The 57,671-nt window shown below is 68.4% G+C and carries 47 protein-coding genes (2 of these 47 cut by a window edge); 20 read left to right on the top strand and 27 right to left on the bottom strand.

Features of this window, described 5'->3' with window-relative positions; genetic code table 11:
• The 3 genes from BCR55_RS28710 to BCR55_RS28700 form a co-directional block, all read left to right on the top strand.
• Window positions 1–691, top strand: partial view of a fumarylacetoacetate hydrolase family protein gene (locus BCR55_RS28710; RefSeq protein WP_006405356.1) — the 3' portion only. 266 nt of this gene lie to the left of the window's left edge; the window shows 691 of its 957 coding nt (coding positions 267–957); the start codon falls outside the window, past its left edge; it ends in the stop codon at window positions 689–691.
• On the top strand, window positions 688–2,697 hold the full coding sequence (locus tag BCR55_RS28705; protein WP_065497118.1) for an acyl-CoA synthetase: 2,010 nt from the start codon (window positions 688–690) through the stop codon (window positions 2,695–2,697). The genes BCR55_RS28710 and BCR55_RS28705 overlap by 4 nt, the downstream gene beginning before the upstream one ends.
• A 275-nt stretch (window positions 2,698–2,972) precedes the next feature.
• Window positions 2,973–3,710 (top strand): OmpW family protein, encoded by a 738-nt coding sequence (locus BCR55_RS28700; RefSeq protein ID WP_053299073.1) that lies wholly within the window; start codon window positions 2,973–2,975, stop codon window positions 3,708–3,710.
• 125 nt (window positions 3,711–3,835) lie between these two features.
• Here BCR55_RS28700 and BCR55_RS28695 read toward each other — a convergent pair whose 3' ends face one another.
• Window positions 3,836–4,930, bottom strand: coding sequence for an AraC family transcriptional regulator (locus BCR55_RS28695; RefSeq protein WP_065497116.1), 1,095 nt, complete (start codon window positions 4,928–4,930; stop codon window positions 3,836–3,838).
• Window positions 4,931–5,183: 253 nt separating this feature from the next.
• On the opposite strand from BCR55_RS28695, the gene BCR55_RS28690 reads away from it, so the two are divergent.
• The 5 genes from BCR55_RS28690 (at window position 5,184) to BCR55_RS28670 (ending at window position 12,460) form a co-directional block, all read left to right on the top strand.
• A complete protein-coding gene (locus BCR55_RS28690) occupies window positions 5,184–6,575 on the top strand; it encodes an APC family permease (protein ID WP_065497114.1) in 1,392 nt (463 codons plus the stop codon).
• 43 nt (window positions 6,576–6,618) lie between these two features.
• Entirely contained in the window at window positions 6,619–8,007 is a 1,389-nt protein-coding gene (locus tag BCR55_RS28685; RefSeq protein WP_065497110.1) for an aspartate aminotransferase family protein, read from the top strand.
• 39 nt (window positions 8,008–8,046) lie between these two features.
• Complete coding sequence (locus BCR55_RS28680; RefSeq protein ID WP_053299070.1) at window positions 8,047–9,471, top strand: aldehyde dehydrogenase family protein; 1,425 nt, start codon at window positions 8,047–8,049, stop codon at window positions 9,469–9,471.
• 178 nt (window positions 9,472–9,649) lie between these two features.
• Window positions 9,650–11,140, top strand: coding sequence for a M81 family metallopeptidase (locus BCR55_RS28675; protein ID WP_065497222.1), 1,491 nt, complete (start codon window positions 9,650–9,652; stop codon window positions 11,138–11,140).
• 132 nt (window positions 11,141–11,272) lie between these two features.
• Entirely contained in the window at window positions 11,273–12,460 is a 1,188-nt protein-coding gene (locus tag BCR55_RS28670) for a beta-propeller fold lactonase family protein (protein WP_065497217.1), read from the top strand.
• A gap of 69 nt (window positions 12,461–12,529) precedes the next feature.
• Here the strand turns inward: BCR55_RS28670 and BCR55_RS33835 are convergent, their stop codons facing one another.
• The gene (locus BCR55_RS33835; RefSeq protein WP_006405345.1) at window positions 12,530–12,664 is read right to left on the bottom strand and encodes a hypothetical protein; all 135 of its coding nucleotides are present in this window, start codon (window positions 12,662–12,664) and stop codon (window positions 12,530–12,532) included.
• Between the two features lie 355 nt (window positions 12,665–13,019).
• On the opposite strand from BCR55_RS33835, the gene BCR55_RS28665 reads away from it, so the two are divergent.
• Together BCR55_RS28665 and ampC are read left to right on the top strand one after the other, a co-directional pair.
• Window positions 13,020–13,463 (top strand): hypothetical protein, encoded by a 444-nt coding sequence (locus tag BCR55_RS28665; RefSeq protein ID WP_053299068.1) that lies wholly within the window; start codon window positions 13,020–13,022, stop codon window positions 13,461–13,463.
• Between the two features lie 247 nt (window positions 13,464–13,710).
• Window positions 13,711–14,880 carry a class C beta-lactamase gene (gene ampC / locus BCR55_RS28660; protein ID WP_006405341.1) on the top strand — a complete coding sequence of 390 codons (1,170 nt, stop codon included), beginning with the start codon at window positions 13,711–13,713 and terminating at the stop codon, window positions 14,878–14,880.
• 62 nt (window positions 14,881–14,942) lie between these two features.
• Here the strand turns inward: ampC and BCR55_RS28655 are convergent, their stop codons facing one another.
• From BCR55_RS28655 to BCR55_RS28615, 9 genes are read right to left on the bottom strand one after another with little or no spacing between them, the layout of a single operon-like run.
• Window positions 14,943–15,299: a RidA family protein gene (locus tag BCR55_RS28655; RefSeq protein ID WP_006405340.1), complete on the bottom strand. Its 357-nt coding sequence runs from the start codon at window positions 15,297–15,299 to the stop codon at window positions 14,943–14,945.
• Window positions 15,300–15,340: 41 nt separating this feature from the next.
• Entirely contained in the window at window positions 15,341–16,501 is a 1,161-nt protein-coding gene (locus BCR55_RS28650) for an FAD-binding oxidoreductase (RefSeq protein ID WP_065497109.1), read from the bottom strand.
• Between the two features lies 1 nt (window position 16,502).
• Window positions 16,503–17,909, bottom strand: a complete 1,407-nt coding sequence (locus BCR55_RS28645; RefSeq protein ID WP_065497106.1) for an NAD(P)/FAD-dependent oxidoreductase — start codon at window positions 17,907–17,909, stop codon at window positions 16,503–16,505.
• Entirely contained in the window at window positions 17,899–18,261 is a 363-nt protein-coding gene (locus BCR55_RS28640) for a (2Fe-2S)-binding protein (protein ID WP_006410575.1), read from the bottom strand. The genes BCR55_RS28645 and BCR55_RS28640 overlap by 11 nt, the downstream gene beginning before the upstream one ends.
• A 16-nt stretch (window positions 18,262–18,277) precedes the next feature.
• Complete coding sequence (locus tag BCR55_RS28635; RefSeq protein WP_065497105.1) at window positions 18,278–19,435, bottom strand: FAD-binding oxidoreductase; 1,158 nt, start codon at window positions 19,433–19,435, stop codon at window positions 18,278–18,280.
• Window positions 19,432–20,229, bottom strand: coding sequence for an ABC transporter permease (locus BCR55_RS28630; protein WP_006405335.1), 798 nt, complete (start codon window positions 20,227–20,229; stop codon window positions 19,432–19,434). Before BCR55_RS28630 ends, BCR55_RS28635 begins: the two co-directional genes overlap by 4 nt.
• Window positions 20,230–20,241: 12 nt before the next feature.
• On the bottom strand, window positions 20,242–21,114 hold the full coding sequence (locus BCR55_RS28625) for an ABC transporter permease (protein WP_053299062.1): 873 nt from the start codon (window positions 21,112–21,114) through the stop codon (window positions 20,242–20,244).
• Complete coding sequence (locus tag BCR55_RS28620; RefSeq protein WP_065497104.1) at window positions 21,101–22,171, bottom strand: ABC transporter ATP-binding protein; 1,071 nt, start codon at window positions 22,169–22,171, stop codon at window positions 21,101–21,103. The genes BCR55_RS28625 and BCR55_RS28620 overlap by 14 nt, the downstream gene beginning before the upstream one ends.
• Window positions 22,172–22,207: 36 nt before the next feature.
• Window positions 22,208–23,296, bottom strand: a complete 1,089-nt coding sequence (locus BCR55_RS28615) for an ABC transporter substrate-binding protein (RefSeq protein WP_006408577.1) — start codon at window positions 23,294–23,296, stop codon at window positions 22,208–22,210.
• A 168-nt stretch (window positions 23,297–23,464) separates the two neighbouring features.
• Here BCR55_RS28615 and BCR55_RS28610 point away from each other — a divergent pair, with 168 nt between their 5' ends.
• Window positions 23,465–24,379 (top strand): LysR substrate-binding domain-containing protein, encoded by a 915-nt coding sequence (locus tag BCR55_RS28610; protein WP_006405331.1) that lies wholly within the window; start codon window positions 23,465–23,467, stop codon window positions 24,377–24,379.
• 172 nt (window positions 24,380–24,551) lie between these two features.
• Here BCR55_RS28610 and BCR55_RS28605 read toward each other — a convergent pair whose 3' ends face one another.
• The 4 genes from BCR55_RS28605 to BCR55_RS28590 are packed head-to-tail and all read right to left on the bottom strand — an operon-like array spanning window position 24,552 to window position 28,233.
• Entirely contained in the window at window positions 24,552–25,340 is a 789-nt protein-coding gene (locus tag BCR55_RS28605; RefSeq protein WP_035956693.1) for an ABC transporter substrate-binding protein, read from the bottom strand.
• Between the two features lie 43 nt (window positions 25,341–25,383).
• Window positions 25,384–26,820 (bottom strand): NAD(P)/FAD-dependent oxidoreductase, encoded by a 1,437-nt coding sequence (locus BCR55_RS28600; RefSeq protein WP_053299060.1) that lies wholly within the window; start codon window positions 26,818–26,820, stop codon window positions 25,384–25,386.
• Window positions 26,817–27,116, bottom strand: coding sequence for a (2Fe-2S)-binding protein (locus BCR55_RS28595; protein ID WP_053299059.1), 300 nt, complete (start codon window positions 27,114–27,116; stop codon window positions 26,817–26,819). The genes BCR55_RS28600 and BCR55_RS28595 overlap by 4 nt, the downstream gene beginning before the upstream one ends.
• Window positions 27,109–28,233, bottom strand: a complete 1,125-nt coding sequence (locus tag BCR55_RS28590; protein WP_065497102.1) for an FAD-binding oxidoreductase — start codon at window positions 28,231–28,233, stop codon at window positions 27,109–27,111. The genes BCR55_RS28595 and BCR55_RS28590 overlap by 8 nt, the downstream gene beginning before the upstream one ends.
• A gap of 149 nt (window positions 28,234–28,382) precedes the next feature.
• On the opposite strand from BCR55_RS28590, the gene BCR55_RS28585 reads away from it, so the two are divergent.
• A complete protein-coding gene (locus BCR55_RS28585; RefSeq protein WP_065497100.1) occupies window positions 28,383–29,297 on the top strand; it encodes a LysR substrate-binding domain-containing protein in 915 nt (304 codons plus the stop codon).
• A gap of 30 nt (window positions 29,298–29,327) precedes the next feature.
• Here BCR55_RS28585 and BCR55_RS28580 read toward each other — a convergent pair whose 3' ends face one another.
• Window positions 29,328–30,431 (bottom strand): helix-turn-helix transcriptional regulator, encoded by a 1,104-nt coding sequence (locus tag BCR55_RS28580; RefSeq protein WP_065497098.1) that lies wholly within the window; start codon window positions 30,429–30,431, stop codon window positions 29,328–29,330.
• Between the two features lie 396 nt (window positions 30,432–30,827).
• On the opposite strand from BCR55_RS28580, the gene BCR55_RS28575 reads away from it, so the two are divergent.
• Window positions 30,828–31,088 carry a hypothetical protein gene (locus BCR55_RS28575; protein WP_006409972.1) on the top strand — a complete coding sequence of 87 codons (261 nt, stop codon included), beginning with the start codon at window positions 30,828–30,830 and terminating at the stop codon, window positions 31,086–31,088.
• 132 nt (window positions 31,089–31,220) lie between these two features.
• On the opposite strand, the gene BCR55_RS28570 is transcribed toward BCR55_RS28575, so the two are convergent.
• Entirely contained in the window at window positions 31,221–32,162 is a 942-nt protein-coding gene (locus tag BCR55_RS28570; protein ID WP_006405320.1) for a dihydrodipicolinate synthase family protein, read from the bottom strand.
• Window positions 32,163–32,570: 408 nt separating this feature from the next.
• Between BCR55_RS28570 and abaF the strand changes: the two genes are divergently transcribed.
• Together abaF and BCR55_RS28560 are read left to right on the top strand one after the other, a co-directional pair.
• Window positions 32,571–33,947 carry a fosfomycin efflux MFS transporter AbaF gene (gene abaF / locus BCR55_RS28565; RefSeq protein WP_053299056.1) on the top strand — a complete coding sequence of 459 codons (1,377 nt, stop codon included), beginning with the start codon at window positions 32,571–32,573 and terminating at the stop codon, window positions 33,945–33,947.
• A gap of 196 nt (window positions 33,948–34,143) precedes the next feature.
• Window positions 34,144–34,824: a GntR family transcriptional regulator gene (locus tag BCR55_RS28560; protein WP_006399115.1), complete on the top strand. Its 681-nt coding sequence runs from the start codon at window positions 34,144–34,146 to the stop codon at window positions 34,822–34,824.
• A gap of 28 nt (window positions 34,825–34,852) precedes the next feature.
• Here the strand turns inward: BCR55_RS28560 and BCR55_RS28555 are convergent, their stop codons facing one another.
• Together BCR55_RS28555 and BCR55_RS28550 are read right to left on the bottom strand one after the other, a co-directional pair.
• Window positions 34,853–35,047 carry a hypothetical protein gene (locus BCR55_RS28555; protein ID WP_006399114.1) on the bottom strand — a complete coding sequence of 65 codons (195 nt, stop codon included), beginning with the start codon at window positions 35,045–35,047 and terminating at the stop codon, window positions 34,853–34,855.
• Between the two features lie 191 nt (window positions 35,048–35,238).
• A complete protein-coding gene (locus BCR55_RS28550; RefSeq protein WP_065497096.1) occupies window positions 35,239–37,389 on the bottom strand; it encodes a glycoside hydrolase family 28 protein in 2,151 nt (716 codons plus the stop codon).
• 527 nt (window positions 37,390–37,916) lie between these two features.
• Here BCR55_RS28550 and BCR55_RS28545 point away from each other — a divergent pair.
• The 3 genes from BCR55_RS28545 to BCR55_RS28535 are packed head-to-tail and all read left to right on the top strand — an operon-like array spanning window position 37,917 to window position 40,828.
• A complete protein-coding gene (locus tag BCR55_RS28545; protein ID WP_006399111.1) occupies window positions 37,917–38,903 on the top strand; it encodes a TRAP transporter substrate-binding protein in 987 nt (328 codons plus the stop codon).
• Complete coding sequence (locus BCR55_RS28540; protein ID WP_065497093.1) at window positions 38,900–39,469, top strand: TRAP transporter small permease; 570 nt, start codon at window positions 38,900–38,902, stop codon at window positions 39,467–39,469. The genes BCR55_RS28545 and BCR55_RS28540 overlap by 4 nt, the downstream gene beginning before the upstream one ends.
• Before the next feature lie 6 nt (window positions 39,470–39,475).
• A complete protein-coding gene (locus BCR55_RS28535; RefSeq protein WP_006399109.1) occupies window positions 39,476–40,828 on the top strand; it encodes a TRAP transporter large permease in 1,353 nt (450 codons plus the stop codon).
• Window positions 40,829–40,979: 151 nt separating this feature from the next.
• On the opposite strand, the gene proP is transcribed toward BCR55_RS28535, so the two are convergent.
• The 7 genes from proP to BCR55_RS28500 all read right to left on the bottom strand — a co-directional run bounded on the left by proP (window position 40,980) and on the right by BCR55_RS28500 (window position 51,650).
• The gene (gene proP / locus BCR55_RS28530; protein WP_065497088.1) at window positions 40,980–42,449 is read right to left on the bottom strand and encodes a glycine betaine/L-proline transporter ProP; all 1,470 of its coding nucleotides are present in this window, start codon (window positions 42,447–42,449) and stop codon (window positions 40,980–40,982) included.
• 361 nt (window positions 42,450–42,810) lie between these two features.
• Window positions 42,811–43,881 (bottom strand): porin, encoded by a 1,071-nt coding sequence (locus BCR55_RS28525; protein WP_065497084.1) that lies wholly within the window; start codon window positions 43,879–43,881, stop codon window positions 42,811–42,813.
• Window positions 43,882–44,129: 248 nt separating this feature from the next.
• Complete coding sequence (gene acs, locus BCR55_RS28520; protein ID WP_371493858.1) at window positions 44,130–46,172, bottom strand: acetate--CoA ligase; 2,043 nt, start codon at window positions 46,170–46,172, stop codon at window positions 44,130–44,132.
• A gap of 188 nt (window positions 46,173–46,360) precedes the next feature.
• Window positions 46,361–48,199, bottom strand: coding sequence for a sigma-70 family RNA polymerase sigma factor (locus BCR55_RS28515; RefSeq protein ID WP_065497214.1), 1,839 nt, complete (start codon window positions 48,197–48,199; stop codon window positions 46,361–46,363).
• Between the two features lie 22 nt (window positions 48,200–48,221).
• Window positions 48,222–48,539 carry a high-potential iron-sulfur protein gene (locus BCR55_RS28510; protein ID WP_065497080.1) on the bottom strand — a complete coding sequence of 106 codons (318 nt, stop codon included), beginning with the start codon at window positions 48,537–48,539 and terminating at the stop codon, window positions 48,222–48,224.
• Window positions 48,540–48,613: 74 nt separating this feature from the next.
• Window positions 48,614–49,852: a c-type cytochrome gene (locus BCR55_RS28505; RefSeq protein WP_065497078.1), complete on the bottom strand. Its 1,239-nt coding sequence runs from the start codon at window positions 49,850–49,852 to the stop codon at window positions 48,614–48,616.
• A gap of 70 nt (window positions 49,853–49,922) precedes the next feature.
• Window positions 49,923–51,650, bottom strand: coding sequence for a methanol/ethanol family PQQ-dependent dehydrogenase (locus tag BCR55_RS28500; RefSeq protein WP_006399100.1), 1,728 nt, complete (start codon window positions 51,648–51,650; stop codon window positions 49,923–49,925).
• Window positions 51,651–52,252: 602 nt separating this feature from the next.
• Here BCR55_RS28500 and BCR55_RS28495 point away from each other — a divergent pair.
• Complete coding sequence (locus tag BCR55_RS28495) at window positions 52,253–54,553, top strand: TonB-dependent receptor (protein ID WP_065497212.1); 2,301 nt, start codon at window positions 52,253–52,255, stop codon at window positions 54,551–54,553.
• A gap of 18 nt (window positions 54,554–54,571) precedes the next feature.
• Here BCR55_RS28495 and BCR55_RS28490 read toward each other — a convergent pair whose 3' ends face one another.
• On the bottom strand, window positions 54,572–55,522 hold the full coding sequence (locus tag BCR55_RS28490; protein WP_006399097.1) for an alpha/beta fold hydrolase: 951 nt from the start codon (window positions 55,520–55,522) through the stop codon (window positions 54,572–54,574).
• A 321-nt stretch (window positions 55,523–55,843) separates the two neighbouring features.
• Here BCR55_RS28490 and BCR55_RS28485 point away from each other — a divergent pair, with 321 nt between their 5' ends.
• Window positions 55,844–57,671, top strand: the 5' portion of a protein-coding gene (locus tag BCR55_RS28485) for a sigma-54-dependent Fis family transcriptional regulator (protein WP_006399094.1). Its footprint extends 173 nt past the window's final position; only the first 1,828 of its 2,001 coding nucleotides appear in the window; its start codon is at window positions 55,844–55,846; the stop codon falls past the right edge of the window.

Below are 57,671 nucleotides of genomic sequence, written 5' to 3'. Positions count from 1 at the left end.
GGACGCGAAGACCTTCAACATGATCTTCACGAAGGCGGCCAGTTGCGTCGTGGCCGCCGATTCGCACGTCGTGCGGCCACGGCATGTGCGATTTCTCGACTACGAGATCGAGCTCGGGCTGGTGATGAAGCGCGATATCTCCACTCGCCAGACGGTCACCGATGCAAATCTGCATGAATACATCGCCGGCATCGTCATCGTGAACGACTACTCGGCCCGCGACGTGCAGATCCCTCAGATGCAGTTCTACAAAGGCAAGAGCTACCGGACGTTTGGGCCGGTCGGCCCTTATCTGTGCATGCTGGAGGCGAGCGACATGGCGGCGCTGCGCGGACTCGACCTGACGCTTACGGTCAACGGACAGGTGCGGCAGAAGGATTCGACGGCCAATCTCGTCTACGGGCCGGCCGAGACGCTCGCCGAACTGTCGGCGGTGCACGACCTGCATGCGGGCGACCTGATTGCGACCGGTACGCCCTCCGGCTGCGCGCTGAGCGTTCCGTCGCCGGCGAAGCAGCGCATCGCGGCGTTGCTGCCCGAGGCCGCCAAATGGCGCATGTTCATGAAAATCCAGGCGGGAAGAAGCCAGTATCTGCGGCCCGGCGACATCGTCGAGGCACGCATCGCCAGCGCGGACGGGCGGATCGATCTCGGCGTGCAACGCAATCGCATCGTGGACGAACGCGCATGAACGGAATCTCCACTCAAGCGGACGTCGCTGCGATCGAAGCGAACGGCCCGTCGGCGGATTTGCCGGCAAGCACATACGAAATGATTTGCCGCGGCGCCGCGCTCGATCCGTCGGCGCCTGCACTGTCGTTCTTCCTGCATGTCGACGATCATCGGCACGCGGTGCGCTGGAGCTATCGCGAACTGGTCCGCGACATCACGCGTACCGCGAATTTCTTCACGCGCGTCGGCGTGCGTCGAGACACGGTGATCGCCTATATCCTGCCGAACCTGCCCGAAACGCATTTCGTGATCTGGGGCGGCGAGGCGGCAGGCATCGTCTGCGCGATCAATCCGCTGCTGGAATCGGCCGCCATTGCCGAATTGCTGAACGCGGCGAAGGTGGAAGTCCTGGTGACGCTCGCGCCGTTTCCCGGCACCGATCTGTGGCCGAAGGTGCAGTCGGTGCTCAACCGGGTCGGCACGCTGCGACATCTGGTGCTGGTGAATCCTGCCGATCGCGTGCGCATGCCGAAGCGATTCGTCGCACGGCTGTTGCAGTGGCGGGAATGCGTCAGGTTGCACGGCCGGGGCGGGGTGCGAAGTGCGGTGCCCGCGCGCATCGGACTTCACGATTTCGGCCGCGCGATCGCGCGTGAGTCGGGGGCGGCGCTCGACAGCGACCGCCGCTTCGATCCCGACGATCTTTCGTCGTTCTTCTGTACAGGCGGCACGACCGGCCTGCCGAAGATCGCTATGCGCCGCCACGGCAACGAAGTGGCCAACGCGTGGAGCGTCGGACAGTTTTTCGGCGCGGGCATCGGCCCCGGCAAGACGATCTTCTGCGGCCTGCCGCTATTCCACGTCAATGCGGTCCTGGCAACCGGGCTCGTGCCGTTTTCGCGCGGCGCCCACGTCGTGCTGGGCACACCGCAAGGCTATCGCGGCGACGGCGTCGTCAAGCGCTTCTGGGAGCTGGTCGAGCACCATCGCATCAACTTCTTCAGCGGCGTGCCGACGCTCTATGCGTCACTGCTCGACGTACCGATCGGCGAGAGGAACGTCGGTTCGCTCGAATACGGGCTGTGCGGCGCGGCGCCGATGCCGGTCGAAGTGTTTCGAACGTTCCAGGAGCGAACCGGCATCCGGATTCTCGAAGGCTACGGACTCACCGAAGGCACGTGTGTGAGCAGCGTCAACCCGCCGTTCGGCGAGCGCCGCCTCGGCTCGATCGGGCTACGTGTCCCGGGGCAGCTGATGAAGGCGGTGGTCGTCGACGACGGCGGCCGATACATCCGCGATTGCGTCGCGGACGAAATCGGCCTGCTCGTGATCGCCGGTCCGAACGTCTTTGCCGGCTATGTCCAGCCGGAGCAGAACCGGGATCTCTGGCTGGAACTGGGCGACGGTCGCCGCTGGCTGAATACGGGCGACCTCGGATGCTGCGACGAAGACGGTTACTTCCGCCTCACCGGCCGCAAAAAGGACCTGATTATCCGGGGCGGCCACAACATCGATCCGGCAACGATCGAGGAGCCGCTACATCGTCATCCTGCGGTGCAGATCGCGGCAGCCATCGGTCGACCCGACGCGCATGCCGGCGAGTTGCCGGTCGCGTATGTCCAGCTGAAGGCGGGCGCGCATGCGACCGAGGACGATCTCGCGGAATTCGTGCGCGGGCAGATCGGCGAGCGCGCCGCTCTGCCGAAGCAGATCCGCATCGTGGACGCGATGCCATTGACGGCCGTCGGGAAGATATTCAAGCCGGAGTTGAAGCGCCGGGAAACGGCCGACGCGCTTCGCTCGGCACTCCACGAAGCCGGTATGCCGCATGCGCGCGTCACGGTCGAAAACGATGCATCGCGCGGTGTGTCGGCCCAGGTCGCACTGACTGACCCTGCACTGCACACCCACGCGAGTGCGGTTCTTGGACGTTTTCCGTTCGCTTTCACGATCGATACGACAGCGCAGGCGCCGGTCGATGCGGACGGTGAAGACGGACGGGACGAGCGTGCGCGGACTCGATAGAACCGACGCGCGCGCTCGCAACGGCTGACTGAAGGCTGAAGCCGCCGAACCGCATGCACCGGCGGCGTTTCGATATTTCGTTAAGGGATGCAGATCGTCGATTGAATCGATTCGTTACCGGCCTGCTTAATTTAGTAGTTCAAATGTATACGGGAGGTGGACGGAAATATAGCGCGTGACATGTTGGAACGAGAGAAAGGCCAAACAGCACCGGCAGCGGAGATCGGACAGGGCCATGCCGCACACAGGTCGATTCGCCAATGGAAGGAGACGGGATGAAATTCACGAAGAAATTAGGATTGTCCGGCATCGCGGTACTCGTGTGTACCGCATCGATTGCCGGCCGCGCGAACGCGCAATCGAGCGGCAGTATGCAATTAGGCGTCGGCTGGCTGCACGTCATGCCGCAGGGGCATGCAGATCCGATTGTCGTCGACAGTATCGCGGGAGCGCCGGTCAATCGGCAACAGAGCGGGACGGGCGCGCATGCCGGTGCGGCGGACGCCGCGAGCCTGATGGCGGAGTACTTCGTGACCGACAGTATCGGCGTCGCGTTCCTGGCTGGCACGCCATTTACGACCGACCTGATCGGTAACAATGCGTTGGCCTCGTTCGGGGTGATCGGCAAGACGAAACCGCTGGCGCCCGTCCTCGAAGTGAGATATCACTTACTTGCGGCCGACGCGAAGTTCAGGCCGTTCGTCGGGCTGGGCGTCAACTACACGTGGTATTCGGACACGCGCATCGTCAATGACGCGTTCCGTAACGCGACGTGCGGACCGGGCTGTTCGACCCGTGCATCGTTGAGCGCTTCGTGGAACCCGACGTTCGAGCTTGGCGCGAACTATGCACTCGGCAAGCATTGGTCGATCAACGCGTCGCTGTCCTATATCCCGTTGTCGACCACGTTGACGACGCATGCCACCACCGCAACGGGTGTCGATATCGTGACAAAAATGCGCATCAAGGTGAATCCGCTCGTGACGCATCTCGACCTGGCTTATACGTTCTAGCGTTGTGGAATCGCATTGGCGGGCGATGGCGTCTTCGCTGACGGCCACCGGATCGGATCGCCCGCCGATTGTCCGTTTCCGCATGTCGTGCCCGTTTGCGCAGCAGATCTCAACGCACACGATTGTCACGCATCGCCGTCGAGGCTGTCGCGCGGCGCGCGGCCGGTCCAGCGCCGGTACGCATGACGGAAGCTGCGCGGCTCGCTGTATCCGAGGTGCTCGGCGACTGCCGCGACCGTCAGCGCGTCGTCGCCGAGCAGCCGCACCGCCTCTTCATGACGCACGGTGTCCAGCAGCGACTGGAACGTGACGCCGTCCTTCTCGAGCCGCCGGCGCAGCGTGCGCTCCGTCATGTGCAGCGCATCGGCGAGCGACGTCATCGACTTGAAGCGCGACAGGTCGCGCGTCATCAGCGCCTTCGCGCGATCGGCGAAGCGCGTGCCGACCGACGCGGCCCATTGCCGCTCGAGCGCCTCGCACTGGCCGTGCAGCGCATTGAAGCTGACCTCGTTCGCGAGCCGCGGCGTTTCCGTGCCGTTCACGGCAGTAAACACGAGACTGTTCTCGCCCGCATTGAAAACCGCCTTGCAGCCGAAATGCCGCACGTAATCGGCCGCATGGCGCGGCGTGCGGCGCGCGAGCAGCAACTGGTTGGGCCAGACCGGCTTGCCGACGAGATCGGACACGATCAGCCGCAGGCTCGACAGGCACATGTCGGTCTGGAACACCTCGAGATCGGGCTCGCCGTTGTAGCGCTCGATCGTCACCGTCATGCCGTCCGCATGCGCGTGCACGCGCACGTCGAAGTACAGCCCCATGAACAGCGGAAACTGGCTCATGCAGCGAAACGCCTGCATCACCGAGCCGCTGATCAGCATCGCGTAGCCGGCAAGGCCCAGCGTCGACACGTGCAGCCGCGCGCCGATCCACAGCCCGATCGACGGCACGCCGCTGCATCGCAGCAGATTGCGGAAGCAGCGCTGCTCCTGCGCGCGGTTCACGTACAGGTTAGGCGACGCGACCTCGTCGGCGCCGAGCCCCGTGCCTTCGAGCAGCGCGGCACTGTCGATGTGTCTGACGCGGCATTCGTCGAGCGCGACCGCGATCGCGTGGACGGTCGCGGGAATGTCTTCCTGGCGTCCGGCCGGACGCGCGAGATCGGAAGACGAACGCAGGCTGCGTTCGGCGCTGCTTTGATGTCGGTGAGACCGGCTGTCCATGGCAATGAGGCGGCGACGGGATCGCGTAGAACATAGCCGGTATGTGCGCGCGGCGCCAGAGGCGTCGCATGCGTCGCGCGCCGGCGCGGCCGCGCATGCCTGCCTGTCCGGAAATATCCCTCGATTACGTCCGCATTTGTCATTCGTCCTCGCGTTTTTGGCGCACCACACTCTGTCCGACATCGCGCTGGGGCCGTCGACGGCCGCGAGCGGCGCGACACGACACGACGGACGACATACACGTGAGGACAGCATGACAGACAGCACATCCGCTCGACGCGCGCCGCACGCCGCGTTCGACGATTCCGCTTCCGACGCCGACGCGCGCGACGCCTTCGCGTCGCGGCACGCGCGTCCGCTCGGCCTGTTCACGCTCGTGATCTTCGGTCTCGCCTACATGCTGCCGATGACGGTGTTCACGACGTACGGCCTCGTCACGCGCGAGACGAACGGCCACCTCGTCGCCGCCTACGCGGTCACGCTGGTCGCGATGCTGTTTACCGCGCGCAGCTACGGACATATGACGCGTCTGATGCCGAGCGCAGGGTCCGCGTACACGTTCGCGAGCCGCAATTTCGGCACGTCGGCCGGCTTCATGGTCGGCTGGGCGCTGCTGATGGACTACCTGTTCATCCCGATGATCAGCTATCTCGCGATCGGCATCTACATGAAGCAGATCGTCCCTGCGGTGCCGCCCGCCGTCTGGATCGTCGCGAGCATCGCGTTCATCACGGCGCTGAACGTGATCGGCATCCGGCTCGTCAATCGCGTGAATCTGATCCTGATCGCGAGCCAGCTCGTGTTCATCGCCGTGTTTCTCGTTGCAGCCGTGCGCGTGGCGGGCGGCGACGCGCTGCCGACGACGCTCGCACTGCCCGCCACGGACGACGCGCACGCGATCTTCTCCGGCGCCGCGATTCTTTGCCTGTCGTTTCTCGGCTTCGACGCGGTGTCGACGCTGTCCGAGGAAACGCGCGAGCCGCGGCGCACGGTGCCGCGCGCGATCCTGCTCTGCACGCTGGCGAGCGGCGTGCTGTTCATGCTGATCGCGTATGCGGGGCAGGCCGCGTTTCCGGACTGGCGCGCGTTTCGCGATCTCGATTCGGCGAGTCTCGAGCTGATGCGGCATATCGGCGGCGGCGCGCTGTCCGCGTTTTTCGTCGCGGTCTACGTGGCCGGCTGTTTCGCGAGCGCAATGGCCGGGCAGGCGAGCGTCACGCGCGTGCTGTTCGCGATGGGACGCGACCGCGTGCTGCCCGAATGCGTGTTCGGCCGTCTGCATGTAAGGCTTCGCACGCCGGTGCGCGCGACGCTCGCGGTCGGCGCCGTGTCGCTGTCCGCGCTGTTCATCACGCTCGATCTCGCGTCGACGATGATCAGCTTCGGCGCGCTCGTCGCGTTTGCGGTCGTAAACCTGTGCGTGATGCGCAGCTATCTGTCGCGGCCTGAACATCGCACGGCGGCAGGCTGGATCCGGTTCGGCGCGATGCCCGCGATCGGCTTCGCGCTCAACGTCTGGCTGTGGTCGGGGCTGTCGCGCCAGACGTTCTACGTCGGCATCGCGTGGCTCGCGGTCGGGCTCTGTCAGCTCGTCTGGCTCACGCGCGGCTTCACGCGCCCCGCGCCGACGCTGACGATGAATTGAACGGCCGGTCGTCGCACCGGCACTGATAAGGAGGAACGAGGCTATGAACGTCAATCCCGATACCGATCTGCAGGCGCTCGCGAAGCGCCATCTGCTGATGCACTTCACGCATGCCGACGCATACGGCGACGCGGCGCTGACCGTCTTCGACCGCGGCGAAGGATGCTGGCTCGTCGATCGCGACGGCAAGCGCTACTTCGATGCGCTGGCCGGGTTGTACTGCGTGCAGGTCGGCTACAGCCACGGCGCGGAGATCGGCGACGCGGTGCGCGAGCAGATGACGCGGCTGCCGTTCGCGACGAACTGGAGCTACGCGCACGAACCGGCGATCCGGCTCGCAGAGCGGCTCGCGACCTTGGCGCCGGAGGGGCTCAATCGCGTGTTCTTCACGTCGAGCGGATCGGAGTCGAACGAATCGGCGATCAAGCTCGTGCGCCAGTATCACCAGGCGCGCGGCGAGCCGCAGCGGCGCAAGTTCATCGCGCGGCGCGTCGCGTATCACGGCACGTCGTTCGGTGCGCTCGCGCTGAACGGCATGACGGCGTTCCGCAAGCACTTCGAGCCGCTGATGTCGGGCGTGCGGCACGTCGGCAACACGAAGCGCTACGGCCGTCCGGTCGACGAGACGGAAGCGCGGTTCACGCGTCATCTGCTCGACGAGATCGAGTCGCTGATCGTGCAGGAAGGACCGGACACGGTCGCGGCGATCGTCGTCGAACCGCTGCAGAACGCGGGTGGCAGCCTGACGCCGCCGGCCGGCTACACGGCCGGGCTGCGCGAGATCTGCGACCGGCACGGCGTGCTGCTCGTCGCCGACGAGGTGATCTGCGGGTTCGGCCGCGTCGGCGAGTATTTCGGCTCGACGCGCTACGGGTTGAAACCGGACATCATCACGTTCGCGAAAGGAATCGCATCGGGCTACGTGCCGCTCGGCGGCGTGATCGCGAGCGACGCGGTGGTCGACGCGGTACTCGCAGGCCCGCAGCAGATGTTCCTGCACGGCGCGACCTACGGCGGCCATCCGGTTGCCTGCGCGGCTGCGCTCGCGAACCTCGCGATCATCGAGCGCGAGCGCGTGCTCGACAACGTGCGCGACAACGCCGCGTATTTCCGCGCGACGCTCGATGCGCTGCTCGAGCTGCCGTGCGTCGGCGACGTGCGCGGCGACGGCTATCACTATTCGCTCGAGCTCGTGACGGACAAGCAGGCACGCCGCTGGACCGGCGGCATCGACGCGCGGACCTTCGTGTCGACCGTGCTCGCGCCGGCGATCTTCGATGCGGGGCTGCTGTGCCGCGCCGGCGTCGATCACGAAGGCACGCCGATCGTGCAGTTCTCGCCGCCGCTCGTGATGACGCGCGACGAGATTACATGGTTCGTCGCGCAGATTCGCGACGTCGTCGCCGACGCGTATGCGCGCGCGACGCGCTGAGCGCACGAGCCGCACGCACCAAACCCACAGGAGCATTCGATGCGTACGTCCCGACAAACCTACATCGCCGGACAATGGCTCGACCCGGCGGACGAGCGATCGATCGACGTGATCGATCCGGCCACGGCGAGGCCGTATGCGCGGCTCGGCATCGGCGGCACGGCCGAGGTCGATCGCGCGGTCGCCGCCGCGAAGCAGGCGTTCGATGCGTATGCGCGCTGGCCGGTCGACGCGCGCGTTGCGTTGCTGTCGCGCGTGCTCGACATTTACCGGCGCCGCTACGACGAAGTCGCGCAGACGATCAGTCAGGAAATGGGCGCCCCGATCGCGTTCGCGCGTGCGATGCAGGCCGCGGTCGGCACCGCGCACCTCGAGCAGACGATCCGCGCGCTGCAATCGTTCCGCTTCGCCACGCAGACCGATTCGCTGCTCGTCTCGCACGAACCGATCGGCGTCTGCGCGCTGATCACGCCGTGGAACTGGCCGATCAACCAGATCGTCTGCAAGGTGGCAGCTGCGCTTGCGGCCGGCTGCACGATGGTGCTGAAGCCGAGCGAGATCGCGCCGTTCAGCGCGATCCTGTTCGCGGAGATCCTCGACGAAGCGGGCGTGCCGCCCGGCGTGTTCAATCTCGTGCACGGCTACGGACACGTCGTCGGCGATGCGCTTGCGCGGCATCCGGACGTCGACATGGTGTCGTTCACGGGCTCGACGCGCGCAGGCATCGAGGTCGCGAAGGCCGCGGCCGATACCGTCAAGCGCGTGCATCAGGAGCTCGGCAGCAAGAGTCCGAACCTGATCCTGCCCGATGCGGACATTGCCGACGCGGTCGCGCGCGGCGTGCGCAGCTGCTTCAGCAACAGCGGCCAGTCGTGCAACGCGCCGACGCGGATGCTGGTGCACGTCGATCGGCTGGCCGACGCCGAAGCGGCCGCGCGCGACGAGGCGCGGCGCACGATCGTCGGCGATCCGCGTTCGCCCGAGACGACGATCGGGCCGGTCGTGAGCCGCACGCAGTTCGAGCGGATCCAGCAGTTCATCCGGCTCGGCATCGACGAAGGCGCGACGCTGATCGCGGGCGGCCCCGGCCGGCCGGAGGGGCTCGGCGACGGGTTCTACGTGCGGCCGACGGTATTCTCGAACGTGACGCCCGACATGACGATCGCGCGCGAGGAAATCTTCGGGCCCGTGCTGTCGATCATCACGTACCGGACCGAGGACGAGGCGATCGCGCTCGCGAACGATTCGGTGTACGGGCTCGCCGCCTACGTGCAGTCGAAGGATATCGAACGCGCGCGGCGCGTGGCCGCGCGGCTGCGGGTCGGCAACGTGCACATCAACTATCCGCCGTGGAATCCGGCCGCGCCGTTCGGCGGCTACAAGCGATCGGGCAACGGGCGCGAGTATGCGGAATTCGGCCTCGCCGAGTATCTGGAAACGAAGGGCACGACCGGCTACGCTTGAGCGGCATGTCGATCCGCGCACGCCGACGCGCATCGTCGCGGCGTCGCCGTGCGCGATCGCCGCGCGCCGTTCGGTCGATGCGGACGGCCATGACGATGCCGCGCGCGGCCGGTCGCCGCGCAACGAAACCGACGATCGCGCGCGGACCGGCCGCACGCGACAACGAGGACGCGACACGATGAAGATCCTGATCGCACGGATGAATCACGAGACGAACACGTTTTCGCCGGTGCCGACGCCGCTTGCGGCCTTCGGCCGCGACGGCCCCGACTGGGGCGACGACGCGGCGCGCGCAAACCGCGGCATGCGCACCGCGATGGCCGCGTTTCTCGACGCCGCCGCGCGCGAGCGCGCCGACGTCGTCACGCCGGTGTCGGCCGCCGCGAATCCGAGCGGCCCCGTCTCGGCCGACGCGTATGCGGCGATCTGCGAGGCGATCGTCGCGGCCGCGCCCGGCTGCGACGCGGTGATGCTCGATCTGCACGGCGCGATGGTCGCCGAGCAGAGCGCGGACGGCGAGGGCGATCTGCTCGAACGCGTGCGCGCGGTGCTGCCCGGCGCGCCGATCGCGGTCGCGCTCGATCTGCATGCGAACGTCACGCAGAAGATGATCGATCATGCGGACGTGATCGTCAGCTTCAAGACCTATCCGCACGTCGACATGTACGAGACGGGCGAGCATGCGGCGCGCCTGCTGTTCGACCGGCTGCACGGCCGCGCGCGGCCGGTGCTCGCGTGGCGCCAGCCGCCGCTGATGACCTCGACGCTGTGCAGCGCGAGCGCCGAAGGCGCGATGCGGCGTGCGGTGGAGGCCGCGCGCGCGGCGGAAGCGGACGGGATGCTCGCCGTGTCGGTGCTGCCCGGCTTCTCGCTCGCCGATATTCCTGCGCCGTGTATCAGCGTCGTCGTGGTCGGCGACGGCGACCGCGCCGCGGCCGACGCAGTGGCGGCACGCATCGCGCGCCAGATCTGGGAGGCGCGCGACGCATTCGTGTATCGCAGCGCGCCGCTCGCGGAATCGGTCGCGCAGGCGGCGGCGCTCGCGCGCGGTGCGCAGCGGCCGGTGCTGATGCTCGATCACGGCGACAACTGCATGTCGGGCGGCCCGTGCGACACGATGGACGTGCTCGAGGAAGCGCTCGCGCAGCGGCTCGACGGCATCGTCAGCGGCCCGCTGTGCGACCCGGACGCCGTCGCGCAGCTGATCGCCGCCGGTGTCGGCGCGACGGTCACCGTGCCGGTCGGGAACAAGCGGCCGTCGCACGGCGGCGTGCAGCGCGAGCCGTTCGTCGCGACCGGCATCGTGCGCGCGCTGACCGACGGCGAATACGTGATCACGGGGCCGACGTATACGGGCCAGCGCGCGTACATGGGCCGCACGGCCGTGTTCGACATCGGCGCGGCCACGCTCGTGATCTCGGAGCGCACGCAGGAGCCGTGGGATCTCGGCGTATTCGAGAGCGTCGGGATCGACCCGCGTCGCGCGCGATTCCTGCTGCTGAAGTCGCGGATGTATTGCCGGCCGGTGTTCGTGCCGATCGCCGCCGCGCTCGTCGAATGCGACAGCCGCGGCGTGACGAGCTCCGACTACGCGTTGTTCCGCTACGCGCGGCTGGCCCGTCCCGTCTATCCGCTCGACGCGATCGATCGATGGGCGCCCGCGGCGTAAGCGGCATGCGTGCGCGGTGACGTGCCGAACGCCGGCATTGCCTCGTTTCGTGCATCATGCGAAGGCGCGACCCGCGATGGCGCCGGGTCGCGCGTTTCCTGCATCCGCACCGACCCGGAGAACCGACCGCTCATGCCTACGCATTCCTTCCGCCTGCGCCGCACGCGCGCGCTCGTCGCGCTCGCGCTGGCCTCCGCTACCGCCGCCGTGCATGCCGCCGACTGGATCGTGTCCGGCAACGACGGCAAGTATCAGCGCGTCGAAGGCCGCGACACGTATCTGCCGTCGCCGCCCGCCGACGCGCTGACGCTGCTCGACGCAAGCACGTTTCCGCCGAAGGTCGCGCAGACCGTCGACGTCGAGAACGGCATTCAGGGGCCGCCGCAGGCCGTCGCGATCGCGCCCGACGCGAAGCTCGCGCTCGTCGGCGCGCCGACGCGCTACGACACGGCCGCGAAGCAGCTCGTGTACGACACGTTCGTGCAGGTCGTGAATCTCGGCGCGTCGCCGCCGAGCATCGCGCGGATCGATCTCGGCACCCATCCGCAAGGAATCGCGATCGATCGCTCGGGCCGGCTCGCGCTCGTCGCGAACGTCGACGGCAGCGTATCGATCCTGCGCATCGACGGCACGCAGGTCACGCTCGACGGCAATCTGAAGATCGGCAAAAAGCGGCTGGCCGGCATCAGCTTCACGCACGACGGCAAGCATGCGCTCGTGTCGCTGCGCGACGAGCAGGGCATCGCGGTGCTGAACGTCGACGACGGCAAGGTGACCGACAGCGGGGCACGTTTGAGCACGGGCGTCGCGCCGTACACGATCGACGTGTCGAGCGACGGCCGCTGGGCCGTCGTCAGCAACGTCGGGCTCGCGGGGCTGCCCGGCTATACGGGTACGCTGGCCGGCGATGCGGACACGATCGCGCTGATCGACGTGTCGCGCGTGCCGTTTCGCACCGTCCAGTATCTGACCGTCCCGTCGCTGCCCGAAGGCGTCGCGATTTCGCCGGACGGCAAATGGATCGCCGTGCAGGCGATGGACGGGTCGAACCTGACGGCCGACAATCCGGGCCGGCACAAGCGCGGCAAGGTGCTGCTGTTCGAAATCCGCGACGGCCATGCGGTGCAGACGAGCGAAGTGCCGGGCGGCGAGGCGTCGCAGGGCATCGTGTTCACCGCGGACAGCCGGCACGTGATCGTGCAGTTCAACGTCGAGCGGCAGCTCGCGCTTTATGCGGTCGAGGGCGGCAAGCTGCGCGATACGGGCCGGCGGATCGCGCTGTCGGGCGGGCCGTCGTCGCTGAGGACGCTGCCGCGCTGACGCATGCGCCTGTCGCGCGACGCGGCGCGCAGGCGCCGATGTGCGCGCGGCACGCGCCAGCCATGCCGATCACGGACGCAGCAGATCGAAGCCGCCGAACACGACGACCCCGCTGAGCGCGATCATCGCGACCGAATGCTGGCCGAAATACAGAATCGCGGCCGCAAGCCACGTCGTGATGCAGAAGGCGCCGATGCGGGCCATCGTGGGTTCCTCGAATCGAGAATCGGTTGAATGGGCGATCGCCGGCGCCGGACCTGCGGCCTGGTGCGTTGCTCGAATCGGCGGATGACGCGGGGATGAACAACGGGCGACCGGTGCGGCCGCGGTGACGGCGCGCGTTGCGCGGCACGATCGGCGTGCGGCGTGCGGGCGGCCGGCGAAAAGCGCGATTTTACCAGCGTCGTCGCGGTGGTCATCCGGCCCTTCGATGCGGCATTCGCGTGGCCCGTCTGCCGCGGCCGGACCCTCAAGTTTCGTGTGACGAATGCCGTCAACCGGTTGTAAGCCACGCACCGATCAACCGATACGACGCGTTCATTCATTCCGGACCGACACGATGCAGATCGATCTTTCCGCGACCCATGCGTCTGCGTTGCCCGCCGCCGGCGGCTCCGCGGACGCGGCCTTGCCTACTTCATCGACCGCGCCCGCCGGTGCTGCGTCGGCGGCCGGCGCGTCGAGCGACACGACGTCCACCGGCGCAACGCCGACGGGACCGACGCTCGGCGCGGCCGGCAGCGATGCCGACAACCCGGCCCTCAAGCAACTGAAGCAGCTGATCGAGCGTTTGCAGAAGCAGCTCGCGCAGCTGCAGCAGCAGATCGCGCGCGCCGCGCAACGCGCGAAGACCGACCCGGCCGCAGCGGTCGAACAGCAGGCGCTGAGCGCGGAAGCGAGCGCGGTGTCGGCCGCGCTGTCCGCGGCGATCGGGCAGCTTGCGCAGGTGCTGCAGCAGTCGGGCGCATCGTCGGCCGGCGCGCTCGTGTCGACGCAGGCGTGACAGGCCGCCGCGCGACGCAGCGCGCACGCGGGCGCGTTCGCGCGTTGCCCGCCCATTAGTTTTTCTTTCTGCTCGCGCAACATATCGTCGATTGTCGGCACGCGGCCGGCAGCGGATAGTCCTGCATCGGCAGCCGGCCGGCGCGCCACGTCGCGTCGCCTGTCCGTCGCCGTTGCCGTTGCCGTTGCCGCGCGCGGCTGCGTGCGCCGAAGCCGTCCGTTCCACCGTCCGACAGGAACCCGAACCCATGCGAATTACCGTCACGCGCGTCGTCGCAACGCTGCTCGTCGCGACCGCCGCAATTGCCACGACCGGTCGCGCGGCCGAACTCACGCAGGCGCGCGTCCGCCAGATCGTCACGCAGCAGGTCGCGCCCGCAATGAAGCAGTACGCGATTCCCGGCGTTGCGATCGGCGTGATCGTCGACGGCAAGCGCTACGTGTTCGACTACGGCGTGATGGCGAAGGACACCGGCAAGCCGGTGACGGCCGACACGCTGTTCGAGATCGGCTCGGTCAGCAAGACGCTGACTGCAACGCTGGCGGCCGATGCGCAGGAGGGCGGCGAGCTGTCGCTGTCCGATCCCGTCGCGCGCTACGTGCCGGCGCTGAACGGCAAGCCGGCCGGCGCGCTGACGCTGCTCGAACTCGGCACGCATACGGCCGGCGGCCTGCCGCAGCAGGTGCCGGACGCAATTCACGACGACGCGACGCTGATCGGCTATTTCGACGCATGGCGTCCGGTATCGGTGCCGGGCACGCAGCGCGTGTATTCGAACGTCGGCATCGGCACGCTCGGCTGGATCACCGCGAAGGCGATGAAGCGCGACTTCGCCGAGCTGATGGAGCGACGGCTGTTTCCGGCGCTCGGCATGACGCACACGTATATCGACGTGCCGGCCGCGCGCCGCGCCGACTACGCGCAGGGCTATACGGCCGACGGCACGCCGATCCGGATGAAGCCGGGCGGGCTGTGGCAGCCGGCGTACGGCGTGCGCACGACGGCCGCCGATCTGCTGCGCTTCGTGCAGGCGAACATGGGCGCGATCGACATTGCGCCGCGGCTGCGGCGCGCGATCGAGCGGACGCACACCGGCTACTTCCGGGCCGGTCCGCTCACGCAGGACCTGATCTGGGAGCAGTATCCGTATCCGGTCGCGTTGCCGACGCTGCTCGAAGGCAACGCGTCGAAGATGCTGTCGGACGCGGTGCCGGCCGTTGCACTGACGCCGCCGCTCGCGCCGCAGCGCAACGTCTGGATCAACAAGACCGGATCGACCAACGGTTTCAGCACGTATGTCGCGTTCGTGCCGGCGAAGCGGATCGGTTTCGTGATGCTCGCCAATCGCCGCGTGCCGAACGAAGTCCGCGTCGAGATCGCGTACCGGATACTGGCGTCGCTCGGCGGCGATCGCTAGCGCTCGCTACCTTAAGGCGCACACGCGTGCTGCTGCACGCGCCATGCCGTCGAAGGCAGCGCTCAACCTTGCGCGGCGACGACCGCGATCTCGACCAGCAGATGCGGCGCCGCGAGCTTTGCCTCGACGGTCGCGCGTGCCGGTGCATGACCTGCCGGCACCCACGCGTCCCACACCTCGTTCATGCCGGCGAAATCGCGCGCGATGTCGGCGAGCCAGACCTGCGCGGACACGAGCCGCGTCTTGTCGATGCCGGCCTGTTCGAGAAAGCCGTCGATCTTCTCGAGGACCTTCGCGGTCTGCACCTTGACGTCGGGCGACGGATCGGCGGACGTCTGGCCGCCGATGAAGACGAGGCCGGCGGCCTTGACGACGCGGCTCATGCGCGCATTGGTTTCGATGCGAACGATTTCGGACATGATGACAAACGCTCCTTCGCCATGACGGCAGGTGGAAAGATTCAGTGAGTCGCAGGCGCCGCGCCACGTACGTGCGCAAAGCGATCGATCGCGAATGCGTCGAGCGGCACGGACGGCGTGCCGTCGAGCATCAGTTCGGCGACGACCTGCCCGCAGCCGGGGCCGAGCTGGAAGCCGCTGCCGCAATAGCCGAACGAGTAGTAGAGATCGTCGGCCGTGCGGCTCGCGGAGATCACCGGCAGCGCATCGTCGGTGAATGCCTCGACACCGGCCCACGCGCGGTTGATGCCGAGATCGCGCAGATGCGGAAACAGATCGACGACGGTGCGCGCGCTGCGCGCGAGCCGCATGAAGTCGACTTCGCCGTGCCGCGCCTGCAGATCCGCATGGCCGATCAGCTTGCCGCCGATCACGACCGTGCCGTTGTCGAACTGCTTGAACGACAGCGGCCGCCCGGTCGCGCCGAGCGTCGCGCGGCAAAACGGCGCGACGCGCTGCGTGACCATCAGCATCAGTCCTTCCGCATGCAGCGGCACCGGTTCGCCGGCCGCGCGCGCGAATTCGCCCGACCACGCACCGGCCGCGATCAGCAGTTTGCGGGCCGCGAACGCGCCGCGCGGCGACTGCGCGATCCAGCGCGTGCCGCGCCGCTCGAGATGCGTGACCGGCGTGCGTTCATGAAAGCGCGCGCCGTGTCGCTGCGCGGCGATCCGGAACGCGGCGGTCGTGCGAAACGGCAGCGCGTAGCCGTCGCGCTCGACCCAGATGCCGCCCGTCACGTGCGGCGCGAGCGCGGGCTCGAGTTCGCGCACGCGCGCGCGGTCGATCAGCGTTTCGTGCGTGTAGCCGTGCGCTTCGAGCAGCGCGACGCGCGCGCGGCATTCGTCGAGCTCCGCCTCGGTTTCGGCGATCTTCAGCTGGCCGGACGGCACGAACCCGCCCGTATCGCCGATCAGATCGGGCAGCGTGTGCCACAGCTCGCGCGACAGCAGCGCAAGCGGAATCTCCTCGAGCGGCCGGCCGAGCGTACGCACGCCGCCGGCGTTGACGCCCGACGCATGGCGCGCGACGTAGTCGGCCTCGAGCACGATCACGCGCGCGCCGCGCCGCGCGAGTTGCCACGCGCTGCTCGTGCCGTGCAGGCCGCCGCCGATCACGATCGCATCGGCTTCGTCGCGTATCGCGTCGCGTGTGCCGGCCATGTCAGTCACCGGCCAGTTCGCCGAGCGTGATCGGCTTGATCGGCGGCCGGATTCGGTAGTAGCCGACCGTGTCGGGCGCGACGCGGCGCGCATCGGCGATCACCTCGGTGACGGTCAGCCCGCACAGGCGTCCCTGGCACGGTCCCATTCCGCAGCGGCCGAACGATTTCGCCTGGTTCGGGCCGACGCAGCCGAGCGCGACGAAGCCGCGCAGCTCGCCGGCCGTCACTTCCTCGCAGCGGCAGACGATCGTGTCGTCGGCGGGAATGCGGTTCGCGTCGCGCGGCCGGTACAGGCTGTCGAGGAACGGCCGGATCCGCAGCGCGCGGGCAAGCGCGTCGCGATGCGCCGCCGCTTCGCGATCGCGCGCCGCCTCGTCGAGCGCACCGAGCTGCGCGGCGACCGCGAGCGCGGCGAGCGTGCCCTGTTGCGCCGCGGCCTGTGCGCCGCCGATTCCGGCGCCGTCGCCGGCGACGAAGATGCCCGGCACGTCGAGTTCGCCCCAGGCGTCGACCTGCGGCGTAAAGCAGAGCTGCGCGTCGTCCCAGCGGTGCGTGGCGCGCAGGGCATGCGTGAACTGCGTGTTCGGAACGACGCCTTGATGCAGCAGGATCACGTCCGCGTCGATGCGATGCGCGCGGCCCTGCGCCGTAAACGTCAGGGCAGCGGCGCGAGGCTGGCCGTCGTCGCCCGCGCGGCTCGCGATCGCGAGATCGTCGGCGCCTTCGTGGATCGGCACGTTCGCGTCGCGCAGCGCGCGCATCATCTGCAGCCCCTTGCCGAGGAACGGCCACGCGCGCAGCGCCGCGAACAGATGCTTTTTCGCGCGCCAGCGATCGGCGGGGCGCGTGGTGTCGACGAGCGCGCGAATCGGCACGCCGGCGCGCAGATACTGCCAGCCGAGCAGATAGAGCAGCGGCCCGCAGCCGGCCAGCACCGGCGGCGTCGACGGCACTTCGCCCGCGCTCTTCAGCAGGATCTGCGCGGCGCCCGCGGTCAGCACGCCAGGCAGCGTCCAGCCGGGAATCGGAAACGGCCGCTCGAGCGCGCCGGTGGCGAGAATTACGCGGCGCGCGTCGAAGCGGCCGACCTTGCCGTCACGCAGATAGTGCACCTGCCGCTCGCGCGTGACCTGCCATACCGTCGTGCGCGTCAAATGACGGGCGCCCGAACGCGCGAATGCGTCGGCGAGCGCGGCGCCGGCCGCGTAGTCGGGGCCGAGGATCTCGCGGCGGCGTGCGTCCGCGCGCTCGATCGCGCGATAGATCTGGCCGCCGACTGCATCCTGCTCGTCGAGCAGCACGACCGACAGCCCCGCGCACGCCGCGCGCGTGGCGGCGCCGAGGCCGGCGGGGCCAGCGCCGACCACGACGACGTCGACGGTTTCCTGCATGAATTCAGCGGTCATCGGCGTTCTCCAGTGACGCGGCGGCAAGCGCGGATTCGGGCGGCAGGTCGCGCGCGCCTTCCTGCGTGCGCACGCACATGCCGTCGCGCACGTCGACCATGCAGCTCTGGCGCGCGGGCACGCCGTCGATTTCGACGAGACATTCGAAGCACGCGCCCATCATGCAGTAGGGCGCGCGCGGCGCATGCGACACGGGCGTCGCGCGAAAGCGCTGTACGCCGGCCGCGAGCAGCGCGGCAGCGACGCTGACGCCGGCCGGCACGCGCAGCGGCGCATCGTTGAAGCGGATCTCGACGGTCGCCGCGGCGGCATCGAGCGGCTTGAACAGGGACGAACTCGGGTGGGCAGTCATGGGCGGGCGGACAAGGTCAGTAAGCGGGAGCGGGCCGGGCGGCAGCGGCGATCGTGTCGGGCGCGTCCGGAAAGCGACGTGCGGACAGCGCGGGCAACTCGTCGGGCACCGGCGCGCCGACGATCCACGGCGCGATGCGCATCGCATGCGCGGCCGCGAGCGTGACGCCGCTGTGGCACGTGACGACGAACGCGCCCGGATGCTGCAGCGATTCGTCGTAGATCGGAAAGCCGTCGGGGCTGTACACGCGCAGCGCGGCCCACATCCGCACGAGCCGTACGTGCTGCAGCATCGGAAATGCGCGCACGCCGCGCCGCGCGATGTCGGCGAGCACCGGCGTCGTGGTCAGGTCGTCGAAGCCGACTTCCTCCATCGAGTCGCCGAACTGCACGGTGCCTTCGTCGGTCTGCCGCACGTTGATGGTCGGATAGCGGAGAAACGGTGCGACGCGTTCGCTGACGAGCACCTGCCCACGATTCGGGGCGACCGGCGCATGGAGCCCGACCTGCGGCGCGAGCGTGCGATTGCCGAGGCCGGCCGCGAGCACGAGGCGTTCGGCGCCGAACGTGCCCGCCGCGCTGTCGGCGACGAAACCGCCGCCTTCGGCGCGCACCTGCCGCACGCGCGCGCCGGAGACGAGACGCACGCCGCGATGCTGCATCGACGCGTGCAGCGCGCGCAGCAGCTTAAGCGGATTCACGTGGCCGTCCATCGGCGTGTAGCTCGCGCCGACGACCGCAGGCCCGATGCCGGGCAAGCGCTCGCGCAGTTCGCGATGATCGAGCAGCTCGAACGGATAGTCGCCGAGCGCCGCCTGCAGCGTCGCGAGACGCGTGCGGCGCTCCGCGAGCTCGTCGTCGGAGAAGCAGAGATGGAAGCCGCCCGGCTGGCGCAGTGCGACATCGACGCCGCTGTCCTCGAGCAGGCTCGCGGCAAGCTGCGGCCAGCGCACGGCCGAGCTGCGCGACCAGCTCGCGTAGGGCGTGCGGTCGTGGCCCTTGCCCTGAATCCAGACGAGGCCGAAATTGCCGCGCGACGCGCGAAAACCGCCGTCGTCCTCGTCGAGCACGGTCACGCGCGCGCCTTCGCGGGCGAGGCCGTACGCGACGGCCGTGCCGACGAGGCCGCCGCCGATCACGAGCACGTCGGGGCTCGCGGCTGCAGGTCGAATCATCGTGCTTCTCCGATCAGGATGCGATCGAGCCCGACGAGCCGGTCGAGCAGGAGCATCAGCAGGACCGTGCCGACGATCAGCACCGCCGACACCGACGTGACGAGCGGATCGATCGTCTGCGCGATCTGGTTGTACATGGCGACGGGCAGCGTCGTCGTGCCCGGTGTCGCGACGAAAATCGTCATCGTGAGCTCGTCGAAGCTCTGGATGAACGACAGGACCCAGCCGCCCGCGACGCCGGTGCGGATCATCGGCAGCACGACGCGGCGAAACGCGGTGAAGCGGCTCGCGCCGCACGACAGCGCGGCACGCTCGGCATCGCGGTCGAGCCCGATCGCGGACGACAGCGCAAGCCGCAGCGCATACGGCAGCACGATCACGACGTGCGCGGCGACGAGCGCCCAGAACGAGCCGCTCAGATGCAGCAGCGACAGGAAACGCAGGAACGCGATGCCGAGCACGACCGCCGGAATCATCATCGGCGACAGGAAGAAGCTCGTCAGCGCGCCGCGTCCCGGGAAGCGGTAGCGAGCGATCGCGAGCGCGGCCGGCACCGCGAGCGCGACGCCCAGCGTCGCGGCGACGAGCGCGAGCCGAACCGACAGCCAGAACGCCGACACGATATCGCCGTTGTCGAGGATCGCGCGAAACCAGCGCAGCGACGCGCCGTCGAACGGCATCGAGATATAGCCCTTGTCGGTGAACGCGACGAGCATCACGGCCGCGAGCGGCGCGACGATGAACGCGACGAACAGCGCATGGAAGGCGAGGGCGGCAAAACCGTTGCGTTGCATGGCGTCGCTCCGTCAGTCGAAGATGTGCTTGAAGCGGCGTTCCGCGAGCCGGCTGCAGCCCATCACGATCGCGACGTTCGCGATCAGCAGCAGCACCGCGATGCTCGCGCCGAGCGGCCAGTTCAGCGTGCCGAGGAATTCGTCGTAGGCGGCCGTCGCGACGACTTTCAGCCGGCGGCCGCCGATCAGCGCGGGTGTCGCGAACGCCGATGCGGACAGCGCGAACACGATGATCGAACCCGACAGCACGCCGGGCAGAATCTGCGGCAGGATCACGCGGCGAAACACGCGCATCGGCGACGCGCCGAGCGACAGTCCGGCCCATTCGACCTGCGGGTCGAGCTTCTGCAGCGTCGCCCATACCGCCATCACCATGAACGGCACCAGCACATGCGTGAGCGCGACGATCGTACCCGTCATCGTGAACACGAGGCGCACGGGCTCGTCGGTGATGTGCAGCGCCTGCAGCACATCGTTCAGCACGCCGTTGTTGCCGAGCAGGATCTGCCAGCCGAGCGTGCGCACGACGACCGAGATCAGCAGCGGGCCGAGCACGACCAGCAGGCAGATCGACTGCCACGGCTTGCGCATGCGCGCGAGCACGATCGTCTCCGGCACGCCGAGCACGATCGACAGCAGCGTGACGGCGGCCGCGAGGCCCGCGGTGCGCGCGAAGATCGTCAGATAGTAGGGATCGCGAATGACTTCCAGATAGTTCGCGAGCGTCCAGCCCGGCTGCGTGCCCGCGATGTCGCTGAACGTGTGGAACGACAGCACGAGCGTGAGCAGCAGCGGCGCGAGCAGCAGCGTCGAGAACAGCAGCAGCGCGGGTGCCGACAGCAGCCACGGCGCGGCACCGCCGCGCGTATCGTCAAGCGTGGCCATGCGCGCCCTCCCGCGTCAGCATCCGCAGATCGTCGTCGGCCCACGCGAGGCCGACTTCGCTGCCTTCGTCCGGCGGCGGCGCGCCGGTGTTCGACTGCGTGACGTGCAGCTTGCCGAGCGCCGTGTCGATCACGAGCAGCCACTGGTTGCCGACGAACACGCGCGTCGCGACGCGCCCGTGCAGCCGCGCGTCGCCGTTCGCGAGCCGCATCTTTTCGGGGCGGATGTAGACGTTGACGGGGCCCGCGACGTCGCGTCCTTCGTGCGGCACGTGCAGCGTCGTGCTCGCGACCGCGACTTCCGCGCAGCGCGGATTGCGTCGCAGCACTTCGCCTTCGAACGTGTTCGTGCGGCCGAGGAACACGGACGCGAACGGCGTGGCCGGCCGCTCGTACGCGTCGAACGGCGTGCTCAGCTGCGCGATGCGGCCGCGATGCATGACGGCGATGCGGTCGCTCATCGTCATCGCCTCGACCTGATCGTGCGTAACGAGGATCGTCGTGATCCCGAGGCGCTTCTGGATCGCGCGCAGCTCGATGTGCATTTCCTCGCGCAGCTTGGCGTCGAGGTTCGACATCGGCTCGTCGAGCAGCAGCAGCTCGGGCCGCATCGCGATCGCACGCGCGATCGCGACGCGCTGCCGCTGCCCGCCCGACAGCTCCTTCGGGTAGCGCGCGTCGAGGCCGTCGAGCCGCACGAGCGCGAGCGCCTCGGCGATCCGCTCTTCGCGCTGCGCGCGCTTCATCTTGCGCATTTCGAGACCGAAGCCGACGTTGCCGGCGACCGTCATGTGCGGAAACAGCGCGTAGCTCTGGAACACGACGCCGATGCCGCGCTTCTCCGGACGTTCGTGCGTGATGTCGCGGCCGTCGAGCGTCACGCGCCCGGCGGACGGCGCCACGAAACCCGCGATCATCTGCAGCATGGTCGTCTTGCCGCAGCCCGACGGCCCGAGCAGCGACAGAAACTCGCCGCGCTCGACCGACAGGTCGAGCTGCTCGATGGCCGTGAAGTCGCCGTAGCGTTTCGAGACATGTTGCAGGGTCAGAAAGCTCATGGATCGGATTCCTTGCGAAGCGGCGGCGCCGCGCGATCAGCGTTCGACCGAGCGGTTCCAGCGCTGCGTCCATTCGGTGCGGCGCGGGTTGATGGTCGTCCAGTCGACGGTCGTCAGCTTCGCGACCTGGTCGGGACCGTAGGGCACGCGCGCGGCGACGTCCGGCGCAAGCTTCACCGTCCGGTTGACCGGGCCGAGCCCGATCGCCTGCGCTTGCAGCGCCTGGACTTCCGGCGTCAGCAGGTACTGGATGAACTGCTGCGACAACTGCGGCTGCGCGTTTTCGGCGACCGCGCACGCGGCGACCTGCAGCGCGACCGCGCCTTCCTTCGGATACACGAACTTCAGCGGGAAGCCGGTGTTCTGCAACGACACCGCGCGGCCGCTGCCGTACGGTGCGGCGATCACGTCGCCGGCCTGCATCAGGCCGTCCATCTCGCCGGGCGTCGGCGCCCAAGACAGCACGTTTGGCGCGACGCGTTTGGCCATCGCATCGAAGCCGGGATCGATGCGTTTCTCGCCGCCGCCGTTCAGGCGCGCGAGCATCACGAGCGTGTGCAGCCCGTACGTGACGGTGATCGGCGGCATGCCGAGCTTGCCCTTCAGTCGCGGGTCCTCGAGCGATTTCCACGAATCGGGTGCCGGCAGGCCGAGCTTCTTGAACGCGTCGGCGTTGTAGCCGATGCCGGTCGCGACCACGCCGACGCCGACCGCCTCCGGACCGAGCCGCGCAAGCGGATAGAGATCCTTCATGATCGGCGCATCGTCGATCTTCGCGCACAGGCCGAGCTGCATGGCCTGATACATCGGGCCGTCGTCCATCACGGCGACGTTGATCTGCTGATGGCCCTTCTGCGCCTGCAGCTTCGCGAGCGTGTCGCTCGAATTGCCGGCGACGTAGACGATCTTGACGTTGTGCGCCTTCTCGAACGCGGGGATGACCTTCTGCCGATAGAGCTGTTCGTTCGATCCGCCGACGTTCGCGACGTACAGCGTCGTTTCCGCATGCGCGGCGACCGACGCGCTCAGCGCGAGCGCCGCGCCTGCGGCGAGGAGCGGTTTCGCCGCGACGCGGCGCGAGGCGGGAGACAAGCGGGACGGGCGGCGGTGCGGCGAACGGTTCATGACGGCGATCTCCATTCGATTGTGGGGGGGCGGCGGCATCGGGACGTGCGCCGATGCAATGCAGTCTGGCGCTTGTGGTCCATGCCGTCCAATACGAATAAAATGCCAGTCCATACCGAAATGTGATGGATCAGGGTTAGGCTCTACGGGACGATACGGAGTGGCACGATGAACCTGAAGCAGATCGAAGCGTTTCGCGCGGTGATGGTGGCCGGCTCGATGACGGCTGCCGCGAAGGCGCTGTTCACGACGCAGCCGAACGTGAGCCGCATGATCGCGAGCCTCGAGCGCGATACGGGGCTCACGCTGTTCGAGCGTGTCGGCGCGCGGCTCGTGCCGACGAGCGAGGGCACTGCGTTCTTTCGGGAGGTCGAGCGCGCGTATGTCGGATTGCGCGGGCTCGCGAATGCCGCGGAGCAGATTCGCAATCTCGGCAGCGGGCGGCTGCGGATCGCCGCGATGCCGGCGGTCGGCTATACGCTCGTGCCGCGCGCGATCAAGCGTTTCCAGGAGCAGTATCCGGGCGTCACGGTGTCGCTGCACGTGAACACGTCGGCCACCGTGAATCACTGGACCGCGTCGCAGTTCTGCGATATCGGCGTGGCCGTCTACGTGAGCGAGACGTCGAATTGCGAGGTCGAGCTGCTGTCGAAGGTCGCGGCCGTCTGCGTGATGCCGGGTCAGCATCGTCTCGCGAGCAAGCGCACGATCAAGCCGGCCGATCTCGCCGGCGAGTCGTTCATCTCGCTCTGTCAGGGCGACGGGATGCGCACGCTAATGGATGCAGTGTTCGAGCGCGCGGGCGTCGAGCGCAAGCTCGCGACCGAAGCGCAGTACACGGCGATCTGCTGCGAGATGGTGCGGCTCGGGATGGGCGTGACGCTCGCGCATCCGGTCGTCGCGCAGGCGTTCGCGGGGCCGGACGTCGCGATCCGTCCGTTTTCGCCGGCCGTCACGATGCCGACGTATCTGCTGTTTCCGCCGCAGCCGTCGCGCGACCGGCTCGCGGCCGCGTTCGCGACGCTGCTCGCCGACGAGCACGACGCGGCGACGGGGCGGACGTCGGCGCGAGGGCGTCGTTAATTATTTTGTTTGTGCAATCGTCGGTGCCGATGTGGCATGGCACATCGATGCGGACGAACCGCCGGCTTCGCATGCGGCGGTCGGCGTCGCGGCCGCTAGCCGACCCAAGCGCCGATTCGCGCGCAAGCGGCAACGCACGCCGCTTGCATCGCGCGGTCTGCCATAACGCTCGTCAATTCCCGTACATATCGAAGTCGAAGTACTTCGACTGAATCTTGTTGTAGGTCCCGTCGCTGCGGATCTGCGCGATCGCGCGGTTCAGCGCATCGCGCAAATCGGTATCGGCCTTGCGCACGCCGGCCGCATCGCCGTTGCCCATGATCTTCGGGTCGTAGACGACGCCGCCCGCGAACGAGAAACCCTTGCCGCGCGGCGTCGCGAGGAAGCCGAGCTGGCCCTGCACGGCGTCCATCAGCACGCCGTCGACGCGCCCGTTTACGAGATCCGCATACGCCTGGTCGTAGCTCGGATACGGTACGACCTCGACCTTCGCCGCCGCCCATTTTTCGCGTGCATAGGTTTCCTGGATCGTCCCCTGTTCGACCGCGATGCGCTTGCCGGCCAGCTTCGCCGCGTCGGGCAGCAGCCCCGAGCCCGTGCGTGCGATCAGGCGCGTCTGGTTGCGGTACAGCCGATCGGTGAAATCGATCTGCTGGCGCCGCTGCTCGGTCGCCGCCATCGACGACAGGATCACGTCGAACTTGCGCGCCTGCAGCCCCGGAATCAGTCCGTCGAAGCTGCTCGACACCCACACGCATTTCGCGTTGAGCTTCGCGCAGAGCGCGTTGCCGAGATCGATGTCGAACCCTTGCACGCTGCCGTCGGTCGCGGTCGATTCGAACGGCGGATAGGTCGGATCGACGCCGATGCGGATCGTCGTCCATTCCTTCGCCGAGGCGAGCGTCGCGCAGGCCATCGCGGCCGCGGCGACGAGCATCGTGATACGCGTCTTCTTCTTCATGGTCAGGCTCCGTTCGTGTGGGGAAGCGGGGGCGGGCACGGCGTCAGCTCGGGAAGTCGCCGCGGCGGAAATCGTCGGACAGTTCGACGGCGTCCGCCAGTTCGTCGACGGTGATTGGCTTGATCGGCGCACGCACGCGGTATTGGCCGACGTCGGCGACGTCGCGCTGCTGTACCTCGGCGATCAGCTCGCCGACGGTCGTGCCGCACCAGCGTCCCTGGCACGGACCCATCCCGCAGCGCGTGAACGCCTTCATCTGATTCGGGCCCTGGCAGCCGAGCAAGGCGAGCCGGCGGATTTCGCCGGCGGTCACTTCTTCGCAGCGGCAGACGATCGTGTCGCCGTCGGGGCGGCGCAGCGCGGCGGGCGGCGTATAGAGCGCGTCGAGCAGCGGCCGCACCGCGAGATGACGGCGCCACGCCTTCAGCAGCGGCCGTTCGCGTGCGGCCTGTTCGTGCGGCGCGAGCGCGCCGACGCTCGCCGCGATGTCGAGCGCCGCGACCTCGCCCGCGATCGCCGCGGCCTGTGCGCCGCCGATGCCGGCGCCGTCGCCGGCGATCCAGACGCGTGCGACGCTGCTGCGTCCGCGCACATCGTGTTGCGGCCGCCAGCACGCGGCACGTTCGTCCCATTCATGCGCACAGCCGATCGAGCGGGCGAGTTGCGTCGACGGGATCACGCCCTGATGGAGCAGCACGAGCGACGTGTCGAGCGCGTGTGCGATGCCGTCCGCGTCGCGAAAACGCAGATACTGCGCGCGGCCGTCGCCGTCGACGCGCACGTCGGTGGCGCCGCGATAGACCGGAATGCCGGCGTCGCGCACCGCGCGCAGCATGCGCCAGCCTTTCAGCAGATAGTCGGCGCCGCGCAGCGCGGGCAGCGCATGCGGGAGCGCGCGCCGCCAGGCATCGCGCGGCGTCGTGTCGACCAGCGCGCGCACGCGCCGGCCCGCATTCAGCAACTGCGCGGCGAACAGCCACAGCAGCGGGCCGCTGCCGGCGAGCACCGTATCGGCCGAGGGCGCGAGCCCCGACGATTTGAGCAGCGTCTGCGCGGCACCGACGCCCATCACGCCGGGCAGCGTCCAGCCGCGCACGGGCCACGGGCGCTCCTGCGCGCCGGTCGCGATCAGTACCGCGCGTGCATCGATTTCGAGCGTGCCGCGCGCGGCGCCGCCGAGCGTCAGCATCGCGACGGGCGCCGGCTCGAACGCGATCTGCCAGACCACGCTGCGCGGCAGATAGTGCGCGCCGCTCGCGAGCAGCCCGTCGATCAGCGGGCGTCCCGCCGCATAGTCGGGGCCGAGCCACTGCGCGAGCTTCGCCGGCACATCGGCGAGATTGCGATAGATCTGTCCGCCCGGCGATGGACCTTCATCCGCGATGACGACCGACAGCCCGGCGGAGCGTGCGGCCACGGCGGCCGCCATGCCGGCCGGCCCTGCGCCGACGATGAGCAGATCGCATGTGCGCCGCGTCATGCGAGCCTCGCTTTGCCGTGCATCGCGCGCACCTGCATTCCGTCGCGCACGGGCGTCATGCAGCCCTGCACGTTCGGCACGCCGTCCACTTCGACGAGACAGTCGAAGCAGACGCCCATCATGCAGAACGGCCCGCGCGGCGAAGCGCTGACGGCCGTCGAGCGGCAGGCGAGCGTGCCGGCCGCGAGCAGCGCAGCCGCGACGCTGTAATGGGCCGGCACGTCGTGCGCGATGCCGTCGATATGAAGGCGTACGCGTTCGCGTATCGCGTCGGCGGGAACAACCGATTCAAACATGCCGGGCCTCCTTCGATGCGGCGAAACGCGCGGTCGTAAACGCGGACAGCTCGGCCGGCGTCGCGCGCCCGGCAATCCACGGCGCGACGAGATCGGCGTGCGTCGCGGCCAGCGTCACGCCGCTGTGACAGATCGCGAGATACGCGCCGGGGTGCGTGCGCGACGCTTCGTAGACGGGCAGTCCGTCCGGCGTCATGATCCGCAGCGCGCCCCACGCGCGTACGATCCGTGCATGCGCGAGCGCGGGGAACGCGGTGCGTGCGCGGCGCGCGATGTCGGCCATCGCAGGGCGCGTCTGGCCGTCGTCGAAGCCGACGTCTTCGGCCGAATCGCCGAGCAGCACCGAGCCTTCCTGCGTTTGCCGGACGACGAGCGTCGGATAGGCGAGAAACGGCGCGAGCCGTTCGGTCACCATGATCTGCCCGCGCAGCGGCGAGATCGGCGCTGCCATGTCGACCATCGGCGCGAGCCGCGCATTGTCGAGGCCTGCCGCGAGCACGACGCGCGCGGCTTCGAGCCGCACGTCGCGCGTCTCCACGTCGAAGCGGCCCGCGCGCGGGCGAATCTCGACGACGTCGTGACGCGGCAGATAGACGCCGCCGCTTTGCACGAACGCCTGCAGCAAGGCGCGCAGCGTATAGAGCGGATTGGCGTGGCCGTCGTTCGGCGACCACAGCGCGCCGGCCAGCGCGGCCGACGCGGCGGGAATGCGGCTGCGCAGCGCGGCCGGATCGAGCGCTTCGTAGGCGAGCGCCGCGTCCTGGCGGCGCAGCGATTCGAGCAGCGCGATCGCGTCGTTCATGTCGGCCGCATGCTCGAACAGTTCGATGCCGCCCGGCCGCTCGAACCCGCAGTCCACGCCCGTCTCGCGCTGCAGCTGCGCGGCGAACGCGCCCCAGCGCTCGGACGATTCGCGCGACCAGCGCGCATACGGCAGGCAGCGGCCGCCCTTGCCCTGCACCCAGACGAGCCCGAAATTGCCGCGTGCCGCGCGGAATGCGATGTCGTCGCCGTCGCACACGGCGACGCGCTCGCCGAGCCGCGCGAGGCCCCAGGCGAGCGCCATCCCGACGAGCCCGCCGCCCGCGACGACGACGTCGAAGCGGCGCACGTTCATCGGCGGCTCCGGCGTGGGGAGTTCGGGATAGGGATGTTATGGTGCATGGCGGCGGCGTTCGTGGCGGAATGTACGTTGCGGGATCGATGTTCGGACAGGCAAAATGGGTTGTCCAATACAGGTTGATCAACGACCCATAACCCAATGTTATGACGACGCCTTCACTGAGAATCCGCCAGATCGAAGCGTTCCGCGCCGTGATGCAGCGCCATACGGTCACGCGCGCGGCGCGCGATCTGCATATTTCGCAGCCGGCCGTGAGCCGGCTGATCGCCGATCTGGAGGCGCGCGTCGGGTTCGTGCTGTTCGAGCGGCAGCAGGGGCGTTTCACGCCCACCGCGCAGGCGCGCGTGCTGTACGAGGAAGTCGAGCGCGCGTTCGTCGGGCTCGATCGCGTCGCGCAGGCCGCCGAGCAGATTCGCGCGATGCGGCGCGGCACGCTGCGCGTGGCCGGCTCGCCGGCCGTCGCGCTCGACCTGCTGCCCGAGCGCATCACGCGTTTTGCGCGCGCGCATCCGGGCGTCGACATCACGCTGCTCGCGCACAGCGCGTCGACGGTCGTCGACAAGATCGCATCGGGGCAGTGCGACGTCGGACTGATCGCGGAGCCCGTGCCGCATCCGGCCGTACGCAGCGAGCGGCTTGCCGACGCGCCGATGTGCTGCATCGTGCCGCGTACGCATCGGCTCGCACGCAAGCGCGTGATCCGCCCCGACGACCTGCGCGACGAAGCCTTCATCTCGTTTCCGCCGAGCTTCGAGGCGCGCAGCGCGATCGACCGCGTATTCGTCGAAGCGGGCGTGTCGCGCGGGCTGTCGATCGAGGCGCAGCTGTCGCAGACGATCGTCGCGTTCGTCGCGAACGGCGCCGGCGTCGCGCTGATCGATCCGGTGACGGCTGCGTATGCAGCCCATCGCGTCGCGGTCAAGCCGTTCGAGCCGATCGTGCCCGATCACTTCTATCTGGTGACGTCCGCGTCGCAGCCGCTGTCGATGATCGGCGAAGCGTTCTGCACGGACTTGCGCGAGGCGTTTGCGCGGATGCGCGGCGCGCGCGATCCCTGACCGGCCCGCCGCGGGCCGGCGGCACGGGTGTCAGTCGCCGAACAGCGCGACGAGATCGGCGATCCGCCGCACGCCCGTCTTCGCGAAGATCGACTTGATCTGGCTTCGTACGGTGCTGATGCGCACGCCGTTGCGCTGCGCATATTCGGCGGGCGTCAGGCCGCCCGCGATGCCGGTCGCGACGGCCATTTCGGCCGGCGTCAGCGCGAACGGTGCGCTTTCGGCGAGCGGCCGCGCGGCGCCGCGGAACGGACGCCGCGGCAGCAGCATCGCAAGCGGACGCGTGTCGCGGTCGAGCGACGCGGTCAACTGCGGCTTGAGCGGAACGACTTGAATTTCGAATGTCGGGCGACGCTCGCGATCGAGCGCATACAGCGGTTGCGGCGCGGCGACGTGCGGCGGCGCGCACGCATCCTTCACGCGCTGCGCCAGTTGCGGCGCCACCTGCGGCGACGATGCGACGAGCCGGTCGGCCTGCACGCGCAGCTCCGTCGATTCGCCAAGCAGTGCGCTCGCGGCCGCATTCAGATAGCGCACGCGCAGCGTGTCGTCGACGACGATCACCGCACGCGGCAGCGCATCGAGCGCCGCGGCCATCATCGGCGCACGATCGTGCGTCTGCGCGGCCGTTTCGCGCACGCGAAAGACGTTCGGCAAATGATCGAGCACGCGCTGGAGTTCGCGCACCGTATGCGCGTCGTAAGGCCGGTGATTGACCGGGCGATGCACGGCGAGGATCAGCCGTCGATCGCCTTCGAGCCGCATGCCGCCGCACGAATAGCGCAGCCCTTCGCGGATATAGAAGTCCTGGTAGTACTCGCTGCGATCGATCACGCTGTCCGGCAGGAAGCGGTGCATCGGATACATGCGGCCTGCGGGTTCGCGCATCAGCACCTCGCGCGCGAGATCGAGGCCGTGATAGTGGCTCGCATACGCGTCGGCCCAGCCCGAGCCGTAACCGGTGAAGCGGTATTCGAGGAATCGGCCGGTGCGCGCGTCGTGCACGAAGCAGTTCGCGGCGCGCGCATCGGCGAGGGCGACGAGCGCCTGAAGCGCGACATGCCACTGTTCGGGATCGATGGCGGCCGCATAGAGCGCCGCGATCGACTCGTCCGCCGATCGTATCGTGGTCATCCCCGTACCCCCGTTGGCGCATGCGCGCCGCCGCACGTTCGAGCTGGACGATCAGCGCCCACCCGTCGAACGAATGCCGTGCGATCGATTCTAGCAAGCGCCCCCAGTTTTGGGGATGCTGCTGCGATGCGGAATGTCTACGATCGGCAACAGGCTCGCGGTTCGGCGTGCTGGCGCACATTTCGATACCGACGTTTTGCGCGCTGCGGGACGCCGCCTCGACCGCGGCGTCATTGATCGGACGATAGCGCGGTACGACGCGCCGCGCCGACAAGATTCCGACACACGCCGCGCGTACCGTCATCGTCGAGCACGCGCAATCTTTACGCACACGGGGATACGGCGGCAGCGCGAGCAGCAGGTCGGGGATGTCATGTTTCGGGGGGCAGGATCAACATGCTGACGAGAGACTATGTCGAACGCGAGCTGTCGCACATTCAGAAAATGATCGCGATGCTCGAAAGCGATAGCGGCACGAAGGCGTATCAGCCGGGCGCCGCGCGCGTGAGTTGTCCGAGTTACTGGAGAGCGCGCATCGAAGCGCTGCTGTCGACGCCCGACATGCCGCGTCATGCGCGGAAAATCAGCGAAACGCTGCTCGTGAAGATCGACGGCATGGAAGCGCGATTCGCGGCGCGTGCGTCCGCGCGCAGATAGCGGTGCCCGTTCGCGCGTCGGTGCGTATCGGCACGCATCGGCGCGATCAACGCAAAGGCCACGGAAACATCCCGTGGCCTCGTGGTGCGCGCAGCCGGTGCGGCCGCCCGCGTCGGTGCATCGTGCGCCGGCTTAGCCGAGCGTCTTCGACCAGTTCGCGTACCAGTTGCGGAACAGCGTGTACTGCGTTTCCGCGTAGTTGCGCTGCGCGTCGCTCAGCACGTCGGTTTCGTTGAAGTGCAGCGTGTATTCCTTGTCGCCGTTCAGCACCATCAGGTACTTGTAGAACAGCACGAGATCGCAGCCTTCGTCGAACGACGACAGCACCGCCAGCGCCGACTCGAGTTCCTTCGCGCGCGCCCGTGCGACCGCATCGCCTTGCGCCGCCTTCTTGCACAGCTCGACGAGGTGCAGCACTTCGCGCGGCAGCGCGTTGCCGATGCCGGTGATTGCGCCCGCGGCGCCGCAGTTGACGAAGCCGTGGAAGACTTGCGTATCGACGCCGGCCATCAGCGTCACGCTATCGTCCTGCGACGTGATGTTCTCCGCCGCATAGCGCATGTCGGCCGCGCCGCCGAATTCCTTGAAGCCGATCAGGTTCGGATGCTGGCGACGCAGCTCGAAGAACAGATCGGCGCGCGTCGCGAAACCGTAGTACGGGCTGTTGTAGATCACGGCCGGCAGATTCGGCGCGGCCTTCAGGATCGCGGAGAAGTGCGCCTTCTGCGCGGCCGGCGACGCGCCGCGCGACAGCACGCGCGGAATCACCATCAGGCCGTGCGCGCCGACGGCGGCCGCGTGCGCCGCGTGCGACACGGCTTCCTTCGAGTTCACCGCGCCGGTGCCGACGATCGTCGGCACGCCGGCCGCGACCAGGCGCGCGACGCCTTCCTGACGCTGCGCTTCGGTCAGCAGCGGCCAGTCGCCCATCGAACCGCAGTACACGACCGCGCGCATGCCGATTTCCACCAGCTCCTTGCCCTTCTTCACCAGTGCGTCGAAGTCGGGCTGGCGGTCGGCCGTGCAGGGCGTCATCAGCGCAGGAATGGTGCCGGTAAAAATGTTGTCGCTCATCACGTTTCCTCTTTCAGATTGGATCAACTGCCGTGGCGCCCGCGGCGTGGCCTGTGTGCGCTCGTCTCCTCGTCCGTGCAAGGTGGCCGCGGCTTCGCCGCCGGCCGACCTCGCACGCCGATGAACGCATTCTAGATGCTTCGAATATTTTATACAATATAAAGTTAAAAGGGCGCGGCCCGGAATGTTGCGGCGTACGCAGCAGGGTCACGCCGTGCCGTGCGGAAAAGGCGCGGAGCTGGCAACGCGGCGCGCGCTGAGCGACCGACTTCGCACCGCCCCGCCGCCGGCGAGCCGCGTATTTCCATCCTGTTGGATTGCGTAATGGATATTGTATAAAATCGTGCCGCGAGCAGGCTCGCGTAAAGAAGCAGAAAGCACAACGCAAGACATGAACAGGAGACACCCATGACAGGTCAGGTCGGCGACGCAGTGTCGCCCGGTAATGCCGCCGCGCAGCGTTCGGCGTCCAAAAGCGCGTTGAAGCGCGTAGTCGCCGCATCGATGGTCGGATCGATCGCGGAGTGGTACGAATTCTTTCTGTACGGCACGGCGTCCGCGCTGGTTTTCGGCACGCACTTCTTCAGGAAGACCGGCAATCCGGTCGACGGGCTGCTCGCCGCATTCGCGCTGTATGCGGTCGGGTTTGCCGCTCGCCCGATCGGCGGGCTCGTGTTCGGCTACTACGGCGACAAGTTCGGCCGCAAGCATCTGCTGCAGGTGAGCCTGATCGTCGTCGGCGTCACGACGTTTCTGATGGGCTGCCTGCCGACGTTCGATGCGATCGGCTACTGGGCGCCGGCCCTGCTCGTCACGCTGCGGCTGATCCAGGGCTTCGCCTTCGGCGGCGAGTGGGGCGGCGCGGTGCTGCTCGTCAGCGAGCACAGCCCCGACAACCGTCGCGGCTACTGGGCCAGTTGGCCGCAGGCCGGCGTGCCGGCCGGCAATCTCGTCGCGACGATCATTCTGCTCGTGCTGTCGAGTTCGCTGCCGGAGTCCGAGTTTCTTTCGTGGGGCTGGCGCGCCGCGTTCTGGTTCTCGGCGGTCGTCGTGCTGATCGGCTTCTGGATCCGCCGCAAGGTCGACGACGCGCCGATCTTCAAGGATGCGCAGGCGCGCCGCGAACGGAACCAGGAGAAGCAGCTCGGCGTGATGCACGTGCTCAGGCATCACTGGCGCGAGGTGCTGATCGGCATCGGCGCGCGGTTCGCGGAAAACATCCTCTACTACATGGTCGTCACGTTCTCGCTGACGTACCTGAAGCTCGTCGTCGGCGCCGACACCACGCGGATCCTGAAGCTGATGTTCGCCGCGAACGCGATCCACTTCTTCTTCATCCCGCTGATGGGGCTGATGTCCGACCTCGTCGGCCGCAAGCCCGTGTATCTGACCGGCGCCGTGCTCACCGCGTGCTGGGGGTTCGTCGCGTTTCCGATGATGGACACCGGCAACGACTGGATCATCATGGCCGCGATCGTACTGGGCCTGTTCATCGAGTCGATGACGTATTCGCCGTATTCGGCGCTGATGACCGAGATGTTCCCGACCAACGTGCGCTATACCGCGCTCTCGCTTTGCTATCAGGTCGCGCCGCTGATGGCCGGCTCGCTCGCGCCGTTGATCGGCCTGTCGCTGCTCGAGCGCTATCACTCGTCGACGCCGATCGCGATCTATCTCGTCGTCGCGGCCGCGATCTCGATCGTCTGCGTCGGCGTCGCGAAGGAAACGCGCGGGAAATCGCTGCGCGATGTCGATGCGGACGCGCAGCGGCGCACGGCATCGTAGGCGTCCAGCCGAATCCCGATCGATATACGAAAGCCACCGTTCGCGGTGGCTTTTTCGCGTCGGCGCGACCTGGCACACGGCGCGATGCGCGCATTCAGCGGTTCGTCGCGCGAAAACGCTCTGCTAATATCGTAGAAAATATGCAATATCCACCGTCGCGCCGCCGCGCGCCGACGGTCTAGCCGAAACCGCAAACATGAACGAGAAACGCCCCGCGCTGGTCTATGCGACGCGCGCCGAAGCCGCAGCCAACGAACTGCGCCGCCGCATTCTGTCAGGCGAATACGTCGACGGCTATCAGCTGCGCCAGGACGCGCTCGCGACCGAACTCGGCATCAGCCGCATTCCGCTGCGCGAAGCGCTCGTGCAGCTCGAAAGCGAAGGGCTCGTGAAGATCCTGCCGCACAAGGGGGCGGTCGTGTCGGAGCTGTCGCCGGAAGACATCACGGAGCTGTTCGAACTGCGCGCGCTGCTCGAACCCGTGCTGCTGAAAAAATCCATCCCGAAGCTGACCGCGGAAGATTTTGCACGGCTCGACGCGATTCTCGCCGAATACAGCAAGGTGCTGCACGCGAGCCAGTCCGGCCGCTGGGGCGAACTGAATACCGAGCTGCATCACGTGCTGTTGTCGCGCGCCGAGCAGCCGAAGACGGCGGCGATCGTCGCGTCGCTGCTGCAGCAGACCGATCGCTACACGCGCGTGCAGCTGTCGCTGTCGCAGGCCGCGCGCGACGTCGCCGAGTCCGAGCATGCGGAACTCGTCGCGCTGTGCCGCAAGGGCGACGCGCGCGCGGCCGCGTCGTTGCTGAAGCGGCATATCGAGCACGCGGGCGGCGAGCTGAACGCGTTTCTGCGCGAACGGCGGCTCGGCCGCTGACCGCGCCGCGCGCGCGCACCCGCGGCGCTCAGCCGCCGCCGATGCCCTGCAGCACCTTGCCGGTCCCGCCGCACACCGTGCACGGCCGGCCCTCGACCATCCCGGTGCCGTGGCATGCGCCGCACAGATCCTCGCCGACGCCCGGCGCGTCGGGCGGCCCTTCGTCGCCGGGATTCAACGGTTCGTCCGGATTCGGCCCTGCCGAGCGTTTCGTCGTCTGCATCGCGTGCCTCCTGTCAGATTGACGGATGCACGCGGCGGCGCATCGCGCGTGCCTGCTCGTGCGATGGAGGCGCGACCGAGGCGCGCCGGCGCCGAGTGGGGCGAGTCGGCGCCGCGTCGAAGCCCGGCGCCTGCGGCACGCGTGCTGCACGCACAGGCAACCCGGCTCGGCTCACCTGCGCGACGCGGTGCTTACAACGACGGCGCCCACGTCGTCCCGAACGGATTCGACTGGTCGATGCCGGGGAAGTCGACGAACGCCTTGCTGCAGTCGACGACGTTGGCCGGACGCGCGTTGTGCGTCGCCGTGCCGTCGACGACGACGCGGTTCGCCGTCGATGCGAATATCGGCAGGTTCACGTTATGCAGCGTCAGGTTCGCGTCCGAGGCGATCACCGAGATGCTGTCGGGCGAATCGGCGACCACGTCGGTCAACGTCATCGCGAGCGGGAACGCCGGTTCACCGTAGCCGCCGGTATTGGCTTCGAACCCCTGCAGCTTGACGCCCGCCTCGCCGAAGATCGCGACGTTCGCGAGCGAGATGTCGTGGAAGTTCGGATAGAGCGGACCGCCGGCCGGCACGGCCTTGGTGCTGTAGTACGGCGTGAACAGCAGCGCATTCTTCGCGTCGCGAATGCAGATGTTCGCGTAGTGGATCTGGCTGACTTCGCCGCCGCGTGCGTAATCCGACTTGATCCGCAAGCCTTCCTCCGAATCCTGGAACGAATTGTCGTAGACCTGCACGTTCGTCACGCCGCCGTTCGTCTCGCTGCCGATCGAGATCCCGTGCCCCCAGTAGATGTGGTTATGCGCGATCGCGATGCCCCACTTGCGGTCCGCCCGCACGTCGCGGTTGCCGTCGATGCCGGGCAGTTGCGAGCCGGCCGGCGACGGATTGTTGCCGCCTTTCAGCGCGATGTCGTCGTCGCCGGTGCTCACGTAGTTGTAGGCGAACACGACGTTCTTCAGATAGCCGTCGAACGAAACGGGGCTGGCCGACGCCGTCGTGCTGCCGGTCGACAGTGCGGCCGAGATCGGCCTGGACGCGGAGCCCGGATCGAATGCGTCGGTGTTCTTCACGTTGTCGGCGTTGAACGTCTGGCCGTTGTAGAGCGGATTGCCGTTGCCGGCCGGATTCGCGAACGCGGCGAGCGTCGGCGTCTGCACCTTCACGCTCCAGACGGTCAGGCCGTCGATGCCGCTTGGCACGACGTGGAAGTTCGGGCTGTTGTTCAGCGTGATGCGGTACAGCGTCAGGTTCTTCGCGTAGTTGAACACCATCAGCCGGAAGTTCGACTGCGAGCCGAAGCCGGTCGTCCCGTTCTGCACCATGTTGCCGAGATACGCGAGATCCCACCACGTCATGTTGCGCACGGTCGATTTCGAATCGACGACGGTGCCGCCGTCGTCGCACGCGGTGCCGTCCGGCGCGACGGTGCCGTTGCGGTAGGCCGCGTACGTGTTCGAGCAGGTCATGTCGACCTTCATCAGCGGATATTTCGCGTCGGACGTCACGAGTTCCGCGTAGCCGCGCCCGTCGATCCGGCCGTCGCCGACGACGGCCGCGTTGACGAGGTTCGTGCCCGTGATCAGCGCGAGACAGTTCGACGAGCTGCCGGCCTTCGTCGCGCTGACGGCCGTGTTGCCGCAATACGGTCCCGCCACGTTCGGTGCATACGCCTTCACGTCGCGCGATGCATACAGCGTGACGCCCTTGTCGATCCACAGCGTGACGCCGGACGGCAACGTGAGCGGCCCGCTGATGAAGCCGTTGCCGGCGCCGGCATGGTTCACGACGAGCCGCACCGCGAACTTGCTCGCGCGGTACTTCGGTTGCGCGAGCGTTTCGCCCGACGCGCCGGCGAGGTTCACGTTCGGCACGGCCGCCGCCTTCTGCGATGCGGTCGCGGCCGCATCGGCGGCGGCGATTGCCGCGCCGACTTCGGCGTCGACGGCCGCGCCGCAGGCGTCGAGCGCGGCCTGGATGCGCGCCTGGTCGGGATTCGCCGTCGCGGCCGATACGGCCTTGCCGACGCCGGATGGCGACGGATCGGCCTCCGGCGGCAGCGAGCCGTCCGGACGGCTGACGAGCGTATTGCTTGCTTCGAGCGTGCTGCAGACCTGCGCGTCGGTCGGCAACGCGGGCTCCGCGGGCAGGTTCGGGTCGACCGTCGTCGTGCCGACCTGGAACACGCTGTTCGCCGACGGTGCGGCCGCCAGGGCGGCGCTCGCGCCGGGCTCGTCGCCGCCGCATGCGGCGAGCGTCGCGGCCGACGCGAGCAGGACCGCCAGCAGGCCGAGCGCGCGCGGGCGCGCGTGCGGCCGGAATCTACGGGATGTCATCACGCTGTCTCCTGAAGGGCATCGGTTGCATCCGATGCGGTTGGGGGTATCGGGTGCTGCGCGGTGTTGCGGGGCGGGCGCGGCGGGCAGGGCCGCGGTCGCGCGGCCGGTGCCCGGGCCGATGCATGCTCGTGACATGCGGCGTGGGGCGACTGTGGTCAGTCATCCTATAACGTTCCGCCGACCGGCGAAAGAGTGTGCAGCGGCGGCCCGAAAACGGCAAAACAGCGGGGCGGTTTCCGTTGTGGACGGGTTCCGGAAAACGTTTCGCAAAACCGCGCGAGAATGGAGAAGCCCGTTCCACTTTCTGGGCAAAAGACCGTGGTGGGGCGCGTTTCTAGGGGTATGCACCAAGTGAGTTAAACGATTAACCGACGTACATTGGCGCAACACATCATACGACGTACGACTGCGGCGCCCGAAACCGCTCGCAGCCAGGCGGCCGGCATGCCGGCGCGCCGCAGCGTACCTCGCCGACGAACGCGTGCCGGAGGATCGCCGAGCCGCAACTATCAAGGAGACTGACGATGAAGCACCGATTCACCCGCTCCCGTACCGCGCTGGCCGTTGCGCTCCTCGCCGGCTTCGCGGCATCGGCTCACGCGCGCGTGTTCCGCTCGGCGGACGTGCACGGCGACAACTTCCCGACCAACATGGCGGTGAAGTACATGGGCGACGAGCTGTCGAAGCTGACGGGCGGCAAGGATTCGATCAAGGTGTTCGGCAACAGCGCGCTCGGTTCGGAGAAGGACACGGTCGATCAGGTGCGGATCGGCGCGATCGACATGGCGCGCGTGAACGGCGCGTCGTTCAACGAGATCGTGCCGGAATCGCTGATCCCGTCGTTCCCGTTTCTGTTCCGCGACATCGACCATTTCCGCAAGGCGATGTACGGCCCGGCCGGCCAGAAGATCCTCGACGCGTTCGCCGCGAAGGGCATGATCGCGCTGACGTTCTACGAGAGCGGCGCGCGTTCGATCTACGCGAAGCGCCCGGTGCGTTCGCCGGCCGACATGAAGGGGCTCAAGGTGCGCGTGCAGCCGTCGGACCTGATGGTCGACGAGATCAAGGCGATGGGCGGCACGCCGACGCCGATGCCGTTCGCCGAGGTCTACACGGGCCTGAAGACGGGCCTCGTCGACGCGGCCGAGAACAATCTGCCGTCCTACGAGGAAACGAAGCACTTCGAGGTCGCGCCCGACTACTCGGAAACGCAGCACGCGATGACGCCCGAGGTGCTCGTATTCTCGAAGAAGGTGTGGGACAAGCTGACGCCGGAAGAACAGACGGCGATCCGCAAGGCGGCCGCCGATTCGGTGCCGTACTACCAGAAGCTGTGGACCGCGCGCGAGGCGTCCGCGCAGCAGATCGTGACGAAGGGCGGCGCGAAGATCGTGCCGGCGTCGCAGGTCGACCGCGCGGCCTTCGTGAAGGCGATGCAGCCGCTCTGGGCCAAGTACGAGAAGACGCCGCAGATGAAGCAGATCGTCGACGAGATCGAGGCCATCAAGTGACGCGTCACACTTCCCTGGACGGAGGGGCCGCCGGTGCGCCGGCCTCGGCTGCCGCCGACGATGCCGCGGCGGCGCGGCCGCATCCGGTGCCGGTGCTGCGCGGCGTGAACGACGTGCTGTTCCGCGTGCTGGCCGTGATCGCGTCGCTTTGTCTCGCGGCGCTCACGGTGCTCGTGTTCTATGCGGTCGTGATGCGCTACGTGTTCGAGAACGCACCCGACTTCGTCGAGCCGATCGCGCTGCTGCTCGTGATCGTGATCGCGATGTTCGGCGCCGCGATGAAGGTGCGCGACGGCGGCCATATCGGCCTCGACTCGTTCGTGCGGCGGCTGAACCCGCGTGCGCGCGACGCGGTCGTCGCGTTTCAGCATCTGAGCCTGATCGGCTTCGCGATCGCGATCCTCGTCGGCTGCGGCAGCATGGCCGTCGAAACGATGGGCGACCGCATTCCGATCATCGGCCTGCCCGAAGGCGTGCGCTATCTGATCACGATTCCTGCGGCGGTCGCGATCATCCTGTTCTCGCTCGAGCACCTGCTCGCGCTTCGTCGCGCTTCAAGACCATAAAACGCCATGGAACTCGCGATCCTGTCCGTCAGTTTTCTGATTTTCCTCGTGCTCGGCGTGCCCGTGTCGTTCGCGCTCGGGATAGCCTGCGTGCTGACCTATATGGTCGAAGGGCTGCCGATCGCGACCGCGATGCAGTCGATGATTTCGGGAATGAACGCGTTCTCGTTTCTCGCGGTGCCGTTCTTCATCTTTTCCGGCGAGCTGATGCTGCACGGCGGCATCGCGGACCGGATCCTGCGCTTCGCGCAGGCGACCGTCGGCCACTTCCGCGGCGGGCTCGGGATGGCGAACGTCGTCGCGTGCACGCTGTTCGGCGGCGTGTCCGGTTCGCCGACGGCCGATACGTCGGCGATGGGTGGCGTCGTGATTCCGCTGATGAAGCGCGAAGGCTACAGCGCCGCGTACGCCGTGAACGTGACGACGCACGCGTCGCTCGCCGGCGCGTTGATGCCGACGTCGACCAACATGATCATCTACGCGTTCGCCGCGCAGGGGATCACCGGAATGCTGCACGGCCAGCCGGTCAGCGGCGTGTCGATCGGCGATCTGCTGTTCTCCGGGCTGCTGCCCGTGCTGTGGGTGATGGGCTTCGTGCTGGCCGCCGCGTACTGGCAGGCCGTGCGTCACGGCTATCCGCGCCGCGCGGACGGCTCGTCCGCGCTGCCCGCGTTTCCCGGCTGGTATGCGGTCGCGCGCAGCTTCGTCGGCGCGGTGCCGGGGCTGCTCGTGATCGCGATCATCCTGGTGTGCGTCGCGAAGGGCATTGCGACCGCGACCGAGGCGGCGGCGATCGCGGTCGTCTATTCGCTCGTGCTGACGGCGATCGTCTATCGCACGCTGACGCTCGACAAGCTGCGCCGCGCGTTGTCGCATGCGTCGCGTACGACGGGCGTCGTGCTGCTGCTGATCGCGGTGTCGAACATGCTGCGCTTCCAGATGTCGTATCTCGAGATTCCCGATGCGATCGAAGGGCTGCTGAAGCAGTCGACGGCCGCGCCGTGGCTGATGCTGCTGTACATCAACATCATCCAGGTGTTTCTCGGCACGTTCGTCGACATGGCCGCGCACATCCTGATCACGACGCCGCTGTTCCTGCCGATCGCGATGGCATGCGGCGTCGGCCCCGTGCAGTTCGGCATCATGCTGCTGCTGAACTGCTCGCTCGGCCTCGTGCACCCGCCGATCGGTTCGGTGCAGTTCGTCGGCTGCGCGATCGGCAACGTGTCGATCGGCGAGACGACGAAGATGGCATGGCCTTACTACATCGCGATTTTCAGCGCGATCAACATCGTCACGTATCTGCCGTTCTTCTCGACCTGGCTGCCGAGCCTGATCAGCGGGCACCCCGTGTACTGAACGCCGTTTGCCACGCGCCTCGCGGCGGCGCCGGACGAAGCGAATCGTCCGGCGCCGCCGCGTTTTTTCGTTGTCGCCATCGGATGCCGAACGTGTTCACGAAGGCGAAGCGACTCGGGCGCGCGATCGCGACGCTCGCGCGCCGCATCGGTCACGCGCGCTCGCCGGCCGGCGCGAATTTGCGGTCGCGCATGCGCGCATCGTCCGTTTCGCCGCGCATCAGCGCGATGGCCTCGGCGCGGCTCCCGACGCACGGCGCGGAGCCCGGCAGCGGCCGGCGCGCACTCTCGCGCAGCGCGAGCACCGACACGATGCCGATGAACGACGCACCCATCAGGTAGTACGCGGGCATCATCAGGTCGCCGGTGCGATCGACGAGCCAGGCGGCGACGAGCGGCGTCGTGCCGCCGAACAGCGACACCGACACGTTGAAGCCGATCGCGAGCGCGCCGTAGCGCACGCGCGTCGGAAACAGCGCGGGCAGCGCGGACGGCATCACGCCGGTGAACGTCGACAGCAGCGTGCCGTAGATCAGCATCCCGGCAAACACCGGCAGCATCGCGCCGCTGCGAATCAGCATCAGCGCGGGCACGGACAGCACGAGCAGCCCGACGCAGCCGAACATCATCACGGGCTTGCGGCCGATCCGGTCGGACAGATGGCCCGCGTACAGCGTCATCGGCATCATCAGCACCATCACGATCAGCACGAGCACGAGGCTGTGCGATTCGTCGAAGTGCAGCGTCGACGACATGAAGCTCGGCAGATACGACAGCGCCATGTAGTCGGTCACGTTGAAGATCAGCACGAGGCCGACGCATTGCAGCAGCGGCTTCCACTGTTCGACGAGCAGCGCGCCGAGCGTCTGTTTCGGTCGCGCGCGTTCGTCCGCTTCGCGCGCTTCGGCTTCCTTCTTGAAGGCCGGCGTTTCCTCGAGCTTCAGCCGCACGTACAGGCCGACGAGGCCGAGCGGACCGGCGATGAAGAACGGCACGCGCCAGCCCCACGACAGCAGCGCTTCGTGCGAGAGCATCGCGGTCAGCAGCGCGACCGTCGCTGCGCCGAGCGTATAGCCGATCAGCGTACCGAACTCGAGGAAGCTGCCCATGAAGCCGCGGCGCCGGTCGGTCGAGAATTCGGCGATGAAGGTCGCCGCGCCGCCGTATTCGCCGCCGGTCGAGAAGCCCTGCACGAGCCGCGCGACGAGCAGCAGCACGGGCGCCATGATGCCGATCGACGCGTAGCTCGGGATCAGGCCGATCGCGAAGGTGCCGACGGCCATCATGATCATCGTCATCGCGAGCACGCGCTGACGGCCGATGCGATCGCCGAGCGGGCCGAACACCATGCCGCCGAGCGGACGCACGAGGAACGCGGCCGCGAACGTGCCGAAGGTGGCGAGCAGCTGCGCGGACGGGCTGCTGGACGGGAAGAACACCTTGCCGAGCGTGACGGCGATGTAGCTATAGACGCCGAAGTCGAACCATTCCATCGCGTTGCCGAATGCCATCGCGCCGACTGCACGCTTGAGCACCGCGCGGTCGACGATCGTGATGTCGTCCAGCTTGACGGACTTGCGCGAAGAGCGGGCTTTCGCGGGGCGCGCTTGCGACGTACTCAATGATGTCTCCTGGAAGGGCCTCGATGCCCGGCCGAGCGGACGCGCGGCGCGCGTGCGCCGGCCATCGGGGGACGAAGCGGATGTCTCGGTTCGCGGCGATGCCGTCGACGCGCGCGCGCCGGCCGACACCTCGCGAGTGTGTTGGTGGAAAACAGTGTAGAGAAACGGGCGGCACCGACTATCGGTCATCCGCCCGGAAACCGGTCGTAAACGACACGGATGGCGCCCGGTGACAACTGGCGGCGCGGACGCATCTGCGCGGCGGGGCAGGCGGTCCGCATCGCGCCGGCGCCGGTCTATACAGCAACGCCGCGCGCGCGGCCGACGCCGCATGGCGCAGGCCGGCGCCGCGCAGACGGGCTCAGAACGCGTGCCGAATCCCGACGTTCGCGCCGACGGTCGTCCCCGTCGCGCCATAGAGCGCGTTGTTGATGCCGAGCCCCGTGTTCATCGCGCCGTGGTTGTCGACCATCGCGACCTGCGCGTAGAGCGAGGTCGCCTTCGACAGGCTGTAGCTCGCACCGACCGCCGCGAGCAGCGAATGATTCGCGGTGTCGTTGCGATCGCTCGTATACCAGACGCCGCCGTTCAGATCGACGGCCGGTGTCGCCTGATAGTCGAGCCCGCCGCCGTACACGTTGTTGCTGAACGAGCCGCCGACCTTGTAGCTCGCGAACGAGGCCTTCGCGGTGACGGGCCCGAACCGGTACGCGGCGCCGATCGTGCGGCCGACGAACGCGACGGTGCTCGGCACCGGCGTTGCCGCGGTGCCGCCGTCGTTGCCGTCGTAGAACGCGGCGTTGATCATGAAGCCGCCGTGCTCGTACTTGAGGCTCGCCGAATACTGGCGTCCGGCCTGGAAGTTGCCGGCGGCGCCGCCGAACGCGAACATCGCGCTGCCCGTCAGGCCCGCGATCGTCGGGCTCGTATACGACACGGCGTTCGCGTTGAACAGGCCCGTCACGAGCACGTTGTCGACGTACGGAATCAGTCCGCTGCCGAAGTGCGAGAAGCTGCGCGGATCGGAATCGAAGATCGCGAGCAGGAACGGTGAATACTGCAGGCCCGCCTTCACCGTGCCGAACGCGCCGTCGAGTCCGACCCACGCCTGCCGGCCCAAGAAATTGCCGTTCGAATGATTGAACGCGCCATTCGTGACGGCGAAGCCGCTTTCGAGCTGGAACTTCGCTTTCAGGCCGCCGCCGAGATCCTCGGTGCCCATCATGCCGAACGTCGTCGGCGTCATCCCGGTGTCGGTCATCGCGAACTGGTGGCCCGCGTTGCGTCCGGTCGTCGCGTCGAGCGTCTTGTTCGTATAGAGCAAGGCGGCGTCGAGATTGCCGTACAGCGTCACGCTGCTTTGCGCGAACGCGCCGCTGCAGGCCATTGCGCCGGCGGCCGCCGCGCAGCCGATCCAGAAGGTGTGCTTCATGTGTGTCTCCAGTGTTGTTGTACGTCGGAAAGCGTCGAACAGAATCCAAATGCATCGAACAGCGAAGGCGACGTCTGCCGGCGAACCGGCATCCGTCGCGCAGGCCGTGCAGGCGGATGGCGCGCGGCGGGAACGCACGGCGGCACGATCGGTTGGCGATCTGCGCGCGAGCGCGTTCGCGGCACGGGTCGGTGCCGGAACGAGCGTGCGTCGAAGATGTCGTGAGCGGCCGGCAATGCCGGCACGCGCTACAGTGCGCGGGCGAGCTGCTCGAGAATCGCCGGATTCTCGAGCGTGGACGTATCCTGCGTGATGGCCTCGCCCTTCGCGAGCGAGCGCAGCAGGCGCCGCATGATCTTGCCCGAGCGCGTCTTCGGCAGGTTGTCGCCGAAGCGAATGTCCTTCGGCTTCGCGATCGGGCCGATCTGCTTGCCGACCCAGTCGCGCAGCGCCTTCGCGAGCGCCGCGGCTTCTTCGCCTTCGGGCCGCGCACGCTTGAGCACCACGAACGCGACCACCGCTTCGCCCGTCGTGTCGTCGGGACGGCCGACCACCGCGGCTTCGGCCACGAGCTCGTGCGCGACGAGCGCCGACTCGATCTCCATCGTGCCGAGCCGGTGACCGGACACGTTCAGCACGTCGTCGATGCGGCCCATGATCGTGAAGTAGCCGGTGTCCTTGTCGCGCACGGTGCCGTCGCCGGCCAGATACAGGCGCCCGCCGAGTTCCTCGGGGTAGTAACTCTTCTTGAAGCGCTCCGGGTCGCCCCAGATCGTGCGGATCATCGACGGCCACGGCCGCTTGACGACGAGAATGCCGCCCTGGCCGTTCGGCACGTCCTGGCCCGTCTCGTCGACGACCGCGGCCATGATGCCCGGCAGCGGCAGCGTGCACGAACCGGGCACCGTCGGCGTCGCGCCCGGCAGCGGCGTGATCATGTGGCCGCCGGTTTCGGTCTGCCACCACGTATCGACGATCGGGCAGCGCTCCTGGCCGACGTGCTTGTGGTACCACATCCACGCCTCCGGATTGATCGGCTCGCCGACCGTGCCGATGATGCGCAGGCTCGACAGGTCATAGCTCTTCGGATGCACTTTCTCGTCGGCCTCGGCGGCCTTGATCAGCGAGCGGATCGCGGTCGGCGCGGTATAGAACACGCTCACCTTGTGATCGCCGATCATCTTCCAGAAGCGTCCCGCATCGGGATACGTCGGCACGCCTTCGAACACGACCTGCGTGCCGCCGCAGGCGAGCGGCCCGTACGTGATGTAGGTATGGCCCGTGACCCAGCCGATGTCGGCCGTGCACCAGAACACGTCGGCGGGTTTCCAGTCGAAGGTCCACTTCATCGTCTGCGCGGCCCACAGCAGGTAGCCGCCCGTGCTGTGCTGCACGCCCTTGGGCTTGCCGGTCGAACCGGACGTGTAGAGGATGAACAGCGGATGCTCGGCGCCGACCCATTCGGGCGCACAGGTGTCGGATTCGCCGTCGGCCAGTTCGTGCATCCACAGGTCGCGATCGGCATGCCAGTCGATCTTGCCGCCCGTGCGGCGATAGACGATCACGCTCTTCACCGCGTCGCAGCCGCCCATCGCGATCGCTTCGTCGGCGATGTTCTTCAGCGGCAGCGTCTTGCCGCCGCGCACCTGTTCGTCGGCGGTGATCAGCGCGACTGCGCCGACGTCGACGAGCCGTTCGTTCAGCGATTTCGCGGAGAAGCCGCCGAACACGACCGAGTGCGTCGCGCCGATGCGCGCGCAGGCCTGCATCGCGACGATGCCTTCGATCGACATCGGCATGTAGATGACGACACGGTCGCCCTTGCCGATGCCGCGTTTCTTCAGCGCATTGGCGAAGCGCGAGACGCGCGCGAGCAGGTCGGCATAGGTGACGCGCGTGACGGTGCCGTCGTCGGCCTCGAAGATTACCGCGACGCGCTCGCCGTTGCCGGCTTCGACGTGGCGGTCGAGGCAGTTGTACGACGCATTCAGTTCGCCGTCGTCGAACCACTTGTAGAACGGCGCATCGGACTCGTCGAGCACCTTCGTAAACGGCTTGTGCCACGCGAGGCCCTCGCGCGCGAGGCGCGCCCAGAACCCTTCGTAATCGCGCTCGGCCTCGGCGGCCAGTGAGCGATAGGCTTCCATGCCGGAAAGGGTCGCGCGATCGCGCGTGTCGGCCGTCGGTTCGAAGATTCGACGTTCGTGAAGGATCGAGACGAGGGCGGTCAAGGTGTTCTCCGTGGAAAAGCACAACGTGTCATGCAATGGCGAACGAAACGCAACATGCATGCCAGTCGCGCGACGATGCGCGCCGTGTGTACGCCGGTGCCGCCGGTGCGAGGCGGCAGGCACGCCGTGCTTTGATCGGTCGACGCAGACGCCGCCGCCGGCGGCCGCGGGCGTGCGCCGAAATGCAGCAGCGGCTGTTGCAGGTGTCAACACGACGCGCGGCGCAGTGGGCGCATCGTGTGCGTGCATCATCCAACGAACGGGCGCAGCACCGCCAGCGCGTCCGATGCGCGAAGGCGTGCGAGTGCGGACGCTTCGATCTGCCGCACGCGTTCGGCCGACAGATTCAGACGGCGGCCGATGTCGCGCAGCGAGCAGCCTTCGCCCGCATGCAGCCCGTAGCGCAGCCGCACGATCAGCGCTTCGCGCGGCGGAAGCCGGTCGATCGCGGCGGCGATCGCAGCGCGCCGCTGCGCCGCGTCGGCCGCGTCTTCCGGCGACGGCGTCGACGCATCGGGCACGACGTCGACGAACGTCATGTCGCCGTCCGGTGCGATCGGCAGGTCGACCGAAACGGGTTCCTTCACGATCGCCATCAGTTCGCGCACCTTGTCGACGGGCTCGCCCATCTGAGCGGCCAACTCGTCCGGCGTCGCGGCCGCGCCCGCACGCTGCCGATGTTCGCGCGCGAGTCGCGCGAGCTTGTTGATTGCATCGACGGTGTGCGTCGGCACGCGGATCGTGCGTCCGAGATCGGCGAGCGCATGCGTGATCGACTGCCGGATCCACCAGGTCGCGTAGGTCGAGAACCGGAAGCCGCGTCGGTGATCGTAGCGGTCGATCGCCTTCAGCAGCCCGATGTTGCCTTCCTGGATCAGATCGGCGAACGGGAGCCCGCGATCGGGATAGCGCTTCGCGATCGACACGACGAGCCGCAGGTTCGCGTCGAATAACGCCGTCTTCGCCGCGTGCGTCGCGCGTTCGATCGCATCGAGCCGCGCATCGAGCAGCGCGACCGTACGCGGCGGCAGTACCGATGCGCGTGCATCGGCTGCGATCGCTTCGCGCGCATCGAACAGCACGGGCGCGCTGCGGATCAGCGCGCGCTCGCATTCGGGATGCGCGGCGATGCCGGCCGCGAGCCAGCGCGCGTGATCGTCGTCGTGCGCGCCGTGGCACCGCCAGGTCGTCTGCGACGGGATGCCCGCATGGTGGAGCACGCGCGTCATACGCGCGCGCTGTTCGCGATGACGTCGTGCGCGGCCGCGCAGCGGTGCGCCGATGCGCTCGACCGCACGTGCGGACAGCCGCAGCGGGCGCAGCAGCGCCGCGGCATCGCGCACCGCGGCGCGGTACGCGGGCGACGCCGTGCCGCCCGACGTCAGCGCGGCGCGCATGTCGCGCGCGAGCGCATCGAGCGACGACAGACGGGCGAGTGCCGCGTCGCACACGTGCGGGTCGCCCGGCCGCATGTCGTCGTGTTGCGCGTCGCCATGCGGGTCGACGGCGGCCGCTGCATCGGCATGCCGGCCCTCATCGACGAACATCAAATAGGCCGATGCAGCGGCCCGGCCTTCCGCGATCTCGCGACGGATCGACGCCAGCGCATCGAGCGCATCGGGATCGCCGCACAGCACCGCGACCGACGCCGCGCGGCCGCGCTCGATGCGCTGCGCGTATGCGATCTCCTCGTCGTGCGTGAGGAGCGGCACCGTGCCCATCTCGCGCAGATAGAGCCGCACCGGATCGGTCGTGCGCGGCGCGAGCAGATCGAAGGCCGCGAACGCACTGTTGCTCTCGGCCGCCGCGCGGGAGAGCGGTGGGGGCCGGAAATGCCGGTCGAGCGACCAGTCCGTTTCCGCGTGGGCATCGTCCGATACCGCGATGCCGAGTTCCGCAAGGACGGCCGTCGCGGCGTCGATGCCGGCATCGTGCGCGTCGTCGTCGGGCAGCGCGTCGATTACGTCGCCGCGCGTCACGAAGCCGCGCGACAGGCCGAGTGCGATCAATCCGGCGAAAGGCGCGCTCGCCGATGCGAGCGCGTCGTCGTGGCCGGCCGCGGGCGCCGGCTCCCGTGCATTGGACATCGCCGATGCGTCGCGCGCGGCATCACGCGCGCTTTGCATACACGTTGCACCAGCCGTCCGCCGCGACCGCCTTGCCGCCGAACATCGGGCACGTGCCTGCTGCGTCCGCGGCCTCGCCCTTGTAGAACCGGCAGTTCGCGCAGCGCTGGCCGGGCTGGTATTTCGGGAACTGCGCCGTATCGACGGCCGAGGCGTGCGCACGGTAGCCGAGCGATTTCGCCGTGGCGTCGTTTTCGTCGACGAGCGGCGGCGCCGCGACCGAGGTGCGCGCTGCCGCGAGCGCCGCGCACAGGCCGAGCGTGTGGACGATGAAGGTTCTGCGAGTCGTCGAGTGAGTCACTGTCGTATGTCCCGATGAAGAGAAAAAAACAGAGGCGTGCGGCGCCGTTCGCATCGGCGTGCCGCGTGCGGCCGTCACTGTCCCGCGGCTCGATGGCCGGCGGGGCCGACGACGAGCGGCGCGGTCGATGCGCGCGCGGTATCGGCCGTCAGCTTGCTCTTGCCCGCGACATAGCCGTTCGACGCGAGCAGGAAGGCCATCAGGTCCGCGTATTCGTCGTCCTTCAGCTTGCCGGGCTGGTCGGCCGGCATGTTGGTCGCCATGTAGCCGAACACGCCGCCGATCGTCAGATGCGAATGCGACAGCGGCGCGAACGACGGGCCGCTCAGCGCAGGCGCGGTGTTGCCTTCGAGATCGGCGCCGTGGCATTTAGCGCAGGCGTTGCCGTACAGCGTGCGGCCATGCTCGACCTGGGCGGCGTCGAACGTCGGCGCGTGCTCGGCGGTGCTCGCGGCGATCCGGATGAAGCCGCCGCCGGCCGGCAAGCCGCGCGCGCGCACGATGCCCGCGCGCATGATGCCGCCGGCGACGGGCGGCATCGCATCTGCGTCGCGCGCTTCGAGTGCGTTGGCCGGCAGCGTCCATTTGCGCGTGAGCGCGGCGAGCCGGCCGTCGCGCTTCATCTGCGTGAGCGCGGTGTCGATCCGCTGCTGCAGCGAGGCCGAGCGCGGCGCGAACGCAAATGCCAGCTGCCATGCGGTGTACGGCGACGATGTTGGCGCGATGCGAAACGCCTGCTTCGGATGCGCGGCCTGATACGCGACGACGGCCGGATACCAGACGATCGCGCGATGCGCGCGGCCGGTGGCGACTGCCGCGACGGTCTGCTCGGACGTGTTCTCGAGATCGAAGTGCGCGTTCTGCTGCTGGACCGCGATCAGTTGCGCGGGGCTCGCGTACGTCGCGGCGACGATCTCGCGGCCGCTCGTCGACGCAGCCGCGTCGCGGCGCGTGACGCTCACGTAGCCGGAACGCAGATAGCCCTGCGAGAACAGCAGCGTCGTGTCGGACGCATCGGCGATCGCCGAGCGCGGGAAGCCCGCGAGCACGTCGCAATCGCGTTCGAGCAGCCGCACGAGCTCGTGCGCGGAGACGCCGTCGTCGTCGCCGCCGTCGACGCCCGGGGCGGCGAACGTCGCGACGACGCCGGCCGTGCGGAACGCTTCGCGCGCGACGGCCTTGTCGAGCGCAGCGGTCGGCGTGCCGGGAAGCGAGCACACGCGCACCGGCGCGGCCGCGGCGGGCAGTGCCGTCAGCGCGGCGCCGGATGCGAGCGCGCAGGCCGCGGCGAGGTGGGGAAGTCGGAGGTTCATGTTCGTACGCTCGGATGGAAGTCGGGAAGCGCGCCCGCGCGCGGCGGCGCGGGCGCAATGCAACGGCGGCTCAGGTGCGATCAAGAGCGAACACGTAGAGCGTGCCGCCGCGCGGCACGTCGTCCGCCGCCTTCGCCATCGGGCCGCCCCAGATCGGGTTCGCGCCGCCGTAGCCGGCGAGCACCGCGACGTATTCCTTGCCGTCGACCTCGAACACCGACGGCTGCGCGATGATGCCGCTCGCGAGCTTCGGGCTTTCCCACAGCACCTTGCCGGTCGATACGTCGAACGCGTACAGGTGTCCGTCGAGCGAGCCGCTGAACGCGAGGCCGCTCGCGGTCGTCGCGACGCCGCCGTTCCACGGCAGCTTGCTCCAGTGGCTCCACACCTTCTTGCCGGTGTTCACGTCGATCGCCTGCAGTTCGCCGTATCCTTCGCTGCCGGGCTCGGGCTTGATCTCGAAGCCTTCGCCGAGATACGGCAGCCCTTCCATGTAGTTCACCGACTTGCCCGACAGGCTCATGCACGCGTGCAGCGACGGCACGATCGCCAGGTGGCGCTCGGGGTCGTACGACACCGACCACCAGTTCTTGCCGCCGAGGAAGCTCGGGCACGTATCGATCGTCGTGCCGACCTTCGGATACTTCGCCGGATCCTGGATCGGCGTGCCGTCCTCGGTGTAGCCGGTGACCGACGTCGCCTTCACGAACGGCTCCGCGTAGATCAGCTTGCCGGTATCGCGGTCGATCGCGTGGAAGAAGCCGTTGCGGTCCGCATGGATGATCGCGTCGCGCGCCTGGCCCTTGTAGCGGATCGTCGCGAGGATCGGCGTGTTCACGCCGTCGTAATCCCACGTGTCGTGCTTCGTGTACTGGTAGTGCCACTTCAGATCGCCGTTCTTCGGGTCCAGCGCGAGCAGCGAATCCGAATAGAGGTTGTCGCCGGGACGCAGATCGGCGAGCCACGGCCCCGGATTGCCGACGCCCCAGTACAGCGTGCGCGTCGCCGCATCGTAGGTGCCGGTCAGCCACGCGGGTGCGCCGCCGTGCGTCTGCATCCCGTCCGGCCAGGTGTCGCCGTGTTTCTCGCCCTGGCCCGGAATCGTGAAGCGCTTCCACAGCAGCGAGCCGTCGTTGGCGTTCAGCGCGGCGATGAAGCCGCGCGCGCCGTATTCGCCGCCCGAGCTGCCGACGACGATCGCACCGTCGAGCGCGAGCGGCGCGAGCGAGAACGCGTAGCCGAGGCCCGGCTCGAACATCTGCTTCTTCCACACGAGCGTGCCCGTCTGCGCGTCGAGCGCGGCCACTTCGCCGCTGAGCATCGCGACGTACACGTTCTTGCCGTAGAGCGCGACGCCGCGGTTCACGACGTCGCAGCACGCGGTCTTGAACGACTCCGCACCGAGCTTCGGCTCGTATTTCCAGAGCTGCGCGCCGGTCGCTGCGTCGAACGCGTAGACGTTGTCCTTCGGCGTCGTCACGAACAGATAGCGGCCGTTGACGATCGGCGTCGCTTCGAAACCCTGCTTCAGTTCGGCCGGAAACTTGTAGCTCCAGGCCTGCGTGAGCCGGCCGACGTTCGACGCATCGATCTGCTTGAGCGGCGAGTGCGCCTGGCCGTTGTACGTGCGGTAGTAGGTCAGCCAGCCCGGATCGTGCTGCGCATTCGTCAGGCGCTGATACGTGACGGCCGGATAGTCGGCCGCGGCGTCCACGAGGCCGGGATTCAAGGCGATGGCGGCTGCCGCCGCGATGCCGATCGTTGCCAGTCGGCTCGTCGAAGCCGAGAGTTTCTTCATGGTTGTCTCCTGAGTCATTGTGGTCGCACCGCGGCAAACCGATCGCCGGGCCGGCATGGACGGGTTCCGGATCCAGTGCGACCTCGGTCACGCAAATCGCATGCCATTGCGCTCGCGGCCTTGTACGGCAAGGGTCGGCGCGCGAATCGAAGGCGGCGCCGGCAATGCGCGGCATGGTCGGCCGCGGCGCGCATCTGTTGCGTTCGGGAACAGCTGGGTGTGCGCACTGTTGCGAAACATGACAGTGCGGACGGCACGCAGGTGCCGGTTGGCGTGGCGATGCGGCGATGTGGGCGCGTGCGTCGATCGACCGACATTGCGTCATTGCATGCGTCGCCCGTGCATCGCGCGGTGCGCATCGCCAATCGCGGTCGGCCCACCGACGACAGCGCCGACCGAAGCGCAACACCCGTCGATACGAAGATGGTGCGTGTGCCGCACGGTGTCGCGGCGGCACATGGAAGCACACCGCGCACATCGCGATTCGCGCTCATCGGCATGCTTCTTGCCATCGGCAGTACCGGCGATTCGTCGCGCAGCATGCACCGCGGCACGCACGCGAGATGCATCGCGAGACCGACAAGGACAGCGGAGGAGACACGATGAAAGAGACCGCACCGCCGAAGCGGCGCGTCGCGGCATGCCGCGCGCGCATCGGGCTGTGCTGCGGCGGCGCGGTCGGCGGGCTGCTGATCGCATGGCCCGCGCATGCCGCACCGGACGATAGTCCCGACGCGACGACGCTCGCCCCGATCGTCGTCGTCGGCACCACGCCGCTGCTCGGGATCGGCACGCCGCTGTCGCGCGTGCCGTCGAACGTGCAGACCGTGCGCAGTGCCGAACTCGACCGCCAGCATCGCAGCACGCTGGCCGACTATCTCGACAAGAACGCGACGAGCGTCGACATCGCGGAGGCGCAGGGCAACCCTTACCAGCCGGACATCAACTACCGCGGCTTTACCGCGTCGCCGGTCGTCGGCACGCCGCAGGGTCTGTCGGTGTTCGTCGACGGCGTGCGCATCAACGAATCGTTCGGCGACGTCGTGAACTGGGACATCCTGCCGCCGTCCGCGATCGACACGCTTCAGCTGATTCCCGGCTCGAACCCGACCTACGGGCTCAACACGCTCGGCGGCGCGCTGGCGATCACGACGAAGAACGGCAGCACGAGTGCGGGCGGCGCAGTGGAGGTCGGCGCGGGCTCGTGGGGGCGCAAGACGGTGCAGTTCGAGCAGGGCGGCCGTGTCGGCGATCGTGTCGACTACTACCTGAACGCAAACGTGGCGAACGACAACGGCTGGGCCGACCACAATGCGAGCCGCGTGCGGCAAATCTTCGGCAAGCTTCGCTATACCGATGCGGATACGACGCTGTCGCTGTCCGCCGGCGGCGCGGACAATACGCTGCACGGCACGCAGACGATTCCGCGCTCGTTCCTCGACAATCCGCGGCAGGCCTATACCTATCCGGACCTGAACCGCAATCGCGCCGGCCATCTGACGCTGTCCGGCGATCATGCGTTCGGCGATCGCGTGCAGCTGAGCGGCAACCTGTATTACCGGCGGTATCGGAACACCAACGTCAGCAGCAACGTGAGCGAAGACGCCGGCCGCGCCGGCGACGATGACGCCGCCGAGGGCACGTCGGCGTCCAACGACCGCTCGACGATCGCGACCGAGCGCTACGGCGCGAGCCTGCAGCTCACGTTGCTCGGCAAGCCGGCCGGCTTCGACAACCAGCTCGTCGTCGGCGCATCCGCGGATCTGGCGAACGCGCATTTCGAGCAGGCGTCGCAACCTGCGGCGTTTACCGATTCGCGCGCGGCGATCGGCATCGGCGAATTCCAGCAGACGACGCGCGCGAAGACGCGCAACGCGAACTACGGCTTCTATTTCGACGATACGCTGCAGCTCACGCCGCAATGGTCGATGACACTGGCCGGCCGCTACGACTGGGCGCGCGCGGCGATCGAGGACATCAGCGGGCTGCAGCCGCTGCTTACTGCCCGCCATACGTTCTCGCGCTTCAATCCGGCGATCGGCATCACCTGGAATCCGGTGCCCGGCCTGACCGCGTACGCGACCTACAACGAAGGCATGCGTTCGCCGACCGCGATCGAACTCGCGTGCGCCGACCCGGCCGCGCCGTGCTCGCTGCCGAACGACTTTCTCGCCGATCCGCCGCTGAAGCCGGTGATCGCGAAGACGGTCGAGTTCGGCGCGCGCGGGCGCGTCGGTGCGGCGACGACGTGGAGCGCGGCGCTCTACCGCACGACGCTCGACGACGACATCCAGTTCGTCAGCAGCAACGGCGGCGCGGGCACGCTCGGCTATTTCCAGAACGTCGGCAAGACGCGCCGGCAAGGGATCGAGCTCGCCGCGCATACGCACGTCGGGCCGGTCGGGATCGGCATCGGCTACAGCTATGTCGACGCGTCGTACCGCTCGACGTGGACCGAGCACAGCGCGAGCAACTCGAGCGCCGATGCACGCGGCAACATCGTCGTGCGATCGGGCGACCGCATCCCGGGCATTCCGGCAAGCACCGCGAAGCTGCGGCTCGACTATGCCGCGACGCCGACGTGGAGCCTCGGCACGAATCTCACGTACCGCAGCGGCGTGTTCGCGCGCGGCGACGAAAACAACCGCGACGCGGGCGGCAAGCTGCCGGGTTACCTGCTGATCGACGTCGACACGACGTGGCAGGCGACGAAACATCTGCAGCTGTTCGCGTCGATCACGAACCTGCTCGACAAGCGCTATGCGAGCTTCGGGATGCTCGGCCGGAATTTCTTCAACGGTCCGAACCATACGTTCGACGGCGCCGCTGCGGTCGACGAGACCTTCGTCGGGCCGGGCGCGCCGCGTGGCGCGTGGGTCGGCGTGCGCTATGCGTGGGACTGAGCGCGCGCCGCGCGGTCGTTACGCATCGCCGAACAGCGTGCGGATCGCGCGCGCGAGACGGCGCGCGAGCGCGGCATCGCTGGCGAGATGACCGGCCGGCACGCGTTCGACGATCGCCGTCGGCACCGCACGCGCGAGGCGCGCGACGTTGTCGACCGGGCAGACCGCGTCGCGCGTGCCGTGTACCGCATGCAGCGGTACGCCGGCGTGCGCGGCGCGACGCGCGAGCGACAGCAGCCGGCGCTCGCCGAGCCAGCAGCGGCGCTGCAGATAGTGCGCCTGGATCCGATATTTGTCGGCGAGGCGGTCGAGCGCGCGCGGCGTCGTGCGCATGCGACGCGCGGGCGCGCCGGCGAGCAGCGCATCTTCGTACGCGCTCCACGCGCGCGCGATCGCGCGGCGTCGACCGGCATCGACGCCTGGCCGCAGCCCGCGCGCGCAGGCGGCGAGCAGGCGATCGGCGCGCGATGTGCCGGCCGCCGCGGCCAGTTGCCGCCACGCGCGCGGTGCCCGTGCGCGCGAGCCGACGAAGAACGCGCGCAGTTCGCGTGCCGACGTCAGGAACAGGCCGCGCAGCACGACGCCCGTCACCTGGGCCGGATGCCGTCCCGCATAGGCGAGCGCGAGCGCCGCGCCCCACGAGCCGCCCACGACGCCCCAGCGCGCGATGCCGAGCCGCACGCGAAGCGCCTCGAGGTCGTCGATCAGTCGCATCGTGTTGTTGTGACGCAGGCCGCCGCGCGGCGTCGACGCACCGGCGCCGCGCTGATCGACGAGCACGACGCGCATCCGCTGCAGGTCGAACAGGCGCAGCATCGCGGGCCGGCTGCCGCTGCCGGGGCCACCGTGCAGCACGACGACCGGATGGCCGCGCGGATGGCCGGCTTCACGCCAGGCGATCGCGCAGCCGTCGCGCGACAGACGGCGAAGGGATGGGGCAGACGGTCGGCGCTCGGGTCGTCGGTTCATGCGGGCGATGATAGAGGAACGCGGGTGGCGGCGGCGCGCCAAAGCGCGAGCGGCATGGCAACACATGCGCAAATCGAAGCGGGCTTCGCGCGCGGCGACGTGCATGGCGGGGTTCGTCAGCGTCGCGTCGTGCGCATCATGTGCTCATCACGGCCTGTGCGACCGCGACAACCGTTGATCGTCTTTCAATGACCTTTCGAATCGCCGGTACGGTCGGCACGCGTCACGACATCGCGCCGCGATCGCCTCGATGGCCCGATGTTTGCTTGTATCGGGACAGAAGAGTCCGGCAACCGACCGGAAGGATCCCCGGAGGAGACAATGCGCGACGACGTTCATCCGGCCGCCGATACACGGGCTGCGCAAGCGCCCGGCTGGCCGACGCCCACGATCCGGAAGTCCCATCAGCGGTCCGAGACGTTCGGCCTGCAGGCGTCCGCACGCCCCGACTACGATGTGCTGTCCGCCACCGAACTCGCGCTCAAGCGCGAGCAGAACCGCGTGCTGTGCGTGCACGCGATGCCGGTGATGGAGACGCTGCACGAGCAGATCGTCAATACGCAGAGCATGATCGTGCTGACCGACGCGGAAGGGCTGATCCTGCATTCGATCGGCGACGACGACTTCCTGCGCCGTGCGGAGCGCGTCGCGCTGCGCCCCGGCGCGAACTGGGCGGAGGACCGGCAGGGCACCAACGCGATCGGCACGGCGCTGGCCGAGCTCTGTCCGATGGTCGTGCACGGCGACCAGCACTTTCTCGCGGCGAACCATTTCCTGACCTGTTCGAGCGTGCCGATTCTCGATCCGTACGGCGACGTGATCGGCGTGCTCGACGTGACGGGCGACCATCGCAGCTATCACCAGCACACGATGGCGCTCGCGAAGATGTCGGTGCAGATGATCGAGAACCATCTGTTTACGACGACGTTCCAGGAGACGCTGCAGGTGTCGTTTCACGGCCGGCCGGAGTTTCTCGGCACGCTGATGGAAGGGATCGTCGCGTTCACCGCCGACGGCCGCTTTCTGTCCGCGAACCGCAGCGCGCAGTTCCAGCTCGGCATGCCGCTGTCCGCGTTGCGTGCGCATACGCTGGCGTCGCTGTTCGACGTGACGAGCGCGCAGCTGATCGACCGGATGCGCGCGAGCACCGAGCCGCACGTGATGCTCAATCTCGGCAACGGCGCGGTCGTTTGTGCGCGCGTGCAGTTCCGGCGTGCGCTGCGCGCCGAGGGCAGCCGCCCGGCCGACGTGCACGACGGCGGCGCCGTGCCGGCCGCGCGGCCCGCGGCTGCACACGGCGCCGCGAGCCTGTCGCGGCTCAGCTATCTGGACACCGGCGATCCGCAGGTCGCGGCCGTGATCGCGAAGGTGCGCAAGGTGATCGGCAAGGACATTCCGGTGCTGATCACGGGCGAGACCGGCACCGGCAAGGAACTGCTCGCGCAGGCGATCCACAACGACTCGCCGCGTCGCGACGGGCCGTTCGTCGCGGTGAACTGCGCGTCGATTCCGGAGACGCTGATCGAGTCGGAGCTGTTCGGCTACGAGGAGGGCGCGTTTACGGGCGCGCGCCGCAAGGGCGCGACCGGCAAGCTGCTGCAGGCGAACGGCGGCACGCTGTTTCTCGACGAGATCGGCGACATGCCGTATCCGCTGCAGGTGCGGCTGCTGCGCGTACTGCAGGAGCGCATCGTCAATCCGCTCGGCTCGACGAAGGCGATCGGCGTGGACATTGCGATCATCTGCGCGACGCACCGCGATTTGCGCGAGATGATCGCGCAGAACCGCTTCCGCGAGGATCTGTACTACCGGCTGAACGGCCTCGTCGTCCGGCTGCCGCCGCTGCGCGACCGCACCGATCTCGCGGTGGTCGTGCAGAAGATGCTGCAGCGCGAGACGCTGTCGGGCCCCGGCCGGCGGCCGCTGAGCGTCGCGCCCGACGTGATGGCGCTGTTCGAGCGCTGCGCGTGGCCCGGCAATTTCCGCCAGCTCGCGAACCTGCTGCGTACCGCCGCCGCGATGGTCGACGACGACGGCGAGATCCGCTGCGAGCACTTGCCCGAAGACTTTTTCGACGACCTGCGGCGCGACGACGCGCACTGCGCGCACGACGGCGCTGCATCGCCGCACGCCGCGCCCGATCCGTTGG

The sequence above is a fragment of the Burkholderia sp. CCA53 genome, assembly GCF_001685525.1.
GTDB lineage: Bacteria > Pseudomonadota > Gammaproteobacteria > Burkholderiales > Burkholderiaceae > Burkholderia > Burkholderia multivorans.
This window is presented reverse-complemented; position numbering and strand designations above follow the sequence as displayed.

Excerpts from the sequence above, each read along its gene's own strand:
- BCR55_RS28580 (WP_065497098.1), bottom strand. The coding sequence starts at position 30,431 with ATGACCACGATACGATCGGCGGACGAGTCGATCGCGGCGCTCTATGCG.
- acs (WP_371493858.1), bottom strand. The coding sequence starts at position 46,172 with ATGCATGTTGCGTTTCGTTCGCCATTGCATGACACGTTGTGCTTTTCC.
- BCR55_RS28665 (WP_053299068.1), top strand. The coding sequence starts at position 13,020 with ATGCAGATCGATCTTTCCGCGACCCATGCGTCTGCGTTGCCCGCCGCC.
- BCR55_RS28675 (WP_065497222.1), top strand. The coding sequence starts at position 9,650 with ATGAAGATCCTGATCGCACGGATGAATCACGAGACGAACACGTTTTCG.
- BCR55_RS28490 (WP_006399097.1), bottom strand. The coding sequence starts at position 55,522 with ATGAACCGACGACCCGAGCGCCGACCGTCTGCCCCATCCCTTCGCCGT.
- BCR55_RS28645 (WP_065497106.1), bottom strand. The coding sequence starts at position 17,909 with ATGACCGCTGAATTCATGCAGGAAACCGTCGACGTCGTCGTGGTCGGC.
- BCR55_RS28625 (WP_053299062.1), bottom strand. The coding sequence starts at position 21,114 with ATGGCCACGCTTGACGATACGCGCGGCGGTGCCGCGCCGTGGCTGCTG.
- BCR55_RS28590 (WP_065497102.1), bottom strand. The coding sequence starts at position 28,233 with ATGAACGTGCGCCGCTTCGACGTCGTCGTCGCGGGCGGCGGGCTCGTC.
- BCR55_RS28635 (WP_065497105.1), bottom strand. The coding sequence starts at position 19,435 with ATGATTCGACCTGCAGCCGCGAGCCCCGACGTGCTCGTGATCGGCGGC.
- BCR55_RS28515 (WP_065497214.1), bottom strand. The coding sequence starts at position 48,199 with ATGTCCAATGCACGGGAGCCGGCGCCCGCGGCCGGCCACGACGACGCG.
- BCR55_RS28685 (WP_065497110.1), top strand. The coding sequence starts at position 6,619 with ATGAACGTCAATCCCGATACCGATCTGCAGGCGCTCGCGAAGCGCCAT.
- BCR55_RS28650 (WP_065497109.1), bottom strand. The coding sequence starts at position 16,501 with ATGGCCGGCACACGCGACGCGATACGCGACGAAGCCGATGCGATCGTG.
- BCR55_RS28605 (WP_035956693.1), bottom strand. The coding sequence starts at position 25,340 with ATGAAGAAGAAGACGCGTATCACGATGCTCGTCGCCGCGGCCGCGATG.
- BCR55_RS28495 (WP_065497212.1), top strand. The coding sequence starts at position 52,253 with ATGAAAGAGACCGCACCGCCGAAGCGGCGCGTCGCGGCATGCCGCGCG.
- BCR55_RS28535 (WP_006399109.1), top strand. The coding sequence starts at position 39,476 with ATGGAACTCGCGATCCTGTCCGTCAGTTTTCTGATTTTCCTCGTGCTC.
- BCR55_RS28680 (WP_053299070.1), top strand. The coding sequence starts at position 8,047 with ATGCGTACGTCCCGACAAACCTACATCGCCGGACAATGGCTCGACCCG.
- BCR55_RS28560 (WP_006399115.1), top strand. The coding sequence starts at position 34,144 with ATGAACGAGAAACGCCCCGCGCTGGTCTATGCGACGCGCGCCGAAGCC.
- BCR55_RS28575 (WP_006409972.1), top strand. The coding sequence starts at position 30,828 with ATGCTGACGAGAGACTATGTCGAACGCGAGCTGTCGCACATTCAGAAA.
- BCR55_RS28705 (WP_065497118.1), top strand. The coding sequence starts at position 688 with ATGAACGGAATCTCCACTCAAGCGGACGTCGCTGCGATCGAAGCGAAC.
- BCR55_RS28505 (WP_065497078.1), bottom strand. The coding sequence starts at position 49,852 with ATGAACCTCCGACTTCCCCACCTCGCCGCGGCCTGCGCGCTCGCATCC.
- BCR55_RS28620 (WP_065497104.1), bottom strand. The coding sequence starts at position 22,171 with ATGAGCTTTCTGACCCTGCAACATGTCTCGAAACGCTACGGCGACTTC.
- BCR55_RS28610 (WP_006405331.1), top strand. The coding sequence starts at position 23,465 with ATGAACCTGAAGCAGATCGAAGCGTTTCGCGCGGTGATGGTGGCCGGC.
- BCR55_RS28615 (WP_006408577.1), bottom strand. The coding sequence starts at position 23,296 with ATGAACCGTTCGCCGCACCGCCGCCCGTCCCGCTTGTCTCCCGCCTCG.
- BCR55_RS28640 (WP_006410575.1), bottom strand. The coding sequence starts at position 18,261 with ATGACTGCCCACCCGAGTTCGTCCCTGTTCAAGCCGCTCGATGCCGCC.
- BCR55_RS28570 (WP_006405320.1), bottom strand. The coding sequence starts at position 32,162 with ATGAGCGACAACATTTTTACCGGCACCATTCCTGCGCTGATGACGCCC.
- BCR55_RS28695 (WP_065497116.1), bottom strand. The coding sequence starts at position 4,930 with ATGGACAGCCGGTCTCACCGACATCAAAGCAGCGCCGAACGCAGCCTG.
- abaF (WP_053299056.1), top strand. The coding sequence starts at position 32,571 with ATGACAGGTCAGGTCGGCGACGCAGTGTCGCCCGGTAATGCCGCCGCG.
- BCR55_RS28545 (WP_006399111.1), top strand. The coding sequence starts at position 37,917 with ATGAAGCACCGATTCACCCGCTCCCGTACCGCGCTGGCCGTTGCGCTC.
- BCR55_RS28600 (WP_053299060.1), bottom strand. The coding sequence starts at position 26,820 with ATGACGCGGCGCACATGCGATCTGCTCATCGTCGGCGCAGGGCCGGCC.
- BCR55_RS28595 (WP_053299059.1), bottom strand. The coding sequence starts at position 27,116 with ATGTTTGAATCGGTTGTTCCCGCCGACGCGATACGCGAACGCGTACGC.
- BCR55_RS28630 (WP_006405335.1), bottom strand. The coding sequence starts at position 20,229 with ATGCAACGCAACGGTTTTGCCGCCCTCGCCTTCCATGCGCTGTTCGTC.
- BCR55_RS28655 (WP_006405340.1), bottom strand. The coding sequence starts at position 15,299 with ATGTCCGAAATCGTTCGCATCGAAACCAATGCGCGCATGAGCCGCGTC.
- BCR55_RS33835 (WP_006405345.1), bottom strand. The coding sequence starts at position 12,664 with ATGGCCCGCATCGGCGCCTTCTGCATCACGACGTGGCTTGCGGCCGCG.
- BCR55_RS28550 (WP_065497096.1), bottom strand. The coding sequence starts at position 37,389 with ATGACATCCCGTAGATTCCGGCCGCACGCGCGCCCGCGCGCGCTCGGC.
- BCR55_RS28555 (WP_006399114.1), bottom strand. The coding sequence starts at position 35,047 with ATGCAGACGACGAAACGCTCGGCAGGGCCGAATCCGGACGAACCGTTG.
- BCR55_RS28690 (WP_065497114.1), top strand. The coding sequence starts at position 5,184 with ATGACAGACAGCACATCCGCTCGACGCGCGCCGCACGCCGCGTTCGAC.
- BCR55_RS28525 (WP_065497084.1), bottom strand. The coding sequence starts at position 43,881 with ATGAAGCACACCTTCTGGATCGGCTGCGCGGCGGCCGCCGGCGCAATG.
- BCR55_RS28500 (WP_006399100.1), bottom strand. The coding sequence starts at position 51,650 with ATGAAGAAACTCTCGGCTTCGACGAGCCGACTGGCAACGATCGGCATC.
- BCR55_RS28670 (WP_065497217.1), top strand. The coding sequence starts at position 11,273 with ATGCCTACGCATTCCTTCCGCCTGCGCCGCACGCGCGCGCTCGTCGCG.
- BCR55_RS28700 (WP_053299073.1), top strand. The coding sequence starts at position 2,973 with ATGAAATTCACGAAGAAATTAGGATTGTCCGGCATCGCGGTACTCGTG.
- ampC (WP_006405341.1), top strand. The coding sequence starts at position 13,711 with ATGCGAATTACCGTCACGCGCGTCGTCGCAACGCTGCTCGTCGCGACC.
- BCR55_RS28585 (WP_065497100.1), top strand. The coding sequence starts at position 28,383 with ATGACGACGCCTTCACTGAGAATCCGCCAGATCGAAGCGTTCCGCGCC.